Annotated in this window: 47 protein-coding genes and 7 pseudogenes (2 of these 54 running past the window's edge); 24 read left to right on the top strand and 30 right to left on the bottom strand. The window is 70.7% G+C overall.

All coding sequences use genetic code 11. The features are described from left to right. Positions 1-720, top strand: partial view of a helix-turn-helix domain-containing protein gene (locus A8W25_RS18920; protein WP_067163008.1) — the 3' portion only. The gene continues 327 nt to the left of window position 1, outside the view; 720 of the gene's 1,047 nt are visible here — the last part of the coding sequence; the start codon falls outside the window, past its left edge; the stop codon is at positions 718-720. Positions 721-763: 43 nt separating this feature from the next. Here the strand turns inward: A8W25_RS18920 and A8W25_RS18915 are convergent, their stop codons facing one another. Then, positions 764-1,162 (bottom strand): STAS domain-containing protein, encoded by a 399-nt coding sequence (locus A8W25_RS18915; protein WP_067163006.1) that lies wholly within the window; start codon positions 1,160-1,162, stop codon positions 764-766. 138 nt (positions 1,163-1,300) lie between these two features. Here A8W25_RS18915 and A8W25_RS18910 point away from each other — a divergent pair, with 138 nt between their 5' ends. Then, positions 1,301-1,630: a helix-turn-helix transcriptional regulator gene (locus tag A8W25_RS18910; RefSeq protein ID WP_067163005.1), complete on the top strand. Its 330-nt coding sequence runs from the start codon at positions 1,301-1,303 to the stop codon at positions 1,628-1,630. 52 nt (positions 1,631-1,682) lie between these two features. Here A8W25_RS18910 and A8W25_RS18905 read toward each other — a convergent pair whose 3' ends face one another. After that, on the bottom strand, positions 1,683-2,717 hold the full coding sequence (locus A8W25_RS18905; RefSeq protein WP_067164219.1) for a threonine/serine dehydratase: 1,035 nt from the start codon (positions 2,715-2,717) through the stop codon (positions 1,683-1,685). Between the two features lie 106 nt (positions 2,718-2,823). Between A8W25_RS18905 and A8W25_RS18900 the strand changes: the two genes are divergently transcribed. Beyond that, positions 2,824-3,483, top strand: a complete 660-nt coding sequence (locus A8W25_RS18900; RefSeq protein ID WP_067164217.1) for a TetR/AcrR family transcriptional regulator — start codon at positions 2,824-2,826, stop codon at positions 3,481-3,483. Between the two features lie 72 nt (positions 3,484-3,555). On the opposite strand, the gene A8W25_RS18895 is transcribed toward A8W25_RS18900, so the two are convergent. Beyond that, positions 3,556-5,163 (bottom strand): alpha/beta hydrolase, encoded by a 1,608-nt coding sequence (locus A8W25_RS18895; protein WP_067163003.1) that lies wholly within the window; start codon positions 5,161-5,163, stop codon positions 3,556-3,558. Between the two features lie 115 nt (positions 5,164-5,278). Then, complete coding sequence (locus tag A8W25_RS18890) at positions 5,279-7,528, bottom strand: MMPL family transporter (protein WP_079126174.1); 2,250 nt, start codon at positions 7,526-7,528, stop codon at positions 5,279-5,281. A gap of 293 nt (positions 7,529-7,821) precedes the next feature. On the opposite strand from A8W25_RS18890, the gene A8W25_RS18885 reads away from it, so the two are divergent. Next, positions 7,822-9,012: a sensor histidine kinase gene (locus A8W25_RS18885; RefSeq protein WP_067163001.1), complete on the top strand. Its 1,191-nt coding sequence runs from the start codon at positions 7,822-7,824 to the stop codon at positions 9,010-9,012. Next, positions 9,009-9,707: a response regulator gene (locus tag A8W25_RS18880; protein WP_067162999.1), complete on the top strand. Its 699-nt coding sequence runs from the start codon at positions 9,009-9,011 to the stop codon at positions 9,705-9,707. Before A8W25_RS18885 ends, A8W25_RS18880 begins: the two co-directional genes overlap by 4 nt. 103 nt (positions 9,708-9,810) lie before the next feature. Here the strand turns inward: A8W25_RS18880 and A8W25_RS18875 are convergent, their stop codons facing one another. Continuing rightward, positions 9,811-11,937, bottom strand: coding sequence for an FG-GAP repeat domain-containing protein (locus A8W25_RS18875; RefSeq protein ID WP_067162997.1), 2,127 nt, complete (start codon positions 11,935-11,937; stop codon positions 9,811-9,813). Between the two features lie 183 nt (positions 11,938-12,120). Here A8W25_RS18875 and A8W25_RS18870 point away from each other — a divergent pair. After that, positions 12,121-12,561 (top strand): annotated as a pseudogene (locus A8W25_RS18870) (glycine-rich domain-containing protein); the annotation flags it as partial. A 299-nt stretch (positions 12,562-12,860) separates the two neighbouring features. Continuing rightward, positions 12,861-13,571 carry a protein kinase domain-containing protein gene (locus A8W25_RS18865; protein ID WP_324616236.1) on the top strand — a complete coding sequence of 237 codons (711 nt, stop codon included), beginning with the start codon at positions 12,861-12,863 and terminating at the stop codon, positions 13,569-13,571. A 69-nt stretch (positions 13,572-13,640) separates the two neighbouring features. Here A8W25_RS18865 and A8W25_RS18860 read toward each other — a convergent pair whose 3' ends face one another. Continuing rightward, positions 13,641-13,850, bottom strand: a complete 210-nt coding sequence (locus A8W25_RS18860) for a GntR family transcriptional regulator (protein WP_234386503.1) — start codon at positions 13,848-13,850, stop codon at positions 13,641-13,643. A 675-nt stretch (positions 13,851-14,525) separates the two neighbouring features. Next, positions 14,526-15,743, bottom strand: coding sequence for an amidohydrolase family protein (locus A8W25_RS18855; protein ID WP_324616275.1), 1,218 nt, complete (start codon positions 15,741-15,743; stop codon positions 14,526-14,528). A 356-nt stretch (positions 15,744-16,099) separates the two neighbouring features. On the opposite strand from A8W25_RS18855, the gene A8W25_RS18850 reads away from it, so the two are divergent. Next, positions 16,100-19,096: an AfsR/SARP family transcriptional regulator gene (locus A8W25_RS18850; protein WP_067162991.1), complete on the top strand. Its 2,997-nt coding sequence runs from the start codon at positions 16,100-16,102 to the stop codon at positions 19,094-19,096. Between the two features lie 30 nt (positions 19,097-19,126). Here A8W25_RS18850 and A8W25_RS35610 read toward each other — a convergent pair whose 3' ends face one another. Both A8W25_RS35610 and A8W25_RS18840 read right to left on the bottom strand, forming a co-directional pair. Continuing rightward, entirely contained in the window at positions 19,127-20,956 is a 1,830-nt protein-coding gene (locus tag A8W25_RS35610) for a serine/threonine-protein kinase (RefSeq protein ID WP_324616235.1), read from the bottom strand. A gap of 190 nt (positions 20,957-21,146) precedes the next feature. Continuing rightward, positions 21,147-21,923, bottom strand: coding sequence for a VOC family protein (locus tag A8W25_RS18840; protein WP_067162990.1), 777 nt, complete (start codon positions 21,921-21,923; stop codon positions 21,147-21,149). Between the two features lie 380 nt (positions 21,924-22,303). Here A8W25_RS18840 and A8W25_RS18835 point away from each other — a divergent pair, with 380 nt between their 5' ends. Then, positions 22,304-22,951: a TetR family transcriptional regulator gene (locus A8W25_RS18835; RefSeq protein ID WP_067162989.1), complete on the top strand. Its 648-nt coding sequence runs from the start codon at positions 22,304-22,306 to the stop codon at positions 22,949-22,951. 106 nt (positions 22,952-23,057) lie between these two features. Here A8W25_RS18835 and A8W25_RS35030 read toward each other — a convergent pair. Next, a pseudogene (locus A8W25_RS35030) lies at positions 23,058-23,279 on the bottom strand (nitroreductase/quinone reductase family protein); the annotation flags it as partial. Continuing rightward, positions 23,273-23,521, bottom strand: a pseudogene (locus tag A8W25_RS35025) (acyl-CoA dehydrogenase family protein); the annotation flags it as partial. The pseudogenes A8W25_RS35025 and A8W25_RS35030, both read right to left, overlap by 7 nt. Before the next feature lie 376 nt (positions 23,522-23,897). On the opposite strand from A8W25_RS35025, the gene A8W25_RS18825 reads away from it, so the two are divergent. The 6 genes and pseudogenes from A8W25_RS18825 to A8W25_RS18815 form a co-directional block, all read left to right on the top strand. After that, positions 23,898-25,076, top strand: a complete 1,179-nt coding sequence (locus A8W25_RS18825; RefSeq protein WP_067162985.1) for a thiolase C-terminal domain-containing protein — start codon at positions 23,898-23,900, stop codon at positions 25,074-25,076. Positions 25,077-25,160: 84 nt separating this feature from the next. After that, positions 25,161-25,820, top strand: coding sequence for a pyridoxine/pyridoxamine 5'-phosphate oxidase (locus A8W25_RS18820; protein WP_067162983.1), 660 nt, complete (start codon positions 25,161-25,163; stop codon positions 25,818-25,820). A gap of 124 nt (positions 25,821-25,944) precedes the next feature. Next, the gene (locus tag A8W25_RS35605) at positions 25,945-26,115 is read left to right on the top strand and encodes a helix-turn-helix transcriptional regulator (RefSeq protein WP_324616234.1); all 171 of its coding nucleotides are present in this window, start codon (positions 25,945-25,947) and stop codon (positions 26,113-26,115) included. After that, positions 26,066-26,218, top strand: a pseudogene (locus tag A8W25_RS35600) (hypothetical protein); the annotation flags it as partial. The gene A8W25_RS35605 and the pseudogene A8W25_RS35600, both read left to right, overlap by 50 nt. A gap of 49 nt (positions 26,219-26,267) precedes the next feature. After that, a complete protein-coding gene (locus A8W25_RS34445) occupies positions 26,268-26,429 on the top strand; it encodes a hypothetical protein (protein WP_199831809.1) in 162 nt (53 codons plus the stop codon). Positions 26,430-26,581: 152 nt separating this feature from the next. Further along, positions 26,582-28,594, top strand: a pseudogene (locus tag A8W25_RS18815) (acetate--CoA ligase family protein); the annotation flags it as partial. A gap of 161 nt (positions 28,595-28,755) precedes the next feature. On the opposite strand, the pseudogene A8W25_RS32580 reads toward A8W25_RS18815, so the two are convergent. Continuing rightward, positions 28,756-28,932, bottom strand: a pseudogene (locus A8W25_RS32580) (acyl-CoA dehydrogenase family protein); the annotation flags it as partial. Next, positions 28,932-30,065 carry an acyl-CoA dehydrogenase family protein gene (locus A8W25_RS18810; protein WP_067162982.1) on the bottom strand — a complete coding sequence of 378 codons (1,134 nt, stop codon included), beginning with the start codon at positions 30,063-30,065 and terminating at the stop codon, positions 28,932-28,934. The gene A8W25_RS18810 and the pseudogene A8W25_RS32580, both read right to left, overlap by 1 nt. Positions 30,066-30,277: 212 nt before the next feature. Between A8W25_RS18810 and A8W25_RS18805 the strand changes: the two genes are divergently transcribed. Beyond that, a complete protein-coding gene (locus A8W25_RS18805; RefSeq protein WP_067162979.1) occupies positions 30,278-31,786 on the top strand; it encodes a class I adenylate-forming enzyme family protein in 1,509 nt (502 codons plus the stop codon). Positions 31,787-31,910: 124 nt separating this feature from the next. On the opposite strand, the gene A8W25_RS18800 is transcribed toward A8W25_RS18805, so the two are convergent. Next, positions 31,911-32,285, bottom strand: coding sequence for an STAS domain-containing protein (locus A8W25_RS18800; RefSeq protein ID WP_067162977.1), 375 nt, complete (start codon positions 32,283-32,285; stop codon positions 31,911-31,913). Between the two features lie 237 nt (positions 32,286-32,522). Between A8W25_RS18800 and A8W25_RS18795 the strand changes: the two genes are divergently transcribed. After that, complete coding sequence (locus A8W25_RS18795) at positions 32,523-33,101, top strand: sigma-70 family RNA polymerase sigma factor (protein ID WP_067162976.1); 579 nt, start codon at positions 32,523-32,525, stop codon at positions 33,099-33,101. Further along, positions 33,098-34,372 carry a zf-HC2 domain-containing protein gene (locus A8W25_RS18790; RefSeq protein ID WP_067162974.1) on the top strand — a complete coding sequence of 425 codons (1,275 nt, stop codon included), beginning with the start codon at positions 33,098-33,100 and terminating at the stop codon, positions 34,370-34,372. The genes A8W25_RS18795 and A8W25_RS18790 overlap by 4 nt, the downstream gene beginning before the upstream one ends. A gap of 417 nt (positions 34,373-34,789) precedes the next feature. On the opposite strand, the gene A8W25_RS18785 is transcribed toward A8W25_RS18790, so the two are convergent. The 3 genes from A8W25_RS18785 to A8W25_RS18775 all read right to left on the bottom strand — a co-directional run bounded on the left by A8W25_RS18785 (position 34,790) and on the right by A8W25_RS18775 (position 37,478). After that, positions 34,790-35,932 (bottom strand): sensor histidine kinase, encoded by a 1,143-nt coding sequence (locus tag A8W25_RS18785; RefSeq protein WP_107470724.1) that lies wholly within the window; start codon positions 35,930-35,932, stop codon positions 34,790-34,792. Then, entirely contained in the window at positions 35,929-36,582 is a 654-nt protein-coding gene (locus A8W25_RS18780) for a response regulator (RefSeq protein ID WP_067162972.1), read from the bottom strand. The genes A8W25_RS18785 and A8W25_RS18780 overlap by 4 nt, the downstream gene beginning before the upstream one ends. Before the next feature lie 113 nt (positions 36,583-36,695). Continuing rightward, positions 36,696-37,478 (bottom strand): S1 family peptidase, encoded by a 783-nt coding sequence (locus A8W25_RS18775; RefSeq protein ID WP_067162971.1) that lies wholly within the window; start codon positions 37,476-37,478, stop codon positions 36,696-36,698. A 241-nt stretch (positions 37,479-37,719) separates the two neighbouring features. Here A8W25_RS18775 and A8W25_RS32575 point away from each other — a divergent pair. After that, positions 37,720-38,439, top strand: a pseudogene (locus A8W25_RS32575) (hypothetical protein); the annotation flags it as partial. A gap of 212 nt (positions 38,440-38,651) precedes the next feature. Beyond that, positions 38,652-40,070, top strand: coding sequence for a hypothetical protein (locus A8W25_RS34440; protein ID WP_067162968.1), 1,419 nt, complete (start codon positions 38,652-38,654; stop codon positions 40,068-40,070). A 115-nt stretch (positions 40,071-40,185) separates the two neighbouring features. Here A8W25_RS34440 and A8W25_RS18760 read toward each other — a convergent pair whose 3' ends face one another. The 8 genes from A8W25_RS18760 to A8W25_RS18725 form a co-directional block, all read right to left on the bottom strand. Continuing rightward, positions 40,186-41,412 (bottom strand): damage-control phosphatase ARMT1 family protein, encoded by a 1,227-nt coding sequence (locus A8W25_RS18760; protein WP_067164212.1) that lies wholly within the window; start codon positions 41,410-41,412, stop codon positions 40,186-40,188. Between the two features lie 164 nt (positions 41,413-41,576). Further along, positions 41,577-42,410, bottom strand: a complete 834-nt coding sequence (locus A8W25_RS18755) for a hypothetical protein (RefSeq protein WP_234386502.1) — start codon at positions 42,408-42,410, stop codon at positions 41,577-41,579. 164 nt (positions 42,411-42,574) lie between these two features. Then, complete coding sequence (locus A8W25_RS18750; RefSeq protein ID WP_067162966.1) at positions 42,575-43,600, bottom strand: glycosyltransferase; 1,026 nt, start codon at positions 43,598-43,600, stop codon at positions 42,575-42,577. A gap of 1 nt (position 43,601) precedes the next feature. Continuing rightward, positions 43,602-44,894, bottom strand: coding sequence for a serine--tRNA ligase (gene serS, locus A8W25_RS18745; RefSeq protein ID WP_067162964.1), 1,293 nt, complete (start codon positions 44,892-44,894; stop codon positions 43,602-43,604). Next, a complete protein-coding gene (locus A8W25_RS18740; protein ID WP_067162963.1) occupies positions 44,887-45,603 on the bottom strand; it encodes a histidine phosphatase family protein in 717 nt (238 codons plus the stop codon). The genes serS and A8W25_RS18740 overlap by 8 nt, the downstream gene beginning before the upstream one ends. Continuing rightward, positions 45,600-46,526 (bottom strand): aminoglycoside phosphotransferase family protein, encoded by a 927-nt coding sequence (locus tag A8W25_RS18735; protein ID WP_067162961.1) that lies wholly within the window; start codon positions 46,524-46,526, stop codon positions 45,600-45,602. Before A8W25_RS18735 ends, A8W25_RS18740 begins: the two co-directional genes overlap by 4 nt. Continuing rightward, positions 46,526-47,776: a methionine adenosyltransferase gene (locus A8W25_RS18730; RefSeq protein ID WP_067162959.1), complete on the bottom strand. Its 1,251-nt coding sequence runs from the start codon at positions 47,774-47,776 to the stop codon at positions 46,526-46,528. Before A8W25_RS18730 ends, A8W25_RS18735 begins: the two co-directional genes overlap by 1 nt. A gap of 78 nt (positions 47,777-47,854) precedes the next feature. After that, a complete protein-coding gene (locus A8W25_RS18725; protein WP_067162958.1) occupies positions 47,855-48,748 on the bottom strand; it encodes an aminoglycoside phosphotransferase family protein in 894 nt (297 codons plus the stop codon). A 189-nt stretch (positions 48,749-48,937) separates the two neighbouring features. Here A8W25_RS18725 and A8W25_RS18720 point away from each other — a divergent pair, with 189 nt between their 5' ends. From A8W25_RS18720 to A8W25_RS18710, 3 genes are all read left to right on the top strand, one after another. Beyond that, the gene (locus A8W25_RS18720; RefSeq protein ID WP_067162956.1) at positions 48,938-50,158 is read left to right on the top strand and encodes a helix-turn-helix domain-containing protein; all 1,221 of its coding nucleotides are present in this window, start codon (positions 48,938-48,940) and stop codon (positions 50,156-50,158) included. Positions 50,159-50,168: 10 nt separating this feature from the next. Then, entirely contained in the window at positions 50,169-50,651 is a 483-nt protein-coding gene (locus A8W25_RS18715; protein WP_067162954.1) for an NUDIX domain-containing protein, read from the top strand. A 503-nt stretch (positions 50,652-51,154) separates the two neighbouring features. Beyond that, the gene (locus A8W25_RS18710; RefSeq protein WP_067162952.1) at positions 51,155-52,429 is read left to right on the top strand and encodes a DNA cytosine methyltransferase; all 1,275 of its coding nucleotides are present in this window, start codon (positions 51,155-51,157) and stop codon (positions 52,427-52,429) included. Positions 52,430-52,462: 33 nt separating this feature from the next. Here A8W25_RS18710 and A8W25_RS18705 read toward each other — a convergent pair whose 3' ends face one another. Both A8W25_RS18705 and A8W25_RS18700 read right to left on the bottom strand, forming a co-directional pair. Then, entirely contained in the window at positions 52,463-52,966 is a 504-nt protein-coding gene (locus tag A8W25_RS18705) for a very short patch repair endonuclease (protein WP_079126171.1), read from the bottom strand. Next, positions 52,963-53,916, bottom strand: a complete 954-nt coding sequence (locus A8W25_RS18700) for a NaeI family type II restriction endonuclease (protein WP_067162950.1) — start codon at positions 53,914-53,916, stop codon at positions 52,963-52,965. The genes A8W25_RS18705 and A8W25_RS18700 overlap by 4 nt, the downstream gene beginning before the upstream one ends. 69 nt (positions 53,917-53,985) lie before the next feature. On the opposite strand from A8W25_RS18700, the gene A8W25_RS18695 reads away from it, so the two are divergent. Next, complete coding sequence (locus A8W25_RS18695; protein WP_067162949.1) at positions 53,986-54,174, top strand: hypothetical protein; 189 nt, start codon at positions 53,986-53,988, stop codon at positions 54,172-54,174. An 18-nt stretch (positions 54,175-54,192) separates the two neighbouring features. Here the strand turns inward: A8W25_RS18695 and A8W25_RS18690 are convergent, their stop codons facing one another. The 3 genes in view from A8W25_RS18690 to A8W25_RS18680 are tightly spaced (at most 56 nt apart) and all read right to left on the bottom strand, a layout consistent with a single transcriptional unit that may run on beyond the window. Further along, on the bottom strand, positions 54,193-56,019 hold the full coding sequence (locus A8W25_RS18690; protein ID WP_067162947.1) for a DEAD/DEAH box helicase: 1,827 nt from the start codon (positions 56,017-56,019) through the stop codon (positions 54,193-54,195). Continuing rightward, complete coding sequence (locus A8W25_RS18685) at positions 56,020-57,435, bottom strand: transcriptional regulator (protein WP_067162946.1); 1,416 nt, start codon at positions 57,433-57,435, stop codon at positions 56,020-56,022. A gap of 56 nt (positions 57,436-57,491) precedes the next feature. Next, positions 57,492-57,519, bottom strand: the final stretch of a protein-coding gene (locus A8W25_RS18680) for a hypothetical protein (RefSeq protein WP_079126170.1). It continues 650 nt past the right edge of the window; only the last 28 of its 678 coding nucleotides appear in the window; its start codon lies off the right edge, out of view; the stop codon is at positions 57,492-57,494.

Genomic DNA, 57,519 nt, shown 5'->3' with positions numbered 1-57,519 from the left:
ACCTCGCGCCCGATGGAGAACGCCAGCTTCTGTGACGAGGGGCAGCAGACCGAGGCGGTCATGCTGCAGATACCCCGCTCGGTGCTGCCGCTGCGGTCGGACCGGTTGGACCGCCTGGTCGCCCAGCGCCTCGGCGGGGGCGGGGGAACGGCGGCGATCCTCGCGGACTTCTTCCGGGCGCTGGTCCGGCGCGGGCCCACCTGCGGCCCGGAGGAGTTGTGCCGGATGGGGTCGGTCGCCCTCGACCTGGCCACCGCGTGCCTCGCGCAGCAGCTCGACGTCCCCGCGGAGGCGCCCGCCGAGGCGCGCGCCCAGGTGATGCTGCAACGGATCCTCCGCTTCATCGACGACAACCTCGGCGACCCGGACCTGACTCCGCAGACGGTGGCCGACCGCCACCACATCTCCCTGCGCGGTCTCTACGCGCTCTTTCGCGACCGGCCCGCGAGCGTGGCGGAAACCATCCGCCGGGGCCGCCTCGCACGCTGTCACGTCGACCTCGCCCGTCCGGAGCTGAGCGGCCGGTCCGTCCAGACGATCGCGGCCCACTGGGGGTTCGCCAGCGCCACCGCCTTCAGCCGCGCGTTCCGCGAGGTGTACGGAATCACCCCCACCGAACACCGCATGGCCACCCGGCGCACCGGCGTGGCACGGAATGTCGAGAAGCCGCCGGAGGGCCCATCGGCCACCGGCCGGCCATGGCCCCAACGGGTTTCGTAGCCCGCGACCGGCCCGCCGGGGCGCCGACCCACGGACCCGGGCCTCACTCCGGTGGGGTGAGCAGCGGCAGTGTGTGAGTGACGGTCAGAAGCCGGTGTACGGCACCGCTCACGGCGCGGACGCGGAGCGTCTTGCCGTCCCGCAGTGCGCGTTGACGGATGCGCAGCAGCACGTTGAGGCCGGAGCAGTCGCAGAAGTCGACCTTGCTCAGATCGAGGTCGACCCCGCCGCGCGAGCGGACGAGAGCCGCCCCCAGCGTGCTGTGCAGCAGTCGGTCGGCGTCGATGTCGACCTCGCCGGTGACCACGACGAGCTGGCGGTCACCCGTCGGCCGGACCTCGATCTCCAGGCGCGGCAGTGGCCGGCCGCTCGGCGCGTGGGCCGGTGCCGTATAGGTGGCGCCCCCGCGGCCGATCTGTGCGGGTATCGCGTGCTCTGGCATGGCATTGGCTCCCCAGGCGTCCGCCGGTGCCCTGCTCGGGTCTCTTCAGGTTCCGCTTCCCTTTCTGATACGTCAAGGGATACATGAAAAGTATTTCGTCTATTTGAATGCGTGAATGGCGCGTCATACGCTGAGAGGATGGGCGCTGTACCTGAACCGCACGCGGGCTGGACGTTCCTGACCAACCACGCCCGGGTGCTGGCCGCGATCGCCGACGACCCCTCCGTCCGTATCCGCGACATCGCCGCGCACTGCCGGCTCACCGAGCGCGCCGTCCAGCGGATCATCGCCGATCTGGAGGAGGCCGGATATCTCTCCCACACCCGGCAGGGCCGCTCCAACACGTATCGCATCGAACCCGGTACCCCCCTGCGGCACCCGGCCGAGGCCGGACTGACCGTGGCGACCCTCCTCGCGGTCCTGGCCCAGCACGACCAGCAGCGCGGACAGCAGCCCCAGCACCAGTGAGCGCTCCCGGGCGGGGCATCGACGCGGGCTTCGAGCACGGCGGCCCGGTTGATCAGCCGCGGTCCCGCTTGTGGGCGAGGTCGCCGGGGTCGGTGTTGGCGCCGCAGAGCACGACGGCGACCTTCTCGCCCTCGGCGGGCCGGTAGCCGGCGCTCGTCGCGGCGGCCGGGGCCGGGTGCGGTGCCGTCGTGAGGGCCGCGAGCGCGGTCGCGGCGGCGTGCTCCACGGCGATGCGACGGTGGTCCCACAGCGCCCGGCGGGTGCGGACGATCTCGCTGTCGGGCACGAGGACCGAGTGCACGTCGGCCTGTTGGGCGGCGTACAGGGCCATCGCCGAGGCGCGCCGCGCACCGAGGGCGTCCGAGGCGACCGAGTCGACGGTCACGTCGACCGGGCGACCGGCCGCGATCGCCGCGTTCAGCGCCCGGCAGTTCTCCGGCTCGACCGCGACGACGCGTACGCCGTGGTGGTGGGCGGCGGTGGCGACCCCCGCGAACAGGCCCCCGCCGCCGACCGCCACCACCACCGTGTCCAGGTCGGGAACCTGCTGAAGGATCTCTTCCAGCACGGTGCCGGCCCCGGCGGCGATCAGCGGGTGGTCGTACGCGTGCGAGGCGAGCGCGCCGGTCGTGGCGGCGAAGTCCTCGCAGGCGGCCAGGGCGTCCGCGTACTCGGTGCCGACCAGCCGGACGTCGGCGCCGAAGCCGCGCAGCCCGGCGACCTTGACGGCGGGCGCGGTGGCCGGCAGGAAGACGGTGGCGGTGACGCCCTGCTCCTTGGCGGCCCAGGCGCAGGCGAGCCCGGCGTTGCCGCCGGAGGCGATCGTCACCCCCGCGTCCGGGAGGGTCTTGGCCTCGCGGTGGGCCTGGAGGAAGTTCTGCGCACCACGCGCCTTGAACGAGCCGGTGTGCTGCATGAACTCCAGCGCGAGCCACACCTCGCAGGGCTCTGCGGCGCGGCCGTCGAGCGGGCCGCGCCGGGCGGTGCGGACCTCGCCGGGGTCGGCGTGGGCGAGGGCGACGGGCCGGACGCGCCCGGCGATGCGGTCGGCGGCCGCCTTGACGTCGCCGTATGTGAGCGGGGACATGAGCTGGGACATCTCGGGGACTCCCCTGCGGAGCGGGCGGTCGGGACCGGGCGTCGCACGACCGGTGAGGATGACGGGCGATACGGTGTACCGTACGCTGGCTCTCATGCCCAGGCAATCCGCTTCCCTCGACCTCGCGACCCCCGACCGCATCGCCGTGACCGCCCTGCTCATCGTGGACCGGGAAGGCGCCGCCGCCCTGAGCTTCCGGACCCTGGCCGCCCGGCTCGGTATCGCCCACGCCACGCTCCAGCGCCGCTGTACGGACCTGGCCGGGCTCCTGGACCTGTGCGTGGACCACCTCGCCGCGTCGCTGCCCGAGAGCGCGCCCGGCACCGACTGGGCCGTGGCCACCGAAGCCCGCTTCCGGAGCCTGTACGAGCTGCTGTCCGCCCATCCGGGCCTGATCGCCCTGCGCGGCGCGCGCCCCTGGCTCGGCCCCCAGCTCCTCAAGCGCCTCGTCGAGCCCCAACTGGCCGATTCCCTCGCGGCCGGGATGACCGCCCAGGAGGCGATCACCTGCTACCGGCGGATGTATCTGCTCACTCTGGGCAGCGCGAGCTTCGTCGACCATCGCGACCCCGGCGCCGCCCAGTCCGCCACCCGCACCGCACTGGCCGCGCTCGACCCCGCCGACTTCCCGGTGCTGACCGGGAACCTCGCCGCCATCCTGCCCGCCGTGGTCGACCACGAGGTCTACTACGGGGCGCTGCGCCAGCTCGTCGAGGCGGCCGATCCCGCCCGCAAGGGCCCGTCGGGGGAGTGACCGGGTCTTCAGACGCGGATCGGCCGTGTGTGCTCCCGGTTCGTTTCCCGGGAGCACACACGGCCGGGTTGGTCAGAAGTGGCCGTGGACGGCTTCGCGGTCCGTCGGCGAGAGCCCGGCCGCGGATGCCTTCGCGGTCGGTGTGGGCTCGACGTAGGTCGGTGCCGGGTCGGCGCCGGGGGCGCAGGTCTTGGCGATGAACCCCTTGCCGCCGGGCAGGGTTCCGTCCCGCAGATAGGCGACGAAGGTGTCGTCCAGACAGGCGTTGCCGTGGAAGAGGATCTCGTGGAAGCTGCCGCCGTTCTGGACGACCAGCTTGGAGCCGGGCAGCGCCTTGTGCATCGCGACCGCGCCCGGGTACGGGGTCGCCGCGTCCTCGGTCGCCTGGAACAGCAGGACCGGCGGAAGGCCCTTGCCGGTGATCTTCATCCGGCCCGGGCCGCCCTGGTAGGGCCAGAACATACAGGCGGCGTTGTACCACATGTTGTTGTACGTGTAGAACGGCGCGACCGCGTTGACCTTCGCCTGGTCCTTCTTCCAGAACTCCCAGTCCCGGGGCCAGGCGCTCTCCGTGCACTGCGTGGCGTTGTAGTTGGGGAAGGCTCCGTCGTCGGCGCCCGGCGCGGCGTACCGGTTGTAGGCGATGGTGAGCGGGCGGGTGTCGTGCCGGGTGAGGTAGCCCGAGAGGACCGTGGCCATCCGGGGCCAGCGCAGGAAGTTGTAGCCGCCGCCGTAGAAGGTGTCCTCGAACTCGGCCGGGCCGATCTTGCCGGGAGCGGGCGCGGCGGGCACCGGGGTGGTGCGCAGCGCGTCCTCCATGGCGTAGTAGTTCTTGATCACGGCGTTCGCGTCGGTGCCGAGGTGGTAGACCGAGTCGGCCTTGGCGGTCCACTCGGCGAAGGCGCGGAAGCGCCGCTCGTGCTCCTTGTCCTGGAGGATGTTGTGGTCGTACCAGGAGATGGTGGGGCCGACGATGCTGTCCAGGACCATGCGCCGCACCCGGGAGGGGAACAGCTGGCCGTAGGTGGAGCCCAGCGAGGTGCCCCAGGAGCCGCCGTAGAAGTTGATCTTCTTGGCGCCCAGTGCGGCACGGATGCGGTCCATGTCCCGCGCGCTGTCCGCCGTCGTCATGTGCGGCAGGATCCAGCTCCAGTCCGCCGCGCAGTCGGCGGCGTACGTCGCGGCCCTGCCCAGCCACGCCTTCTCGGTGCCGTGGCCGACCTGGTAGTCGGGGCGCTCGCCGTCGAAGTAGTGCGCGTCGCAGACCACATGGGGCTCGCTGCCGTTGGTGCCACGGGGGTCGAAGCCGATCCAGTCGTACGTCGAGGCGACATCGGGGGGCAGCTGGCCCGCGATGTAGGCGGGCATCCACAGACCGCTGGCGCCGGGGCCGCCGGGGTTGAGCAGGATCGGACCCTGCTGCTTGGCCTTGGGGGCGGTGGCGGGCAGCCGGTTGAGCTTGATCTTGATCTTCCGCCCGTCCGGGCGGGCGTGGTCCAGCGGGACGTCGAGCATGGCGCACTGCAGTGCCGGGGTCGTGGTGTCGCCGCAGGAAGTCCAGGCGAGCGGGCGCACGTTGGCGGTGTCGCTGTCGCTGTCGGGGGCCGCGGCGACCGGGACCGCGCTGCCCAGTAGGACGGTCGAGACCGCAACGGCCAGCAGTGCCAGTGGTCTTCGCATGTGCCCTCCTCAGTCGGCGCGCCGAGGTGGCGCGACGGGGTCAGGCCCCCCGCGGTGGCGGAGGGCCTGAGAGAAATCATGTGACATGTGCAATGGCACATGTCACACAGTGGAATTACTCGTTATGCAACCGTGATTCGACGGCCTGAAGCGGGCGGGGGGCGACCTCGTGGGGCAGGAAGTCGGCCGACGGCTCGGCGTGGTGGCGGCCCTTGGTGCGGCCCGGGCGGACCGGCCACCAGATGCTCCGGCCCAGGAGCGCGGCGAGCGCGGGCACCAGCGCGATGGACAGGACGAACGCGGAGAGGAGGATGCCGAGCCCCGTCGCGAAGCCGATCTGCTGGGTGGCGGGCGCCGCGTTCACCGCGAGGCTGCCGAAGGAGGCGGCGAGGACCACACCGGCGGTGGCGATGGCGGGAGCGGTGTGGCGTACGGCGCGGGCGACGGCGGCTCGGGCGGGTCCCGGACGTTCCATCTCCTCGCGGATGCGGTCGCTGATGAGGATGTTGTAGTCGGTGCCGAGGGCGACCACGAAGAGGAACAGCACCAGCGGCAGCACGAAGTTGACGCCCGGCTTGTCGAGCAGATGCTGGAAGAAGAGCGCGGAGGCGCCCAGCGTCGCGGCGAAGCCGAGCCCCACGGCGATCATCAGAACGGCCGGGGCGAGCAGGCTCCTCAGCAGGACGATCAGGATGAGGGCGATCAGGCCCGCGGCGACCGGGAAGACGGTCCTGAGGTCGTGGTCGACGGCGGTGGAGATGTCCGCGAAGATCGCGGCTGTGCCGCCGACATGGGCTTCCATGCCGGCCGGAGTGTGGACGGCGACGGCGTCGCGGACCGGCCCGGAGACGAGGTCGCGAGCCTGCCGGCTCTGGGTGTCGGCGGTGAGGTAGACGTCGATACGGGCCGCCGTGCGGTCCGGGTTGAGGACGGTCTGCCCGACCTGGCCGACGCCCGGGACCTTGGCGAGGGCCTTGGGCAGGGCGTCGACGCTGCCGGTGGTGAGCGTGCGGCCCCGGTCGGCCGTGACGTAGACGGTGGTCGGATCCGACACCCCGGCGGGCAGGGCGCGGTTGATCTCGGCGGCGGTGGCCGCCGCGGCGGTGTCCTTGCCCCCGCCCGTCTGGTCGAAGTCCATCCGGACGCCCACGGCCCCGGCCGCCAGCGCGCCGAGCAGGGCGACAGAGGCCACGACGAGGGTGAGCGGGCGGCGGGCGACCAGGTCACCGACGCGCCCGGCGGTGCCCGGCCGGGGCTCGCGCCGCAGAGCGCGAGAGGGCCAGAACATCTTGCGCCCGGTGACCGCGAGCAGCGCGGGCATGAAGGTGAGGCTGGCCAGCAGCATGACGAGCACCGACAGGGCGATGGCCGGGCCGAGTACGCGGAACTGCCCGAAGGTCGCGATGCCCAGTGTGGCGAAGGCGGCGACGATCGTGAGGGCCGCCGAGGTGATCGCCGTGCCGACCCTGCCGGTGACCTCCGTGGCCACGGCACGGGCGGGCAGATCCGGGTGGGCCCGCAGCTGTTCACGGAAACGGAAGAGGAGGAAGAGGAAGTAGTCCACACCGATGCCGATCAGTACGACACCGATCAGGTTCGGAGTGGAGGTGTCGAGGTCGATACCGGTGAGCAGCGCGGCCCCCACGACCACGCCCAGCGCCGCGCCGCTGATGACGGCGACCGCCAGCAGGGGGACGAAGGCGGCCAGCACACTGCGGAACACCAGAATGTTGATCAGCACGATCAGGCCGAGCATGAGGGCGCCGACGACGGTGGTGGTGGTCTCCTCCGCCTCCGTGGTGTCGACGAGGTCGGCGAGTCCGCCCGTGAAGCCGGTACGCATCCGGTCACCCGCGAACTCGCGCTTCACGTCGTCGCGGAAGGCCCGGTAGAGGTCGTGCATACCGGGGTCGGTGGCATTGCCGGTCAGCTGCACGGAGAGCAGTTCGAAGGCGCGGTCGGGAGCGACCATGGCGGGGCTGACCTTGGGCGTCTGCGAGTAGTCCTTGGCCAGGAAGGCCGGCCCGTCCCGGCTGGGCTCGGGCATCTTGACGTGCCGTCGGCCCAGCTCCGCGGCGGTGTCGCCGACGCGGCGCTCGTCGGCCGCGGTCAGGGGCTTGCCGTCCGTCCGGGCGACGAGCACGGTCACCGCGTTGGCGTCGGGCTTCGCACCGAACTTCTCCTCGGCGACCTGGAGCGCGGCGGCCGAGTCGTAGGTGGAGGGCAGGAAGTCCCCGCTCTGGCTCTGGGTGACGCGGAAGAGCAGCGACTGGCCGAGCAGCGCGAGGAAGAGCCCCACCACCGTCCAGAGGCCGATGACCTTCCAGGGATTGCGGGTGGAGAACCCGGTCAGGGCGCGGATCACTGTTGTCCTCCGAGGGGGCGGGATGGGGTGCGGCCGATGGATGGATTGCGGCCCCTTTCGGTGCCGTTGACCAGCACATCAGCGCGTCGGGGTGCAGTCGTCCGAGCACGGGAGGAGAAGCGCCCTGGGAGCCCGGGGTGGGCGCGGGCGGCGACTGGGACCGTGCTCCCAGAGCGGGATCGGACCGAGGGCCCGGGGCAGGGCCGGTCCCCGGTGCGAGACTGGGATCATGGAAAAGGGGTCGTGACGCACTGTCGGCGGCCGTAGCCGCTACTCACAGAGTCAGGACCGTCATGGTGACCACGAGCCCCGAGCCTCGGGCCCCACAAACACCGCAGAGCGGCGACGCGGTGCCCTGGACGCGCAACGACGGCCTGGTCGCGATCGGCGCCGGGGTCATGGACCTGATCAGTTTCTCCTTCGCCAGCCAGGCGGAGCAGGGCGAGGTGCCGGTGGCCGGATGCGTGCTGGTGGTGGCGGCCGCGCTGCCGCTGCTGGTGCGGCGGCGCGCACCGGTGCTCGGGCTCGCGGCCGTGCTCCTGCTGGGCATAGGTCTGACGCTCACCGTGCCGACGCCCCAGCACTTCGGCGCCGCCGCCGTGGTCGCGCTCTACACCGTCGTACGGCTCAGGAGCGCGCCCGTGGCGGCGGCGTCGGCGGCGTGCGCGGTCGCGGCTCTGATCGACTGGACGAAGTGGCCGCGGCTCTCACTGATGGAAGTGGCGGGCAACATACTCGCCGCGGTGATCGTGGTCATCGCGGCGGCCGTGATGAACCGCTGGCAGCGCGACATCGCGGCCAACCGCCGACTGCTCGCGGACCGGGCCGTGGCGGCCGAACGGCGCCGGATCGCACGCGAGTTGCACGACATCGTGGCGCACCACATCACCACCATGCAGCTGATGGCCGGGGGCGCCCGGGCCAACCTCGCCCGTGATCCGGAGGTGGCCAGGGAGGCACTGGTCGAACTGGAGGGCTCCGGGCGCATGGCGCTGCGCGAGATGCGCCAACTCCTGGACGTACTGCGGGCCGGCGACGAGGCCGAGGACGAGCCGACCGCCCCGCAGCCCGGCATCGCCGACCTGGAGCGGATCGTCGCCGAGTCGTGCCGGGCCGGGCTTCCCACCGCCCTCGACATACGCGGCAGCGAGCGTCCGCTGCCGCCGAGCGTGGGCCTGACCGTCTTCCGGATCGTGCAGGAGTCGCTGACCAACGCGCGCAAGTACGCGGGCGAGGCACGGGCCCGGGTGCGGCTGGCCTACGAACCGGACGGCGTGGTGGTGGAGGTGTCGGACGACGGGGCGGGCGCCGACGCGGGACTCGCACGAGCGGCCGGCGCAACGGGTTCCGGCTACGGACTGGTGGGGATGCGGGAGCGGGCCGCGCTGCACGGCGGGACGTTCGAGGCCGGTTTCCTGGAAGAGGCGGGATTCCGGGTGACGGCCCGGCTGCCGCTGACGGCTGACGAGGGGGCGCTGCGATGAACGGGACGACGGACGACGTGAGGGAACCGCAGCCGATCAGGGTGCTGATCGCGGACGACCAGCCGCTCGTACGGCGTGGACTCGCGCTGATCCTCACGCCCGACCCGGCCTTCGAGGTGGTGGGCGAGGCGGCGGACGGCGAGGAAGCGGTGGCGCTCGCGCACCGGCTGCGCCCCGACGTCGTGGTGATGGACATCCGCATGCCGGTGCTCGACGGCGTCGCCGCGACCGGCCGCCTCGCGCGGGAGCTGCCCGGCTGCCGGGTGCTGGCGCTGAGCACCTTCGACATGGACGAGTACGTGGTGGCCGCGCTGCGCGCCGGTGCCTTCGGGTTCCTGCCGAAGGACATCTCGCCGGAGGAACTGGTGGCGGCGGTACGGGTGGTGCACACGGGCGAGGCGGCCGTCGCGCCGCGACTGATGACCCGACTGATCTCCACGTACGTACGGGCCCCCGAGCGCCCCGGACCGCCGCTCGCGCGGGTGGACGGTCTGACACCGCGCGAGGCGGAGGTGTGGCGGCTGATGGCCACGGGCCTCGACAACGCGGAGATCGCCGAGGCGATGAGCGTCAGCGGCTCCACCGTCAAGAACCACATCACCGGCCTCTTCGGCAAACTCGGCGTCCGCGACCGGGCCCAGGCCGTGATCGCGGCGTACGAGACGGGAGTGGTCGAGGTGGGGCGGCCGGGCTAGCGCTCGGCGGTGCGGGTGGGCCTGAAGCCTGCGCGGGTCGCGCCGGGTCGTGGGACAAGCCGTGTGCCCGGCGCGGAGGCCGGGCACACGGTGGAGCCAGGAGTCACCAACCGGTGCCGATCCGGGTGCGGTCGCCCAGGGCCGAGCCGCCCGTGCCGGGGTAGAGGTAGAAGCCGCCGGTGGAGCCGGAGGGGGCCTCCACGGCCGCGAGGTCGCCCTTGCCGTCGCCGTTGAAGTCCGCGCCGACGAGCCCGCGCATGGTGTTCCAGCCGGTGCCCGCCCGGGTACGGTCGCCGAGGGTGGCGGTGCCGTCGAGCCGGCCCGTACCCGGGTAGCTCCACAGTCCTCCGGTGCGGTCCACGGCCATCAGGTCGGCGGCCCCGTCAGTGTTGAGGTCGCCGGGGCTGGTGAGCTCGGTCATGCCGTCCCAGCCCGAACCGATCCGGGCGCGGCTGCCGAGGGTGTTCATCCCGGCGCCGCCGCTGCCCGGATACGCCCACAGGGTGCCGTCGACGTCGACGGCGGCGAGGTCGGGCCGGCCGTCCCCGGTGAGGTCCAGGGCGGTGAGTTCGCGCATGGTGTTCCAGCCGGTGCCGATACGGACGCGGTCGCCGAGCGTGGTCATGCCGCTCGCCCTGCCGGTGCCCCGGTAGACGTGGAGGTCGCCGGTGGCGGCCTCCACGGTGACCAGATCGGCCTTGCCGTCGCCGGTGAAGTCGGCCGCGGCGAGCTTGCTCATGGCGCCCCAGCCCGAGCCGATCTGGACGCGGTCGCCGAGCGTGCCGCGGCCGGTGCCCGGGTAGAGCCAGAGCTTGCCGGTGGTCGTCTCGACGCCGACGACGTCCTCGGCGCCGTCACCGGTGAAGTCGGCCGCTGTCAGCTCGGTCATGCCCGTACGGGCGGGTTCGCCGGGCCAGGGCGTGTGCTCGACGACGCGGCCGCCGGGGACCTCGTTGAGCATCCAGAGCTGGTCGGAGCCGGGCCAGTAGGAGAGGTTCTCCAGGTTGACCGGGGCCCGGGTGATCAGCCGCACCGGCTCGCCGGGCCTGGCGTGGTAGAGGCAGTTCTCGAAGTTGTGGACGTGATCCTTTTCCTGGTGCTCGGCGGGGACGAACTCCGGGCAGGGGCCCGAGATCGTGAAACGGCCCTTGTTCATGGCGATGCCCTGGGCGCCGCCCATGGGAGAGGCGAAGGCCTCCGCGGCGGCCACCCGGCCCGAGGCGTCGGCCTTGAGGACGCCCGAGACGGGGTCGATGGGCCAGCGCACGACGGGCGCGGTGGCCCTGCCGAAGTCGCCTTCCACCTTGTAGGGATCGCCCTCGGCGGTCACCAGGGCGGGCTGGGAGCCGCTCAGGTCGAGGGAGGCGGAGGTGATGCAGGGACGCTGGGGCAGCCCGGCATAGGCGGCGCAGCCCTCGCCCGCCCCGGTGTAGGTGTAGACGCCCTGGCGCGGCAGGACGTAGGGGTGGCCGTTGCCGTGGGCCTTGCCCGCGCCGTCCATGCCGACGGCCGTGTCGGAGGTGACGTCCATCTTCCACAGGTCGTTGAGGTCGAAGACGTCGAGGCTGCTGCCGTTGCCGGCGACGTACAGCCTGCTGCCGGCCCAGACGACGCCGTGCGCATGGGCGTGGGTGAGGGGGACGAAGTCGCCGCCGTCGTCGTTGAGAGACACCAACTGGACGTGCCGGTAGGTGACATGGGCCGGGTCGGTGACGTCGGCGAACGTGATCCGCTCGGTCCCGTCGGGGCCGTACCAACTGGCGATCAGGACCTTGCGGCCGTTGACCAGCGCCTGGGACTGGGGGGATTCACCGGACCCGGTCAGCCCCTGCGGGATCCAGGAGCCGGTGGCGTCGTCCTCGGGGGACCAGCAGAAGCCCTCGGCTCCGGTGATGGGGGAGGTGTGGCACAGCGGGCGGCCCGCGGTGGTGTCGGAGGTGGTGGCGAGCATGTCGGCCGTCCTGACCCGCTGGAGCGCGGGGTGGGCGGACTCGAAGGCGGCGACGCGCCCGTGCTCACGGCCGCCGTCGTTCTGAAGGCCCAGGCCGTTGGTGCTGATCGGGGTGACGGTGTTGTACGTGGCGATCGCCCCGTCCGGGACGGTGGGGGCGTCGGCGGCGGCCGGTGAGGCGCCGGTCAGCGACAGGAGCGCCGCCAGGGCCGCGACGGCCGCCCCGGCGGCGCCGCCCGCCCGGGTGCGGATGCGGTGGGTGTGGAGTGGTCGGGCCATGACGGTGGATCTCCTTGCCGGATGTGTGGGGGGCAGATGGGGGAGGGGCCCCGGCCGCCCAAAGGCTCCGGAAGCCGGGGCCCTGCCGTAACCCCAGACTCCGCCCTAGTGATCGCTTTTGGTCGAGTGCACCAGGGCGGACGGCAAGTGCAGTGCACCACTCCAACGAGGAGGTACCGCACCATGACAGCAGTAGAGACCGATCTGAAGACGGGCCGCGGGCTCGTCAGCGACGAACTGTTCCGAAGCATCGTGCAGTTCACCGTGACCCACTTCGGTCAAGACCAGGAACGGGCCGAGCGGCAGACGGACCAGGCACTCGCATTCGTCGCGACCGCAGCAACGGCGAGCGTCCCCATGGTGCCGAGTGACGACGTGGACCACGCGTTACACGCGTTCATGCTGCACACCGAGGATTACGCCGCGTTCTGCGGGCAGCACGCGGGGCGGTTCCTGCACCATAACCCGCGCCCCGGGGGCGGTGGCCGAACTCTGGAAGCCGTCACCAGGTCCACGCACGCCATGAAAGCCGCCGGGTTCATGGTCCTGGATGAGCTGTGGGCCGTGAACGGCAAGAGCGCCGCACAGTGCGACTCGGACTGTGGTCGACCGTACGGGAGTGCAGGCGGTAACGGTGACGACAACGGCGACAGCGGCGACGACAGCGACAGCGGAGGGGGTAACCCGTCGACAGGCGACAGTGACGACGGGCGCGACTACCACCACGGCCACTAGTCTCGCCTGAGCTGAGGGGCCGACCTCTCCCAGGGGTCGGCCCCTGCCATTGAGAGGACAAGTCGATGACCGGAAGCGGTCCATTCGAAATCCCTGACCACATCCCCGTGACACCTACATCTCAGCGTCTCGTACTGAACCGGCGCGGCTCAACGGTGTGGGACGTAGAGACGCCCATGGGTCGCGTCGTGATCAAGCTGGGCTATGCGAGCAAGACGCACGCGTGGACGGCATTGGCGCCCGCCCGCGAAGGCGTCATCCTACAAGCCCTGGGCGCAGCCGCGGTGACGTATGGCCAGTGGGACCACGGCACTTGGAACGTTCAGCCATGGCACGCGGGCACGGACCTGCAACACCTTTGGGAACCCCACAGGACCCGAGACGGCGCGTCCCGTCCGCCCCTGCCTGACGCTCTGGCCTGTGCGCGCGCCCTCGCCGAGCTGCACGAGCGGGGCTATGTCCACGGTGACGTGCAGCCCGCCCATTTCCTCGTAAGGGACGAGCCGGCGAGGGCAGCCCTCATTGATCTTGCCCTAGCCCGCGGGGCCGAGATCCCCGAGCAGTTCGACTTCGCGTACCGAGGGTGTCTCGTCCACTACGAGAGCCCCGAGATTTCCCGCCGTGTACTGGAAGACGGCTCGGCGGTCCCGACGCGAGAAGCGGACGTGTACGCGCTGGGGGCAACTTTGTTCATGGCGGCGACAGGATGGCGGCACGTCGAGTACCCGGACGACGCGTCGCGGCCAGTGCAACGGCAAGCGATCGTCAATGGCAGGCACCGCCCTGTGAACGTCGCTGGCTCACTCGGAGCGCTCATCACCGACATGTTGAGCTACCACGCCCAGGACCGCCCCACGATTCAGGACGTCTGCAAGGCCCTGGAGCAAGCAGCAGCGTAGGAAGTCGGAACCATGCCCCCGCGACCAGCCCCGTTCGCCCCGGCATTCCTTATCTGGGGACGGGCGGGGCTACTCGTTCCTCTGGTGCTCGTCCTCGGCGGGCAGGGACTCAGCGACGAAAGAACCCATGCTCGGCGTGGTCGTGATCCAGCCCGCTTCCCGGAGCGCCCTGGTCGACTTCCGCAGCGTGTCCCGGTTCACGCCGAACTCGTCCGCTAGGCGCACCTCGGAAAGCTGGAAGCCCGGCGGGTACTGGCCGCGCAAGTGCGACTGTGCCAAGCACCGCAAACGGCAACGAAAGTCGCTTCGCCCATGTGCGTCCTCGTAGTACACCGCCCTGAATGTCCATAGCCCATCTGAGCGCGCCAGATGAGACGGCGCTACCCCCGTGCAGGGTAGTGACGGGGTGCTGCCCGTCGTGGAAGCGTCGTTCCGCTCGTTAGCCCCTAGATCAGACAGGGACTAGTCCTGTTCGCCCACAGTGCCGGGCGGGGCTTCCTTGTGTCCTGACCAGGCACTACCCTTCAGAACACTTACTTACGAGCATCGGGGCTTCCCTGAACCCTCCGGGGGTGGGTGGGGGCCACGCCCCCGGACCCCGCTCACAGGGCTACGCCCCCAAACCACCGATTCACCTGCGGACCGTACCGGGTTGCTCGCGCAGTTCCCCGCGCCCCTTGGGCAGTCGGCCGCAGCCGGAGAACCCAGCTCAGCCACAGGCTTTCAGGGCGCGGGGAACTGCGCGAGCAACCCAGCGCGGTCCGCAGATCCACAGGCTTTTCGGGGCGCGGGGAACTGCGCGATCAGCCCGCACAGGGTCGCAGGTGAAGTCGCTTCCCAGGGAGCCCACTCGGGCCCGAGCCGAGCATCCCCCTCAGGGGCGCGGGGAACTGCGCGACCAGCCCCCACCGGGCCGCAGGTGAAGTCCGGGCCAGAGAGGGGCGCGGCGGTCCGCTAGCCCGCCCACAGCCCCTCCCCCGTCAGCCCCAGCAAGGCAATCGCGTTGCCCCGGACGATCCGTTCCACCACATCCGGTCGCAGGTGGGCCATCTGGGACTCGCCCACCTCCTTCGACTTCGGCCAGGTGGAGTCGGAGTGGGGGTAGTCCGTCTCGTACAGGACGTTGCCCACTCCTATCGCCCCCAGGTTGCGCAGCCCGAACGCGTCGTCGAAGAAGCAGCCGTAGACGTGCTCGGCGAAGAGTTCGGACGGGGGGCGGTGGACCTTGTCCGCGACTCCGCCCCAGCCTCGGTTCTCCTCCCACACCACGTCCGCGCGCTCCAGGATGTAGGGGATCCAGCCGATCTGACCCTCCGCGTACATCACCCGCAGCCCGGGGAAGCGTTCGAACTTGCCGCTCATCAGCCAGTCGACCATCGAGAAGCAGCAGTTGGCGAAGGTGATCGTGGAGCCGACGGCGGGGGGCGCGTCCGCCGATGTCGACGGCATCCGGGACGAGGAGCCGATGTGCATCGCGATCACCGTGCCCGTCTCGTCGCACGCCGCCAGGAACGGGTCCCAGTAGTCGGTGTGGATGGAGGGCAGGCCCAGATGGGGCGGGATCTCGGAGAAGGCCACCGCCCGTACGCCCCGCGCCGCGTTGCGCCGGACCTCCGCCGCCGCGAGCTCCGCGTCCCACAGGGGGATCAGGGTCAGCGGGATCAGCCGGCCGCGCGCCTGCGGGCCGCACCACTCCTCCACCATCCAGTCGTTGTACGCCCGCACCGAGAGCAGCCCCAGCTCCCGGTCGGGCGCCTCCGTGAACGTCTGGCCGCAGAAGCGCGGGAACGTGGGGAAGCAGAGCGCCGACTGGACGTGGTTGACGTCCATGTCGGCGAGCCGCTCCGGGACGCTGTACGAGCCCGGCCGCATCTGCTCGTAGGTGATCACTTCGAGGCGTATCTCGTCCCTTGAGTACCCCACCGCCGTGTCCAGGCGGGTCAGCGGGCGGTGCAGGTCCTCGTACACCCACCAGTCGCCGATCGGGCCCTCGTCCCCCTGTGCGCCCATGACCGGCGCGAACTTGCCGCCGAGGAAGGTCATCTCCTTGAGCGGCGCGCGGACGATGCGCGGGCCCGAGTCCCGGTACTTCGACGGGAGCCGGGCCTGCCAGACGTGCGGCGGCTCCACCGTGTGGTCGTCCACCGAGATGATCCTCGGGAAGCTTTCCACGGTCTCCACAGTCTCCATGGTCTCCATGGCTCTTCACCGTAGACCTGATCTGACGATCCGTCAGCTAGTCGTACGGGCGCGCTTCGGCCAAAGCCCCGCGCGATTCGGCCGCTCCGCCACCCCGTTACCGGTCACCCCTCGGCCACTCACCCATCACTCGTCGGCCATTCGCCCCTCACGCCCCGCCCCGTGACGCCTGTCCATCCCCCGGGCGGGCCCGTGGACATGCGCCGGTGAGGTGTAACGAAAGTGTGCGGAGGCCTTGTGCGGAGCGTCACCCGTAGCTGACGCGCATGCCATGGACAGGGCAGACTGGCACGGGCATTACCAGCGCTACGGGGGCACAGGGGGTCGCTATGGACCGAAACGGCGAGCCGCGCATTCCGGAGCAGCGGGCTCCGGTCCTGCCGGCGGACGCCGAAGAGGCCGCGGACACCGTCGGCCTGCGCTTCGGCGTGCTCGGACCCGTGCGCGTATGGCGCGGCGCCGAGGCGCTGGTGTCCGGCGCGCCGCAGCAGCGCGCGCTGCTCGCCGTGCTGCTGCTGCGCGACGGCCGTACCGCCACCGCCGCCGAGCTGATCGACGCCATCTGGGGCGACGAACCGCCCCTCCAGGCGCTGGCCGCGGTACGGACGTACGCCTCGCGGCTGCGCAAGACGCTGGGCCCGGGCGTGCTGGTCAGCGAGTCCGGCGGCTACGCCCTGCGGCTCTCCTCCGGCGTCCTGGACCTCGCCGCCGCCCAGGAGCTGTCCGTCGAGGCCGAGAAGGCACGGGCCGGCGGGGACCAGGTCCGGGCGCGCGAGCTGCTCAAGTCCGCGCTCGCGCTGTGGACCGGCGAGCCGCTCGCCGGGATCCCCGGCCCGCACGCCGACACCGAGCGCACCCGGCTCGTCGAGTGGCGCCTCCAGCTCACCGAGGCGCGGCTCGACATGGAGCTGGACGCCGGGTGCCACGCCGAGGCCGTCTCCGAACTGACCGCGCTCACCGCCGCGTACCCGCTGCGCGAGCGGCTGCCCGCCGCGTACCCGCTGCGCGAGCGGCTGCGGGAGCTGTTGATGCTCGCGCTCTACCGCAGCGGACGCCAGGCCGAGGCCCTCGCGGTGTACGCGGACACCCGGCGGCTGCTCGCCGACGAGCTCGGCGTGGACCCGTGCCCCGAGCTCTCCCGGCTCCAGCAGCGGATCCTGCAGGCGGACGAGGACCTGGCCAGGCCCGCCGAGGCGCCCGCCGCCCCGGCGCCCGTCCGGGCGGCCCAACTTCCCGCCTCGGTGCCCGATTTCACCGGCCGTGTCTCCTTCGTCCAGGAGCTGTCGGCGCGGCTCGCCGCCGCCGAGTCCACCGTCATGGCCGTCTCCGCGCTGGCCGGGATCGGCGGCGTCGGCAAGACGACGCTCGCCGTGCACGTCGCCCACACGGCCCGCCCGCACTTCCCCGACGGCCAGCTCTACGTCGACCTCCAGGGCACCGGGCCGCGCGCCTGCGAGCCGGAGGCGGTGCTCGGCGCGTTCCTGCGGGCGCTCGGCACCCCCGACGCGTCCATCCCCGACTCGCTGGAGGAGCGCGCGGCCCTGTTCCGCTCCACGCTCGACGGCCGCCGGGTCCTGGTCCTGCTCGACAACGCGCGCGACGCGGCGCAGGTGCGCCCCCTGCTGCCCGGCACGGCGGGCTGCGCCGCCCTGGTCACCAGCCGCATCCGGATGCTGGACCTGGCCGGGGCCTATCTGGTCGACCTGGACGTGATGTCCCCGGAGGAGGCCCTCCAGCTCTTCACCAAGATCGTGGGCGAGGAGCGGGTGGGCGCGGAGCGCCAGTCGGCGCTCGACGTGGTGGCCGCCTGCGGCTTCCTGCCGCTGGCGATCCGGATCGCCGCCTCCCGGCTCGCCTCGCGGCGCACCTGGACCGTCTCGGTCCTCGCCGCCAAGCTCGCCGACGAGCGGCGCCGCCTGGACGAGCTCCAGGCGGGCGACCTCGCGGTCAAGGCCACCTTCGAACTCGGCTACGGCCAGCTGGAGCCCGCCCAGGCCCGCGCCTTCCGCCTCCTCGGCCTGCCCGACGGCTCGGACATCTCGCTGGCCGCGGCCGCCGCCGTACTCGACCTGCCGCTCCAGGAGACCGAGGACCTGCTCGAATCCCTCGTCGACACCAGCCTGGTGGAGTCGGCGGCTCCAGGCCGCTACCGCTATCACGACCTCGTACGGCTCTACGCGCGTTCGTGCGCCGAGCGCGACGAGGACCCGCCGTCCGAGCGGGCCGAGGCCATGTCGCGGCTGCTCGACTTCTATCTGGCCACCGCCGCCCGGGTGTACGCGATCGAGCGGCCCGGCGACCGGCTGGTGGAGCACCTGGCGCCGACCCAGTACCCCGGTCTCGCCTTCGCCGACGGGCACGCGGCCGTGGACTGGCTGTACGCCGAGGCGAACTGCCTGCTGGCGTGTGTGCACCAGTGCGCGGGCGACCCCGCGGTGCTGCGGCGCGCGGTGGACCTGCTGTGGGCGGTGAAGGACCTCGCCGAGTCGGGGGCCAACTCACGGCAGTACGAGACCACGGCGGCGGCGGTGCGCGACGCCGCGCACGAGCGGGGCGACGCGAGCGCCGAGGCGCGGGCCCGGCTCGCGCTCTCCACCGTGCTGCTCGTCTCCGGCCGCTTCGAGCAGGCCGACGAGGAGGCCAGGGTCTCCTCGCTGCTCGCCAAGGAGGCCGGCGACCCGATGCCGGCCGGGGCGGCCCCCACCGACCGCGGGATCATCGCCTTCTACCAGAACCGGCACGCCGACGGAGAGCGCTTCCTCCAGGAGGCGATCGACAACTACCGCGCCGACGGCAACCGGCCGGGCGAGGCCAGCGCGCTGTGCAACCTGGCCCGTATCCACGTGAACATGGGCCGCACCGCGAGCGCGGTCGAGCTCGCCCAGCGAGGCCTCGACATCTTCAGCGAGATGGGGCTCGCCCTGCGGGTCGCCAACGGCCGCTTCGCGCTGGGCATCGCGCTGACCCGGGCGGGCCGCCTGGACGAGGCGCTCTCCCAGCTCGGCCAGGCCCTCCAGGTCTTCCAGGACAACCGCCAGCGCCTGTGGGAGGGCACCACGCACTTCCGTATCGCCGAGGCGCACTTCGCGGCGCGCCGCCCGGCCCGGGCGGCCCAGCACGCGGAGCAGGCGCTGGCGCTGCGCTGCATCGGCGGCGAGTGGATGCGCGGCAACGTCCTGACGACCCTGGGCCGGGCCCTGGACCAGCTCGGCCAGGCCGACCGGGCGCGGGCCTGCTGGCGCGAGGCGCTGGCCATCTACGAGTCGACGGGCGCGGCGGAGGCCAAGGACGTACGGCAGTTGCTGAGCCCGATGGCGGCGGCGTAGCGGGTACGGACCCCGCTGCCACCAGGGCTTTCACCAGGCCCTGGGCTTTCGCGTGCCTGCCGCCCGGGCGGCCGTCCAAGCGCTGTCCAAGGTGTTGCCGACGCCGTTTAGCCTTCGTTTATCGCCCCTCGGCACTCTCTTACTCAACGATCCGCCGCGTCGGGGGGCAGGCGGGTCGACGGTGGGCCTCCCCGCTAGTGTGGACGGCCCTTGCAGTGCCCGTCCGGCGACCCTCGGGGGAGCCGCCGGGCGGGCACCGTTCACAGCACGACATGCAGCAAACTCAGGGGAGCTGAACACGATGAGTGACGGTAACAAGCCCGAGATCGGCGACACCACCACGCAGGAGAACCACGCGGGGAGCCCGGGCTCCGGCACGGGTACGGGCACGATCCGCCCGATGGAGAACCACGCGGGCCTGCTCGGTGGCGACGCCACCATCAAGCCCCTTGAGAACCACGCGGGCCTGCTGGACGGCGACTTGGTGAAGCCGCTGGAGAACCACGCCGGGGTCATAGGCACGGGCGGCCCGGTCAAGCCCATGGAGAACCACGCGGGCCTGATCGGTTCGGGTGTGCTCAAGCCCCAGGAGAACCACGCGGGTTCCGAAGAGGCCTGAGTACCACTGCTGGGCGGGGGCCGGCCGCGGCGACGCGGAGGGGGCGTCGCGGCCGGCGACATACGGACGGGCGGTGCCGTCGCCGCCGGTGCCCCGTTCGCCGGGGGCCGGTCCGGTCTGGCCAGGGGGCCGCCGGCCGGGAATCTGACCCACCCCGTGGCGGGGCTGGCCTCGGCCGTGGCACGCGTCCCGTCCAGGACCCGGGGTCCCGGGCCGATCGGCACCTTCGCCCCGGCCAGCCGCACGGGCCCGTCCGGCACGGCCTCGGGCAGGGACGGCTGATGCGGCGGCTGGTACGGCGGGCGGGGCGGCGGCGAGGGGTCCACGGGCTGCACGACCGGCTTGGCCCGGCCGCCGCCCCGGCGCTGCTCGATCATCGCCACCGAGCGGTCGGGCAGCCACGCGGACGCGGTGCCGCTGTCGTCGGAACCGCCGAAGAGATGCGGGGCGAGCTGCGCCTGGAGGTCCTCGGGCGAGGGCCGCAGCGCGGCCTCCATCTGCATACAGGACTCGATCAGCGGGCGCAGCTCGTCGGGCAGACCCGTGACGTCCGGCCCCTCGCGCAGCAGCATGAAGACGGTCTCGACCGGGTTGGCGCCGTGGAAGGGGGCATGGCCGGTCGCCGCGAAGACCAGGGTCGAGCCGAGCGAGAACACATCGCTCGCACCGGTCACGCTGCGCGAGTCCTTCGCCTGCTCGGGCGACATGTACGCGGGCGTGCCCACCGCCACGTTCGTCATGGTCAGCCGGGTGTTGGAGACACCGGACGCGATACCGAAGTCGATCACCCGGGGGCCGTCCTCGACCACCAGGACGTTGGACGGCTTGAGGTCTCGGTGGACCAGGCCCGCCCCGTGGATGGACTGCAGCGCCTCGGCGATACCGGCCGCGAGCCAGCGCACCGCCTGGGCCGGGAGCGGCCCGCACTCATTCACTATTTCCTCTAGCGAGGGCGCCGGTACATACGCGGTGGCCAGCCACGGCACGGCCGCGCGCGGGTCGGCGTCGACCACCGCCGCCGTGTAGAAGCCGCTGACCGCGCGGGCCGCCTCCACCTCGCGGGTGAAGCGGACCCGGAACAGCTGGTCCTCGGCGAGCTCCGTGCGCACCGTCTTGATCGCCACGCGGCGGCCGGACGCCGAGCGCGCCAGATAGACCAGCCCCATGCCGCCGGCACCGAGCCGTCCCAGCACCTCAAAGGGGCCGATCCGCCTCGGGTCGTGCTGCGTCAGCTGCTCCACTTGCCTGCCACCTCCCCGTACGGGCCCTAAGTATCAACGCGTCACAACAAGGCCCCGTGCAGCGTCTCACGCGGCACCCCGATTCTTCCTGCCGGAGGCGCCCGGTGGCCAACCCGAGTACAGACCGGGATGTCCCCTGTCGATCCGGACATCCCCGCCCCCTCATTCGGTTCTTTCGGTCGCTCCCCGCTCACTCCATCTGGAGGACGGCGAAGCTCGCTCCCTGGTCGTCGGCGAGGACCGCCATGCGCCCGTACGGGATGTCGAACGGCTCGGCGGTGACGCGGCCGCCCAGCTCGACACAGGCCGCGGCCGTGGCGTCGCAGTCCCCGACCGCGAAGTAGACCAGGAAGTGGTCGGGCATCTCGGCGGGGAAGGTGTCCCCTATGAGGCTGCGGCCGCCGAAGGCCGTGTCGGGGCCGGGCTCGGAGCCCGCGGGTGACCACGTGCGGAAGTCGCCGTCGGTCTCTTCCAGGTCCCGGCCCTCGAAGCCGAAGACCGCCTCGTAGAAGCGGTCGGCCTGGGCCGCGTCCCGGGTGTAGACCTCGGTCCAGCAGAAGGCGCCCGGCTCGCCGCTCTTCTCGAAGCCGGTGTGCCCGGCGCCCTGCCAGAGGCCGAAGACCGCGCCGCCGGGGTCGGCGGCGACCGCCATCGTCCCGTACGGAGGCAGCTGTACCGGGTCCCTCACCAGCTGGCCGCCCGCCGCCCTGATCCGTACGGCGAGGGCCCTGGCGTCGGGGGTCGCGAAGTAGACGCCCCAGGCGGTGGGCATCCGGCCGTCCCGCTTGGGGACGAGGGCGGCGACGCGCTTTCCCCCGCTGAAGGCGTTCGTGTAGTGCCCGGACCGCTCCTCGGCGTCGTCGTCGAAGGTCCAGCCCATCAGCGCGCCGTAGAACCGCTTGCCCGCCGCGAGGTCGGGCAGCGTCGCGTCGGCCCAGCACGGCGCGCCTTCCGGAAATCCGCCCATGCGCCTGGTTCCTTCCTGGGTGGCCCCGCCCGGGGTGCGGTACGAGACGCGGGTGCCGCTACGCGGTGAAGGTAACGGCCCCGCCCGCACCCCGCAGTGGCATAAATCGAACAAATGAACCTCTTTGCCCCCACTGTAGGCGCCCGCGCCCTTTTCCCGCAGGGGTTGTCCACAGAGCGTGTCCACAGGCTGTTGATAACACCATTCGAGTGGCGGACGGGCGCGCGATGCCGGGGGCGCCCGCGGGATGGCCGGGCCGCCGCGGAGTACGGGCGCCCGGCGCGCGGGCGGGCGGGCCCGTTCCCCGCCGCCGTCAACCCCCGGCCCCCATTTGCAGTCGGCCGAATCGCGCTCCGATCACCCCTCGGTAAGCTGACGGCATGACAGGACAAGTACGCACCGTCGACGGCCGCGTGGCCGGCCGACGCGGCCAGGCGACGCGGCAGAAGCTGCTCGACTGCCTCAGCGAGATGCTCAGCTCCTCGCCGTACCGGGACGTGAAAGTCATCGATGTGGCGCGGAAGGCGGGCACTTCACCCGCGACCTTCTACCAGTACTTCCCCGACGTCGAGGGCGCCGTCCTGGAGATCGCGGAGGAAATGGCCAAGGAGGGCGCGGCGTTGACCTCCCTCGTGGAGGGCCGCTCCTGGGTCGGCAAGGCCGGCTGGCAGACAGCCGAGGAACTGGTCGAGGGGTTCCTCGACTTCTGGCGCAAGAACGACGCGATCCTGCGGGTGGTGGATCTGGGCGCGGCCGAGGGCGACAAGCGGTTCTACAAGATCCGCATGAAGATCCTCAACTCCGTGAACAACTCCCTTACGGACGCGGTGAAGGAACTCCAGTCGAAGGGCAAGGTCGACAAGGACGTCAGCCCGGCGGCGATGGCGGGCTCGATCGTCGCGATGCTCGCGGCCGTCGCCTCGCACCAGAAGGGCTTCCAGACCTGGGGCGTCAAACAGGCGGAGCTGAAGCCGAACCTGGCGCTGCTGGTGCACCTGGGCATCACCGGCAAGAAGCCGACGAAGTAGCCCCGGCGGCCGCGGCACACGGATCGGCCCGGATCGGCCCGGGTCCGCGCCGGGGCGAGCGCCCTCGCGCCGACGCGGTGGCCGCCGGACGCGCCCTCAAGTCCTGTCACGCCGACGGCGGTTCACCAAGGTGAACCCCGTCGGCGTTCCCGTTCCCGTTCCCGTCCGCGCGCCCCTGCCTCTCCTCCAGCCGGAAGAGCCGTATCTCACGCTCGACGCGGGCCTGGTACGCGGCGTACGGGGGCCAGAACACCAGCGCCGCCCGCCAGGCCGCCGTACGCTCCTCCCCCGTGAGCAGCCGGGCCCGTACCGGCAGGTCCGGAGGGCGCGGCCGGTCTCCTCGGCGGCGAGCGCGAGCTCGCCGGCCCCGCAGCCGACCCCGCCGTACGCCTCGGGGACCGCGAGCCCCGGCAGCCCCATCTCGACGGCGACCTGTCCCCACAGGGCACGGTCGTACCCCGCCGGGGTCCTGGCGGCGGCCTTGACCTCGTCCGGGCCGCAGCGCTTGGTGAGCAGGGTGCGGAGGGTGCGGCGGATCTCTTGCTGCTCTGGGGTGAAGTCGACGTCCATGAGCCTGTCCTCCCGGTGGGCGGGGCGGGGCGACCCAGCGAATCTGACGGTACATCAGTTTCTGCCGAGCCACCCCTCCCCCGAACCCTCCAGAGGCGCCCGGCCGCAACGTCCTTCCGGGGCCACGCCCCCGAGCGCCCCCTTCGGTCACGCCCACGGGAAGGTGACGACCGCCGCCGACAGCGACAGCGCCTTGCGCGGCTCCGCCTCGGTGCGGGGCCGCACCTGATGCGGCGGCACGCTCCATTCGCTGCCGCCACCGGGCGGACGGAGGTATACGGATCCTTCGCATTCGGCCACGATCCGGCCGATGGTCAGGCACGGACTTTCGAGACCGTCGGGGTGAGCAACAGAGAACTGATGTACCGTCAGATCTATGGCAGCCCTCACGTGCTCCCACCCCCGCCCCGTAGCCGTCGTCGGCACCGCCCTCTCCGACACCGGCCGCGTCGACGAAGCCACCCCGTACGCCCTGCACGCCCAGGCCGCCCGCAGGGCGCTCGCGGACTCCGGGCTCGACCGGAGCGTCGTCGACGGGTTCGGGTCCGCCGGGCTCGGGACGCTCGCGCCCGTCGAGGTCGCCGAGTACCTGGGGCTCAAGCCGACCTGGGTCGACTCCACCGGCGTCGGCGGCGCCACCTGGGAGGTGATGGCCGGGCACGCCGTGGACGCCATCGCCGCCGGGCACGCCAACGCCGTACTCCTCGTCTACGGCTCGACCGCCCGCGCCGACATCAAGGCCGGGCGAAGGACTTCGAATCTCTCGTTCGGCGGGCGCGGCCCCCTGCAATTCGAAGTTCCTTACGGGCACACCCTCGTTTCGAAGTACGCGATGGCCGCGCGCCGCCATATGCACCGGTACGGCACCACGGTCGAGCAGCTCGCCGAGATCGCCGTACAGGCGCGCGCCAACGCCGCGACCAACCCGGACGCGATGTTCCGCGACCCCATCACCGTCGACGACGTCCTGTCGGGGCCGATGATCGCCGACCCCTTCACCAAGCTGCACTGCTGCATCCGCTCCGACGGCGGCTGCGCGGTGCTGCTCGCGGCGGCGGAGTACGTACCCGACACCGCCAAGGCCCCTGTCTGGGTGCTGGGTTCGGGCATGGCCGTCTCGCACACGACGATGTCCGAGTGGGACGACTTCACCGTCTCCCCGGCCGCCGTCTCCGGCCGGATCGCCTTCGAGCGCGCCGGAGTGCGCCCCGCCGACATCGACCTCGCCGAGATCTACGACGCCTTCACGTACATGACCCTCGTCACCCTCGAAGACCTCGGGTTCTGCGAGAAGGGGGAAGGGGGCGCGTTCGTCAAGAAGGGGCGGCTGCTGACCGGTGGCGAGCTGCCCGTCAACACCGACGGCGGCGGGCTCTCCGCGTGCCATCCCGGGATGCGGGGGCTGTTCCTCCTCGTCGAGGCGGTACGGCAGCTGCGCGGCGAAGCGGGCCCGGGCCAGGTCCACAAGGCCGACGGCCGCCTCCCCGAACTCGCCGTGGCTTCCGGCACGGGAGGCTGGTTCTGCTCGTCCGGGACGGTGGTCCTGGGGAGGTGAACGGGGGGCGCATCGAGTACGCCCTGAAGCGCGAGGAGTGGCTCGCGAGCAGGGGGCGCGCGAGCGGCGGGTGACAATCTGCGCATGGAATTCCAGGAGTACCTGCACACCCTGCGCGTCTGGGACGTCGAGCTGCCGCACTTCGTACCGGAGGACGCGCCCGACGAGCCCGTGCCGCTCTTCCAGGAGTGGCTGACGCACGCCGGGCGCGCCGGGCAGGCCGAGCCGCACACGATGACGCTCGCGACGGTGGACGGGGACGGGCGTCCCGACGTACGGACGTTGATGCTGCACGGGGCGGATGAGGGCGGTTGGTCGTTCGGGTCGCACTCCGGCAGCGCGAAGGGACGCCAGCTCGCCGGCTGCCCGTCGGCCGCGCTCGGGTTCTACTGGCCGGCCGTGGGGCGCCAGGTCCGGGTGCGCGGCGCGGTGGCCCCGGCCGGGCCGGAGGCCGCCCAGGCCGATCTGCACGCCCGGTCGACGGGCGCGCTGGCCGCGGCGCTGGTGGGGCGGCAGAGCGAGGTGCTGGGTTCCCTGGACGAGCTCGCGACGGCGTCGGAGGACGCCTGGGCCCGGGCCGCGGCCGCCCCCGCCACGCCCGTACCGAGCTGGACGCTGTACGTCCTCGACCCCGTCGAGGTCGAGTTCTTCCAGGGGGATGCCCGGCGGCGGCATGTGCGGTTGCGGTATCGGCGTGAGGCGGAAGGGGCCTCGGGGTGGGCGCGGGAGCTTCTTTGGCCGTAGGCCGCAGACAGGGCGTTGCACGTCCCCTTGGCGGAATTGCATGGAACACGTGATGGTCATGCAGCGCGCCACCCCGCACGACGAATACAAGATCTGACCGTCCCACCCTACGGATAGCCCATTCATGTCCGCGTCCCCGTCGTCCAGCGCACAAGCCGCCCGCGAAGGCGTCGCCGCGCGACTCCGCGAGCTGCGGATGGACGCGGGCTTGACCGGTCGTGACCTGGCTGTGCTCGCGGGCTGGCATGCGTCGAAGTCCTCGCGGATCGAGAAGGCCAAGACGCCCCCCTCGTAACTTTCGCGTCTACTGCTCGGACGTCATTCCGGGACTGCTCCAGACCGAGCCGTACGCCGTGTCGTTGCTGTCCATGATCAGCCGGTGCCAGGAGACCCCGGACGATTCGGCGCAGGCGGCGGCCGCGCGCGTGGCGCGATCGCACGTGATCCATGAGGGTGACCACCGGTTCGCCCTACTGCGCCCCCGCAGCCGGGTGCGGGGTCTGCACCGCGCCGGCGGCAGAGCTGTCCGAGGCGCGCGAGGCCAAGGATCACGGCAAGGCGTACGACGCGGCGGTGGAGATCAGGAACCACCCGCACCCGGAGAAGTGAAGGCCCAGAGGGCGGCCTGCTTGGGCTGCGAAGGACCCCCGAGGGGCGCGGGGAACCGCGCGAGCAACCACCCACGGCCCGCAGGGGAAAGACCTAATCCTCCGGCCGGAACACCGGTACCGCCACCCCTCCCCCCTCCCGGAACTCCACCGGGCCGCCCCAACACGGGGATCACCCGCCAGCTGATCGCCTGGGCCGGGCGGGTGGGCGCGCGCGTCCACCCGGTGCACCCCACCCGCGACTCCGTCTTCGGCCTGCCCTGTGCCGCGTCCCTCGCGGACCTGCCCGAGCAGGTGGACCTGGCCGTGCTCCTGGTCGGCGACCCGCTTCCGCTGGTCGACGAACTGGCCGAGGCCAAGGTGAAGTTCGCGGTCGCCTTCGCCTCCGGCTTCGCCGAGACCGGCCAGGACGGCGCGGCCGCCCAGGAGCGCCTCGCCGCCGCCGTCAAGCGCTCGGGGGTGCGGCTGCTCGGCCCCAACACCAACCTCAACGCCTTCGAGCGCTTCCGGGACGATCTGGAGGGGCCCGCGATCGCCCTGATCACCCAGTCCGGTCACCAGGGCCGCCCCCTGTTCGCCCTCCAGGAACTGGGAGTGCGTCTCTCCCACTGGGCGCCCACCGGCAACGAGGCCGATCTGGAGAGCGCCGACTTCATCTCGTACTTCGCCGAGCGCCCCGAGGTCGGGGCCATCGCCTGCTATCTGGAGGGGCTCAAGGACGGGCGCTCCTTCCTGCTGGCCGCCGACCGGGCGGCGCGGGCGCGGGTGCCCGTGGTGGCGGTCAAGGTAGGCCGCACCGAGACCGGGGCGCGCACCGCCGCCTCCCACACCGGCAAGCTGACCGGCGCGGACCAGGTGGTCGACGCGGCGATGCGGCAGTACGGAGTGATCCGCGTCGACGGGCTCGACGAGCTCCAGGACACCTCGGCCCTGCTGGCGCGGGCGCGCCCGCCGGTGGCCGACGGGGTCGTCGTCTACTCGATCTCGGGCGGCACCGGCGCCCACTTCGCGGACCTGGCGACGGCGGCCGGACTGACCCTCCCCACACTCTCCGACGCCAAGCAGGCCGAGCTGCACGAGTGGATACCGCCGTATCTGAACGTGGCCAACCCGGTCGACAACGGCGGGCACCCGGTGGGCGACTGGCGCGGGCGGAAGATCATCGACGCGATCCTCGCCGACCCCTCCGTGGGCGTTCTGATCTGCCCCATCACCGGGCCGTTCCCGCCGATGAGCGACAGACTGGCGCGGGATCTGGTGGAGGCGGCGGAGCACACCGACAAGCAGGTGTGCGTGGTGTGGGGCTCGCCCGTCGGCACCGAGGCCGCCTACCGCGAGACGCTGCTCGGCTCGTCCCGGGTCGCCACCTTCCGTACGTTCGCCAACTGCATAGGCGCCGTGCGCGCCTATCTCTCCCACCACCGGTTCACCTCCTCCTACCGCTCGCCCTTCGACGAGGCGCCGCGTGTGCCCTCGCCCTCGTTCCGCAAGGCCGCGGCGCTGATGCGGCCGGGCCGGCAGCTGAGCGAGCACGCGGCCAAGCAGCTGCTGCGGGCGTACGGCATCCGGGTGCCGCGCGAGCAGCTGGTGACCAGCGCGGCGGCGGCCGTACGGGCGGCGGGCCAGGTCGGCTACCCGGTGGTGATGAAGGCCTCGGGCACCCGGCTCGCCCACAAGACCGAACTCGGCCTGGTCAAGGTCGGGTTGACCTCCGCCAGCCAAGTGCGCGACGCCTACCGCGAGCTCACCGACATCGCCCGGTACGAGGGCGTCGAGCTGGACGGCGTGCTCGTCTGCCAGATGGTCGCCCGGGGTGTGGAGATGGTCGTCGGCGTCACCCACGACGCGCTCTTCGGGCCGACCGTGACCGTGGGTCTGGGCGGCGTCCTGGTGGAGGTCCTGGGCGACGCGGCCGTGCGCGTACCGCCGTTCGGCGAGGAGCAGGCCCGCGACATGCTCGGCGAGCTGCGCGGCCGGGCGCTCCTGGAGGGCGTACGGGGCGGGCCGCCGGTCGACGTGGACGCGCTGGTGGAGGTGGTGCTGCGGGTGCAGCGGATGGCCCTGGAACTCGGCGGCGAGCTCGCGGAGCTGGACATCAACCCGCTGATGGTGCTGCCGCGCGGGCAAGGGGCGGTGGCGCTGGACGCGCTGGTGGTGTGCTCATGAGCGCCGATCCCGCCGGGGAACCCCGGCCCGCCGCCGAGACCGTGCGCCACACCACCGACGGCGGGGTCGCGTGGATCACGCTGGACCGGCCCGCGGCCATGAACGCCGTGACCTGGGAGCAGCGGGAGCGGATCATCGCGCTGCTCGACGGGGCGAGCGCCCTCCTCCGGCAGCCGCAGGGCGAAGAACCCGGCCTCGCCGAGCGCCCGCCACAGGCCCCGGTCGAGCCCTCCCCCGTCGACGGCGGCCCGCAGCGCGGCGGCGTCGAAGCGCCGGGCGAGCAGCTCCCGTACGCCCGCCCTCAACGCCCGCTGTTCGTCGGTGAGTCGGAAGTCCATCAGCGGCCCTTCGGCAGGCCGAGGATCCGCTCGGCGACGATGTTCTGCTGGATCTGCGAGGTGCCGGCGGCGATGGTGTACGAGAGCGAGGAGAGCCGGTCCAGGGTCCACTCGCGGCCGAGGTCGAGGGCGTCGGGGCCGAGCACGGCGGCGGCCGCGTCGTACAGCTCCTGGCGGGCGTGCGAGTAGCGCAGCTTGAAGACCGAGCCGCCGACCCCGGGGACCCCTCCCGTGTGCTCCGACTCGCTGACATTCCACTGGATCAGCCGCCACAGCGCGCCGAACTCGGCGCGCAGAGAGCCCAGTTGGCGACGGATCACGGGATCGTCCCAGGTGCCGTTCTTGTGGGCCTCGCGGGCGATCTCCGCCAGGACGCGGCGGCAGGCGACCACCTCGCCGACGAAGGCCGTGCCGCGCTCGTACGAGAGCGTCACCATGGTCACGCGCCAGCCGTCGTTCTCGGCGCCCACCCGGTTGCCGACCGGGATCCGCACCTCGTCCAGGAAGAGCTGGGCGAACTCGTCCGACCCGGCGAGGGTGCGCAGCGGCCGTACCGTGATGCCGGGCGCGTCCATGGGCATCGCCAGCCAGGTGATGCCCCGGTGTTTCGGGGCGTCCGGGTCGGTGCGCACCAGCAGCTCGCACCAGTCGGCGACCTCCGCGTGCGAGGTCCAGATCTTGGAGCCGCTCACCACGTACGCGTCCCCGTCGTGCACCGCCCGGGTCCGCAGCGCCGCCAGGTCCGAGCCCGCGTCGGGCTCGCTGAACCCCTGGCACCACACCTCGTCCCCGCGCAGCACCGGCTCCAGCCACCGCGCGCGCTGCTCCCGGGTGCCCTCGGCCGCGATGGTGGGGCCCGCGTGCAGCAGCCCCACGAAGTTCGCGCCGACATAGGGGGCTCCGGCGCGCTCGGTCTCCTCCAGGAGGATCAGCCGCCGGGTGGCGGACGCGCCCCAGTGCACCTGCGCGTACCCGGCGTCGTACAGCCTGCGCTGCCAGCCGGTGTCGTACGCGCGCCGCCCCGGCCAGTCCAGCGGGTCCGGCTTCGGCGGCAGCCCCGGCAGCACGGCCGCGAGCCACTCCCTCAGCCGCGCCCGGAAGCCCTCCTCCTCGTCGCTGTACGTGAGGTCCACTACGAGCGGTCCTTGTCGAGGGCGGGGTTCACATGGTCGTCGACGCCGACGACGCTCGGCAGTTCGGTCACGCGTGGCCTCCGCCCGGCTGACTTATCTGATGACCCGTCAGAAATAAGCCTAGCCCTGAGCCTCTGGACCGACAAGCCGCTACGACCTACGCTCTGCCACGATCTGACATGCCGTCAGCTACGTGCTTCCTGGGGGTCGAAGTGAACGACACCGCACACGCACTGGGCGCCTCGCACACCCTCTGGGAACTGGTCGCCCGGCGCGCCGCCCTCACCCCCGGCCGGCCCGTCCTGCTCCAGGACGACCGCGTCCTGACCTTCGGCGAGCTGCGCGACCGCGCCGAGCGGGTGGCGGCGGGCCTGTACGGCATGGGCGTACGGCCCGGCACGGTGGTCGCCTGGCAGCTGCCCACCAGGATCGAGACCGCGCTCCTCTCCTTCGCCCTCGCCCGGATCGGGGCCGTCCAGTCGCCCGTCATCCCCTTCTACCGCGACCGCGAAGTGGGCTTCGCGCTACGGGAGTCGGGGGCGGAGTTCTTCGCGGTGCCGGGACTGTGGCGCGGGTACGACCACGGGGCGATGGCGGCCCGCCTCGGGGCGCGGGGCGTCTTCGAGGCGTACGGGACGCTCCCGGACGGCGACCCGGCCGTCCTGCCGCCCCCGCCCGCCGACGGCACCGCGGTCCGCTGGATCTACTGGACCTCGGGCACCACCTCCGACCCCAAGGGCGTCCTGCACACCGACCGCTCACTGATCGCGGGCGGCTCCTGTCTGGCGCACGCGCTGCACCTGACGGCGGACGACGTCGGCTCGATGGCGTTCCCGTACGCCCATATCGCCGGGCCCGACTACACGGTGATGCTGCTCCTGTACGGCTTCCCCGCGGTGATGTTCGAGCAGTTCGCGCTGCCGGAGGCGCTGGAGGCGTACCGCAAGCACGGCGTCACGGTGGCGGGCGGGTCGACCGCCTTCTACTCGATGTTCCTGGCCGAGCAGCGCAAGCGGCCGGACGCGAAGGTGATCCCCTCGCTGCGGCTGCTCGCGGGCGGCGGGGCGCCCAAGCCGCCGGAGGTCTACCGCTCCGTCGTACGGGAGATGGGGGTGAAGCTCACCCACGGCTACGGCATGACCGAGGTGCCGATGATCACGATGGGCTCGCCGGACGACACGGAGGAGAACCTGGCGACGACGGAGGGCCGGCCGCCCGAGGGCATGGAGATACGGATCGTGGACGGCGAGGTGCGGCTGCGCGGGGAGGCCGTCTGCCAGGGGTATCTGGACCCCGTACAGAGCGCCGAGGCCTTCGACGCGGACGGGTTCCTGCGCACGGGCGATCTGGGGTTCGTGACAGCGAGCGGGCATCTGGTGCTGACCGGGCGGCTCAAGGACGTGATCATCCGCAAGGGCGAGAACATCTCGGCGAAGGAGATCGAGGATCTGCTGGCCGCGCATCCGGCCGTCGGGGATGTGGCGGTCATCGGGCTGCCGGATGTGTCACGGGGGGAGTTGGTGTGCGCGGTGGTCGAACAGCCGCCGGGGGCCGATGAGTTGACCCTGCCCTCGGTCACCTCGTACCTGCGGGCGCAGGGGCTGTCCGTGCACAAGCTGCCGGAGCGGCTGGAGGTGGTGGCCGCGTTGCCGCGCAATGACGCGTTGCGGAAGGTGCTGAAGTATCAGTTGCGGGAGAGGTTCGGGGGTGGCGGGGGCTGAGTTTCGTCTGCGGGCCGTGGTGGGCCGGTCGCGCGGTTCCCCGCGGCCCCTTTGGCCCGGGGTCCGTCTGCGGGCCGGTGGTGGGTTGCTCGCACCGTTCCCCGCACCCCTCGGTCTCGGACGGCTAGGCCGACAGGGGTTGCTCGTCCTCGCGGGCCGCTGTCGCCACGTCCCCGTAGACGTCGAACAGGCGGCGTACTCCGAGGGCCGCCAGGACGCGGTTCACATGTGAGCCCTCCACCGCGCCCCGGGCCGGGAGGATCAGGCGGAGCCTGCCCCGGCAGGAGCGGATGAGGCGGCGACTGGCGATCAGTACGCCCACGCCGCTGGAGTCGCAGAACAGCACCCCGGACAGATCGAGCACCAGATCGTGCCGACCCGCCGCCACCGCGTCGTGGACCACCCGCCTGACCTGCGGCGCGGTCACCAGGTCCAGTTCCCCGCGGACGCGCACCACGGCCCATCCGCCCTGCTCGGCCTCGTTCACGATCAGCGTCACGCGTCCGGTACCTCTCTGTGCCGTCGGCCCCCGCCCGTCCCCGGCGCCTTCCCGGCCCGCACCGCGCGAAACCACTTCGCCCTACCACGACCTGCCGTTTTGGGGGCGCACTTGCCGTAAACGCGCGCTCCTTCTCGGCCGGGCGCACTACATTCGAGGAGACACGAGTACACAGGGGCGCGGACAAAAGGCACAAAGAACGCACGACGGTACACGCGTAGACGGTTGGGGAGCCGCATGGCGAAGGACGCACCACCTCGCTGGGACCGCAGGATGCAGCAGCGCCTGGCGCGCGGCGAGGCGGCCGCACTCGGTGAGCTGTACGACCGGTTCGCCTCGCTCGTGCACAGCCTGGCCCACCGCGTGCTCGGCGAGGACTCCGCCGCCGACCAGATCACCCGCGAGGTGTTCGGTTACGTGTGGGAGAACCCGGACGCGTACGACCCCAAGCAGGGCTCCATGCGCTCCTGGGTCGCCAAGCTCACCCAGCGCCAGGCCGTGCTGCGGCTGCGCCAGTCCGAGGCCGCGCAGTACGCGGAGCACGGCGGCTCCACCGAGGAGCTGGAGGCGAAGGTGCTGCGGGCCACGGCCGCCGCCCGCGCCGACTACATCGTGACGTCGATGCCCGCGCCGCTGCGGCAGGCGCTGGAGCTGGCGTACCACCAGCGCCGCGACTACCGGCAGGCCGCCGCCGACCTCTCCATCAGCGAGGACGAGGCACGGCGCCGGCTGCGGCTCGGGCTCCAGCTGCTGTCCACGGCGAACACCCGCCCGCCGGAGGGGTCCTCGCCGCCCGGTTACGGACGTGCGCTGTGAACGGGCCGGCCGAGCAGGGTCCGGCGGTTCCGGACGACGAGAACGGCACGCCGCGCATACCGCCGCCGAGGCGGGCGGCGGACGACATCGACCGCCTGCCGTCACTGTCGTCGCTGCCGCCGGGCCCCGCGCCGACACCTCCCTCTCCGTCTTCACCTTCGTCGGAGCCGGTGATCCGTACGCACGCCATACTGAAATCCCTGCTCGGTGCGTGGGCGCTGACCGCCTGCTCGGCGGAGGAGACCGAGGCCGTGGAAGCCCATCTGACCGAGTGCGCGCCCTGCGCGGAAGAGGCGCTGCGGCTGCGGGACGCGGTGGGGCTGCTGCACACCGACCGCAGCCTGGACCTGGACCCGCTGCTGCGGTCCCGGGTCCTGGAGAACTGTCTGGGCCGGCGCCCGGCGCGCATCCCGGTGCCGGTCTGGGCGTCCGCTTACGACGCGGAGGCCGCCCGGCTCGACGCGCTGCTCAATGACTTCGGCGACGCGGAGTGGCACGCTCCGGTGCGGCTGAAGTGGTTCGAGCGGGAGCGGCAGGTGCACCGCAAGACGACGGTGGCGGGTGTCATCGGCCATCTGATGGCGGTGGACGGGCTCGTCGCCGCCGCGCTGGGGCTCGACGACCCGGCGGGCGCGGGGCTGCCGGCGGGACCGACGGCCCGTACGGAGGCGTTCTGGACCTCTACGCGCTTTCCGCTGACGCGGGCGGTGCGGGAGCCGTGGCGTGAGCAGACGCACACGCTGATCCGTACGGTGTCGTTCGCGGGGCGGGGTGCGGCCGAACTCGCCGTCCCCTACGGCGACTTCGCCCTCCCCCTCCAGGACGCGCTGCTCGACCGGGCCTTCGAGTGCTGGGTCCACGCGGGGGACATCGCGGAGGCGGTGGACTATCCGTACGATCCGCCGTCCGGCGCGCATCTGCACCGGATGATCGACCTGGCGGCGCGGATCCTGCCGGACGCGCTGGCCGCGCGTCGTCGTGCGGGTCTGGCTCCGCCGCCGCGCGGCCTCGTCACGGCGGGGTCGCCCGGCCGGTCCCTCCGGCTGGAGATCGAGGGGGCGGGTGGAGGTGACTGGTACATCGCGCTGGACTCCCCGGCGGCGGTCGGCTCCCCCGACCACGAGGTGGCCCACATCGCGCTGGACGGGGTGGAGTTCTGCCGCCTGGCTGCGGGGCATGTACCTCCGGAGGACGCGGCGGCGGGGCGTCTGGGCGACCGCGAGGCGATCAGGGACGTACTGCTGGCTACGGCGTCCCTGAGCAGGCTGTAGCCCCCACCCCACCCCTTCCCTAAACCCTCCGGGGGCGGGTGGGGTGCAGGCTCGCTTCCCGGGGCCTGCGGGCCCCTGCACCCCGCTCCGTGGTTCGTTACCGCGGGCCGGTGGGGGCTGGTCGCGCAGTTCCCCGCGCCCCTGAGGGGGTTGGCGGCGGCCTGCGAAGCCAGCTCAGCCACAGGCCTTTAGGGGCGCGGGGAACTGCGCGGCCAGCCACCCGCGGTCCGCAGATCCAGAGGGGTTAGGGGCGCGGGGAACTGCGCGAGCAACCACCCACCGGTCCGCGGACGAAGACCGGGCGGGAACTGCGCGAGCAACCACCCACCGGCCCGCGGACGAAGACCGGGCGGTGAACTGCGTGAGCAAGCCACCGCCGGGTCGCAGACAAAGACCGGGCCAAGGGGGGCGTGGGGCTCAGCCCCGGAGTGGTAGGAGTGCCACCACCTGCCAGCCCCCCTCCGGCGCCGGCCCCGCCGCCAGGCTGCCGTCGAGCGCCGCCATCCGCTCGGCCAGGCCCACGAGGCCGAAGCCGCCACCCCGCGCGCTCCGCGGGAGCCTCGCCGCGCGGGAGCCGTCGTCCGCGACCCGGACCTCAAGCCCGTCCCCGACCACACGGAGCCCCACCCGTACCGCACTCGCGTCAGCCGCGTGCTTGCGCACATTCGTCAGCGCCTCCCGCACCACGCGGTACGCGGCCGCCGCGACCTCCCCGGGGAGGCTGTCCTCCAGGCCCGCCTCGACGTACAGCACGGCCGGCGGCCCCGCCAGGGAGAAGCGGTCGGTCAGTTCGCGGAGCTGGGCGAGGCCCGCGACCGGCTCGGTCTCGGGCTCGCCCTCCCGCAGCACCCGCACCAGCCGCCGCATCGCGCTCAGCGCCTCCCCGCCCGCCTCCTCGATCCGGCCGAAGGTCTCCGCGGCCCGCCGCCCCTCGACCGAGGTGAAACGGGCCGCGCGGGCCTGGACGACGATGCCGGTGACGTGGTGGGCGATCAGGTCGTGCAGCTCGCGGGCGAGTTCGATGCGCTCGGCCGTGCGTACGGCCTGGAGGTCGCGCACCCGCTGCCAGGACTGGGCGCGCAGCAGCAGCGAGTACGCGCTGACGACGACCGTGAGCACCGCGAAGAGCAGGGTGAACCGGCCGGGCGAGGCGTCCCGGACCGGCACCGCCATACAGCCGAGCCCGAGCACCGGCCCCAGGACGGCGGCGGTACGGGACGGCGCCCGCAGCAGGACGGCCGCGAGCAGCACCAGGAGCGCCACCGCCTCGCCCATCCCCCAGACGACCTCCGGGCGCTCCAGGAACATCAGCCCGGTCGCGGACCAGGTGACGGCCGCGGCGGCCCAGGCCCGTACGACCGGGTCGAGCCCGGGCCACGGCAGGGCGCACAGACAGACCACCAGGCCCGAGGCCCAGACGACGGCGTGCGGGGTGGTGGGCTGGCGGGCGAGGACCAGACCCTCGAAGACGACGAGCCCGACCAGGAACGCGGCGAGCCCCGCGCGGGCGGTCTCGGCCCACCGGGGGTGGCCGCGCAGCCAGCGGCGGAGCGGGCTCACGCCGCGCCCGTGGCCAGTCCGCTCTCCCAGGCCCAGGCGGCGATCTCCACCCGGTTCCGGGCGCCGAGCTTGCCCTGCACATTGGCCAGATGCGTCTTCACGGTGGAGAGGGAGACGTACAGCTCGGCGGCGATCTCGGCGTTGGTGGAGCCGCGCGCCAGACAGCGCACGACCTCGCGTTCGCGCTCGGTGAGGGGTTCGGCGGGCTGCCGCAGGGACGCGGCGGGGCGGGCGGTGGCGAGCTCGCGCAGCAGCCGGACCGTGATCGCCGGGGAGACGAGGGAGTCCCCGGCCGCCGCCGCGCGCACCGCCTCGACCAGCATCTCGGGGCTGGCGTCCTTGAGGAGGAAGCCGGAGGCGCCGCCGTGGAGGGCGGCGTGGACGTACTCGTCCAGGTCGAACGTGGTGACGATGACGACGCGCGGGCGGTCGCGGCCGCCCAGGCGCCGGGTGACCTCCAGCCCGTCGAGGCCGGGCATCCGGATGTCGAGGAGCAGGACGTCCGGGTCGTGCCGGTCCACCGCCGCCAGGGCGGACGGGCCGTCGAAGACATCGTCGAGGACCTCGATGTCGGGCCTGCTCTCCAGGATCATGCGGAACCCGGTCCTGACCATCTCCTGGTCGTCCGCGATGACCACTGTGATCGGCATGCCCACATATGACCAGATTTGGCCGGACGCCCGCAAATGCGGGGCGCCCGGCCGGGACGGGCTCGGGGTGCGGAGGAGCGGACCTCGCGCTCCAGGGCTACAGCGCTACACGGCTACAGGGTCGCCGCGGCCTTCGCGATGTCGGCGGCGAAGGTCGAGACCTCGCTGTACACGCCGGGGTAGCCGGGCTCGGCGCAGCCCTGGCCCCAGCTCACGATGCCGACCTGGATCCAGGCGTTGTCGTTGTCCTTGCGGAACATGGGGCCGCCGGAGTCGCCCTGACAGGTGTCGACGCCGCCCTGCTGGAGGTAGCCCGCGCAGATCTCGTCGCCCGGGACGAGGTCGCTGCCGTACGCCTGCTGGCACTGGGCGTCGGAGACGAAGGGGACCGTCGCCTTGTAGAGGTAGCGCTGCTGGCCGCCGCCCTCACTGCGGGCGCCCCAGCCGGCGATGGTGAAGGTGCCGTTGTTGAACTGGGTGGTGGTGGCGATCTTGAGGGTGGGCTGGTTGACCGGCTTGGCGAGCTTGATCAGCGCCCAGTCCTTGCCCTTGCCGTTGTAGCCGGGCGCCTGGAGCACCTTGGTCGACTTCACCTTGACGGCGCTGCCGCTCTGGAGGTCGACGACGCCCGCGGTGGCGGTGATGGAGGTGTTGGCGCCGGAGCCGTTCACGCAGTGGGCGGCGGTGAGGACGATCTGCTGGGTGTAGAAGGCGCCGCCGCAGCCCATGGAGAGGCGGACCATGAACGGGAACTCGCCCTGGGCGGCGCGGGTTCCGCCGACCACGGGCGTCGGGGACGCGGAGGCGCCGGTGGCGGGCTGGAGGGTGAACGCGGCGAGGGTGACCGCCGCGACGGCTACGCATCTCTTGAGCGCACGCACGAGTGTGTTCTTCAAGGGACTGCCCTTCGTGGGGGGTTGGACGTCCGCGCGCCGACGCACTGGGGGATGACATGGGCGCGTCAATGCGCGTGCTGTGGAGTATGAGAGCCCTCCGGGCACCCGACAAGCACTGCTTTCCGGCCATGCGTACGAAGGCGGGGTGCCGCGGACCCCTCGTACAGTGGAGGCTGGTTCACCGTCCTACGGGGGTGACAGCGTGGCCCACGAGCGCGCGGCCGGGTCCGGATCCGGCCGTATGTCCAGTCCGGTCGTCCATGGGTTTCCGCACATCGACACCGTACGGGCGGCGATCACCGCGCTGTACCGGCGGCTTTCGTACGACGGGATCCAGGGGTACGCGACGAGCGTCCTGCCCGCCGACGTCGCCTTCGCCGACCACGACGACCTCCATCTGGGCGCCCAGCGGGTGGCCCGCGCGCTGGTCCAGCACCTGCATCTGCCGGACGCCCGGATGATCGTCGGGTTCCGCGAGATGCAGCACGCGGCGTCGGTCGAACTGGCCGCGGGGCCGGAGTACTTCATCGAGCTCAACGACCGCTTCCGGCGCCACCGCCGGGACATCGGGGCGGCGCTGGCGCACGAGATCACGCATGTGCTGCTGCACCGGCTCGGCCTTGAGTTCCCGGGGACGCGGGACAACGAGATCCTCACGGACACGGTGACGACGTATCTGGGGGCGGGGTGGCTACTGCTCGACGCGTTCCGGGAGGACGGGGTCTCCAGCCAGAAGCTCGGCTATCTGACGCCGGAGGAGTTCGGTTACGTCCTGGCCAAGCGGGCGGCCGTGTTCGGCGAGGACCCGTCGCCGTGGTTCACCAGCCCGCAGGCGTACCCGGCGTACCGGGCCGGCCTCGCCCGCGCCCACCGCGACGAACAGCAGCCGCCGCTGGTGGCGGCCGGGTGGTCGGGCCGTCGCCGCTACGCGAGGGACCGGCGGGAGGCGCGGGAGCGGGGTGGGCTCGACGCGTTCCGGGAGGACGGGGTCTCCAGCCAGAAGCTCGGCTATCTGACGCCGGAGGAGTTCGGTTACGTCCTGGCCAAGCGGGCGGCCGTGTTCGGCGAGGACCCGTCGCCGTGGTTCACCAGCCCGCAGGCGTACCCGGCGTACCGGGCCGGCCTCGCCCGCGCCCACCGCGACGAACAGCAGCCGCCGCTGGTGGCGGCCGGGTGGTCGGGCCGTCGCCGCTACGCGAGGGACCGGCGGGAGGCGCGGGAGCGGGGTGGGGTGACCACATCCACATCATCGCAACCCTCATCCGCGACGACGGCCGCCGCCCCCGCCGGCACAACGAAGCCCGCCGCGCCCAAGCCGAGGCCCGCCGCATCGAAGCCGACTACGGGCTGCGCCGCGTCACGCCCGGCGACGGCACCGCCGCCCCGCGCCCCACCAGCGCCGAACGCCACAAAGCCGAACGCCAGGGCCGGGAGCGCCCACCGCGGGAGCAGCTGCGCGAGACCGTCCGCCAGGCCGTGGCCGGCGCCGCCGACGAGGCGGAGTTCTTCGGAAGGCTCCAGGCCGCAGGTCTCCTGGTCCAGCAGCGCATCGCACCCTCGGGCGACCTGCTCGGCTACAGCGTCGCCCTGCCCGGCGACCACAACGAGACCGGTGAACCCGTCTTCTACTCGGGCTCCAAGCTCTCCCCCGACCTGTCCCTGCCCCGCGTGCGCAAGCGATTCGTCATGGAGCTCGGCGCAGGGCACTCGCACCCCGCATCCCAAGGCACCGCCCGGCCGGCGAGGCCGCTATCGGCTGCGGCCGCCGCCCGACGCTCCGCCACCCACACCGCCTGGATCACCCTGCTCACCCTCGACCAGGATGGTGACGGCGCGGCAGCTGCCCGTATCGCGGCCACCGGCGAGATCCTCGACAGCCTCGCCCAGACCAGCCCCGTCTCCACCCGCCAGCAGTTGCGCGAGGCGGCCTGGGCGTTCGAGCGGGCCAGCCGCTCCCACACCCGGGAGGAATACCGGCACGCCCAGGCCCTGCGCCGCGCCGCCCGCGACCTGCGCTATAGCGGACCGGCGCCGGGTCGGGGGGAGGATGGCGCGAGCACGGCGATGCTGATCGACATCCTGTTCTTCCTCACCACCGCCGCCGCCCACTGGCACGCCCGACGGCACCACGCCCAACAGGCCGAAGCCGCCCGCCAGGCCACCGCCCACCTGCGCGCCGCCTACACCATCGCGGCCAAGGAGCCGATGGCCCGACTGCGGGAGCAAGGCCAACGCCTGGCCCAGCCCGTCCAAGACTGGTCCGCCGCCCTCCTCCGGGCTACCGCGCCCGACATCGCCGAGCAGGCGATCGGCGAACCGGGCTGGCCCGCACTCGCCGCCACCCTCACCCACGCCTACCAAGCCGGAAGGGACCCACAAACCCTGCTCACCGAAGCCATCACCCAGCGGGAACTGGACACCGCCGGGTCCCTCAGCGAGGTCCTGGTCTGGCGCCTGCGCCACCTCGCCGACCTCCCCGCCGACGCCACTTCGGGTCAGCGTCCCCAGGTCCCGACCGCGCCCACCCGGCAGACCCGTCCAGTAACGGGCACACCGTCCGCCAACGCCACGCCGTCAAGACGCGGTCGGTAGGACCTAGCCCCGCTGGAATGGCCAGCCGATGGAACACCGAGCGGCCGAGCAGACAACAGCCCGGCCGCTCGCGGCGCAAAGTGCCGATGCGCGAGGAATCGCGCGGAGACCACGTCTACCGTCGAACCTGGACCAGGGCGTGAGTGCCGCTCGTACGCCAAGCCCCGCCGCCCTGTTCCAGCGCATCCAGCGTCTTCTGCTCCAGCCCCACGATGACGTCAGACTTCAGTGTGCGCACCGCCGCGACAGCCCCAGGGAAGTACGCCGTCAGCTCGGCGAACGGAGTCGTCCCGTCCCACATCCGGTCACCCACCAGCCGACGGTAGTTGAGGTCACCTTTCAGGATGGTCAGCGAGACGGCCGCGAACTCCTGCCGCAGGTCCTCCGGCATCTCCTCGTACGGCAGCGGGGCGCAGAAGAACGGGTGAGCGCGGACCTCCAGACGCCCGGTCGCCATGGCATCCCACAGGCGCCCGCCGATCCTGCCAGCCTCACCAGGCGCCTCGGCCAGACGGCGCAGGCAGTCGACAACGTCCGCCGTCATCGCGTCGGAAACGAAGTACGGGCAAGGCTTGACGTGGAGCACGATCCTCTCGGCGTACCGGTGCAGGAGGAGGTGGTCGATGAGGATCAGATCTGGGATCAGCTCACGCCCCGCGTTGTCCGCCACCACCGCGACCGCAGTGCCGGCTCCTGCGGGCAGCAGCTGCCACAGCACAGCGCTCTCGTCGACCACCAGTCCGTCGGTAACGTCGCCCGGCGCTGACTCCCCCTCCGTGACACGGAATCCGAGGTCCGCGCGGTTGCCCCACAGCGAGGCGAGGAGCAGTGCCGTGGCCCGCTCGTCGGCCGGCGCATCGGCGAGTGCGTCCAGGGCCCGCAGTTCCTCGTCCACCGCCGCGCCGCGCAGTTCGGCCCGCTTGAACGGGGCGAAGGGGTCGACTCCCTGCCACGGGCCCGTACCGAAGTACTCGATCGCGGCCAGGAGCCTGCGGTAGAAGTAGCTCTCCGCCCACAGGAACGGAGCATCGAACCACGGCCGCCCGACGTACTCCCGCCCCCAGTCCGCCCACTGCGCGTAATCGTGCTCCGAGGGGGCAAGCGGTTCGACGACACCGTTGATGACCTCGTCCAGCAGGGCATCGAGGGCATCGTGCTGTCGACGGCCGTACGGAAAGGCGTCCCGCACCTGCTGGATCAAGGCGGGATGCCGTTTGGCCAGGACACCCCAGGCGAACGAGCCGGGCTGGTTGCTCAAGATGACCGGGGCGTCACGTCCGACGGCCGAGCCGGAACGGCTGGCGACGCCGTCGTCCGGGGTGCGGGAAGTCTTCTCTGTCATGGTGTCCAAGCCCTTCGCTCGTCGCTCATGCGTCCTTGATCTCCAGGGCAACGACCCCAGCCGCGCTGCCTACCAGCATCTCGCCCGTGCCGGCTTCGGAGGGCGCAGTGGCCCGCCTATCAAGGCCCTCCCAGCGTGCGGGACGCAGCGTCCAGAACGTCTGCTCACAGGAGCAACTCCTTCTCGATAGCCGTCACAACAGCCGGCCACGAAACGGAGAGGGGGCCGAAGAGCGACCAGTAGTCGTACGAAACGCGGACGAAAGCGCTGACACCGAGGGGCACGGAGTCGGGTGAGATCGTGCCGACCACCCGCCGGGTGATTCCACCAGGACCTCTGGCCGCGGGAGTAATCCCGTGTCCTATGAGGAGCGTGGCCGTACGGATGGCGTCCAAAGTTCCCGTCGGCGCTGCCTGAGCGAATCTGCCGTAGACGAGTCGGTGCCAGTTCGCGCGAGTGCGGGCCCACGCCAGGCGTTCCAGACCTGTGCCCAGGTCTACGGCCATCCGCCCCGGGTTCTCGGCGTTCCATAGGAGGACGATGTCGCCGAGAGGGAGGTCCAAGTGGCTGAAGTGAATAGTTACGCCTTCGACTTGGCGTCGGCTCCACGTCGTGAGCTTGCCGTGGGCGCTGAGGTGCCGGGCGTGGAAGCCGAGTCGGGACAGCACGGTTAGCCATCCGTCCAAGATCGCACCGTACTCGTCGATGTCCTGTATGGGGTGGATCCGGGAGACGTTGACAAAGGAGGTCAGGAAGCCTTCGGCCAGGTCGCCCGCGGCATCGCGCTTACCGGTGAAACGGACGACGGGCTGGGGCAGGAATCCGCTTCGGTAGGTCTGCGGGCGCCCGTCTTTGAGGAGCGGGTCGAGGGCTTGAACTGCCGAGATGGTCAGCTCCGTTTCACGGCCCCATCGAAGCGGCAGGCAGGGGGCTTGTGGGGCACCCTGTGCCGCGAAGCCGACCTTCAATCCTTCCAGCAGGTCTACCCAGGTGGGCATGCGACGTGGCGGCCTGTAGGGAGAACCGCGATGCGGATGTCGAATGTCGATGCGGCCGTCGACAAGAGTGAACTCCCACTGTCTCCCCAGAGCTTGGCGTAGAACAGTGGCTAACTGGGGTCCCCTGTCCAACGACGGCTTGTCGGCACAGCCTGTCTGGCCGGTCACGAGCATGGCCAGGCGGACATGGCCTTGAAGTGACGAGCGGGATCGAATCGGTCCATGCCGATCGTCTGGACGTGCGCGTGATCGAGAACCTCTGCTTGCTCGATCGCGCGAGCGAGCTGACGAGCAGCTGCCTCGTCGTCTTCATCAGGGTCAGCCACCGTGATCACGCCGGTCTGCTCGCACAGCGCGGCCTCGGCGCAGGTGCCTTCACGCCAGGTGAGCGCGGCCATGGGCGTTCCCGTCCGGAGGGTCTCGCCGAACACCGCGGCGCCGGCCTCCACGTAGGTGCGGGCGTAGGTGTAGACGAAGACGGAGGCATCCCGGATGGCGGCGGTCTTGGCGGGACCGCCCAGTTCGCCCACCCACTCGACGTGATCCGCCCCGAAGAGCCTGTCGTGGCGTCGTATGTAACTCTCGTCGAAGACCGGGCCGACGACGCGGATCCGGCGGCCGAGCATTTGCGCGGCTCGTACAGCGAGATGTGGTGCCTTCTCTTCGTCTATGCGGCCGAGCCACACCAGGTCCTTACCTGCGACCGCAGGCGGCTCCTCCTCGTCCAGGCCAAGGTGGACGGCGAGTTCGGGGATGGGCTGGTGGTCTGTGTATCGCTCGATCATCTCGGGCGAGTAGCAGTAGAGCCGTGACCGTTTGCCGTCGAAGGCCGTGTCCGCGTGCTGGAAGACGGGCGAGTGCTGGAACGTGGCCACGTCGCAGTCCAGCTCGTTCCAGGTGCGGGTCCAGGCCGGCAGCGAGGGGTATTCGTGCCCTACGACCAAGAGGTCGTAGCCGGTGTCGCGGAGCTCGCGTTGGGCGAGCGATCCGGGGGTGATGTCCTCCAGGCGGACCGGCCGACGGACCCAGTCGTTCTCCAGGTCCGTGAGCCAGCCCGGCCCAAGAAGGTGTACGTCGGCGCCTGCGGCTCGGGCGCCTACGGCGACCGCCCACAGCCATCGTTCGATCCCGCCGTATCCGGCGGGTGGAAAGGCGTAGCTACCAGGGAAGTCGCAGACGCCGACGAGCACGTTATGCCTCCGGTGTTCCGTCCGCCGAGATCCGGCGGAAGCCGAGGTACGGGAAGAGGGACTCGGGCAGGACGATGGATCCGTCCTGCTGCTGGCACTGCTCAAGGAGAGCGGCCAGGGTGCGGCCAACCGGGAGGCCGGAGCCATTGAGAGTGGCGACGAGCTTGGGCTTGCCGTCCTTGCCTCGGGTCCGGATGTTGGCCCGGCGGGCCTGGAAGGTGCCGAAGTTGGAGACCGAGGAGATCTCGCGGTACGTGTTCTGGCTCGGGATCCAGACCTCGATGTCGTACGTGAGCTGGGCGGAGAAGCCCGTGTCTCCGGCGGCCAGCTTGACCACGCGGTAGGCGAGGCCGAGTTCCTTCAGGCACGCCTCGGCGTGGCCGACCATCGTCTCCAGCGTGGTGTCCGCGTCGGCCGGGTCGACCATCTGGACGATCTCGACCTTGGCGAACTGGTGCTGGCGGATCAGGCCCCGGGTGTCACGACCGTACGAGCCCGCTTCGGAGCGGAAGCACGGCGTGTGCGCGGTGAGCGTCACCGGCAGCTCGGCCGGGGGGATGATCTCGTCGGCGTAGAGGTTGGTCAGCGGCACCTCGGCCGTCGGGATCAGGAACAGCTCACGGTCGGCGACACCCGTCTTGAACAGGTCCTCCTCGAACTTCGGCAGCTGTCCCGTGCCGGTCATGGTCTTACGGGTGACCAGGTACGGGACGGCGTGCTCCACGTACCCGTGCCGCCGGGTGTGGAGGTCGAGGAAGAGGGTGGCCAGGGCACGCTCCAGCGCTGCTCCGGCGCCGCGCGAGACCGCGAAACGCGGACCGGAGAGTTTCGTCGCCCGCGCGAAGTCCAGGATGCCGGTGGCCTCGCCGAGGTCGACGTGGTCCTTCGGCTCGAACGCGAAGGCCGGCGGGGTGCCGACGCGGCGGATCTCGACCGCGAACTCCTCGGAGTCGCCGTCCGGGGCGGCATCGTCCGGCAGGTTCGGGATGCTGAGGAGGAGGTCACGGAGCTGCTCCTCGACCTGTTCCTGGTCGGCGTCGATCTCTCGGATCTGGTCCTTCAGCTCGCGGGCGCGCTCCTTCAGCTTGGAGATGTCACCACCCTGCTTGGCCGTCTGCTGGACCTCGCTCGCCACCCGCTTGGACTCTGCCCGCAGCTCGTCGGCCGAGCGGATGTTCTGGTTGCGCCGGGACTGGAGAGACTCCAGCTCGGACAAGTCCAGGGAGTAACCGCGACGAGCGAGCCGACGAACCGCTTCGGCACCCATTTCAATCAGGGCGCGGGCATCATGCATGAGGAAGATCCTTCTGATCCGGCGAATGGGATGGGGATACCGGATCGACGGTAGCAACCGCCGCCCCTTCGCTGATCCGCAATGTCGGCGCGTCACCGCCGCCGGTGGCCTCACGCAGAACGCCCGAATCAAGATCGTCCAAGAGTGCCGTCACCAGAATGGGCAGCTCGTCGTCCGGAATGACGATCGGCTCCAGGTACGGGGCCTCAGGGAAGAACAGCGGCATAGCTTCGGCGCCGATGCGGCTCTGGTACCAGAGGAGGACGGACACCAGCAGTCCGTGGCCGACCAGGACGCGGGGGCCGGGGTGCTCCAGGGCGCCGAGCACGCCCGTGAGCATTCTGCGGATGCCCTCGCGCTGGGATTCCGTGGCGCCGGGCGGACGCTCACTGGAGCCGTTGCTGTCGAGCCAGACCGCGTATTCGAGGAAGGGCCTGCCCTCGAAATCCCCGTAGTCGAGTTCGTTCAGCCGGGCGTCGATCACGAGCGCGGGCGCCGGGACGCCCATCAGGAGCGAGGCGGTCTGGCAAGCTCGCGGAAACTCACTGGTCAGCCACGTGGCCACGGAATGGAGGGGCAGAGTGCTCCAGGAGCCGCTCAGAGAGTTCCGGCCTTCCTCGTTCAGATGGATGGGCTTGGCCGGGTCGCCGTTGACGAGGTACCGCTTGCTGTAGTCGGTCTGGCCGTGGCGGAGGATGTACGTCGTCATGATCCGCTCCGAGGGGTCGACGCCAAGAGATGGGTCAGCACTTCTGCCATCAGCGGCGCCCGCGGGTCGCCGGACTCCACGTAGAAGAGGAGGCCGTCGACGGCCAGCAGGCGGCACCAGGGCGCGAGCACCGGGACGGGGATCCGCGAGACGCGTGAGGCAGTGGCCAGTCGCCCGTCGGTACCGCGCCCCAGGTCGTAGTAGACGGTCCAGAACGCCCAGTCGAACGCCGGGTCGCCCACCATGGGCAGCGGATCAATCAGCCGGGGGTGTCCCAGCCAGTCGAACAGGACGTTCTCCCGGTACAGGTCGGCGTGCAGCACCGTCGCCCTGCGGGAGCCCTCCTCAAGGTTGGCGACATCTGGGAGACCAGCCTCGACCAACGAGTGCCAGCCGCCGAGGCTGACCCTGTGCATCCGCTGTTCGAGTCGGGGCTGGACTTCCCGCGTGAGGTAGTCAGTAAGGCGCGGAAGGCTGTCCGGTCGGCGCCTGCGCTGCCCGAAGGTGTGCAGCCCTTGGAGAGCGGCGGCCACCATCTGGATCTCCCGCCTCGGCCGGTCTGCACCACCGGGTTGTCCTCCGACGAGTTCGAGCGCGGCCACCGCCAGATCGTCAGCAGCCTCCACGACACCGGCTGTCGGTCCGCCGGCCCAGAGCCGCAGTGCGTCCACCTCACGGTGGTAGCGGGAGGGGTCGAACCATGCTTTGAGGAGCAGCGGACGCCCGTCCAGGCAGGTTGCCGTCGCGATCACCGAGGCGTGCCCGGCGTCGTGATAGGCGCCGAGCGACAGTTTCCAGCGTTCCGCCGCGCGTGCCAGCCGAGCGGGGACGGCGTCGAGCCACCATTGGGCGGCAGGCCCGTAGTGCGTGAGTAATCGCCGCCGGCACCCCGCGGGGATCTCTCCGAGCGTCCGCTTCGCCATCAGCTCAGCACGATCCCGTCGGAGACCAGCTCGTCCGTCAGGGCCGGGAACTCGCCGAGCGCCTCGGCGACCAGCGCCTGGACTTTACCCACCTCAACGTCGGGAGAGGAGAGGCGGACGAGGATGCGCCAGGGCTGATCCAGCCGCTGCCCGGTCGTGCTCACCAGGTGAACCTCAGCGTGCCCCTCGGTCGCCTCGTGGAGCCGGTTGGCGAGTCGCTGCGCGGCAACGTTGTACAGCTTGCCGACGTGGTAGACAGGGTTCTTTCCGTTGGCGCCCTCCAGGTTCATCGGCCGCAGCGGCGTGATCAGTCCGTTGACCCGGTTGCCCCGCCCGACGACGCCCTCGTCACCAGACTCGATCGAACTGCCGGTGTAGGTCAGGTACAGCTCATCCTTCTCCGGAACGTCGCGGGCGTTCAGCCGGAAGCGGGCCTCCGCTCCAGCCAGCCGGAGGGCGGCGAGACGATGGCACTCTGCCAGGACGGTCTCCGCGTTGCGGACGTACTCTGCCCGGCTGGCGACATGGCGCGACTTCTGCGGGACGCACAGCACGATGTCCGCCCGGTCCCCATCCCAATAGCCCATGAGCTTGACGTCGGAACCGCACCACGCGTGGGCGAGCGTGAACTCGCTCTCCCCGGAGAAGTGGTCCACCAGCTCGCGTACGAACGACTCGAAGCGGTTCTCCGGCGCCCAGCCGGTACCGAGGGACGTGTCGTTGGACAGCCGCACCCGCCGCTCGCGAAGATCCTCGACAGAGCGCGGGTTGAACCAACGTGTGCGGTCGGGCACCCCGTCACCGGTAAGAACGGCCCCCGGGCTCGAATTGCTGGTGATGTTGAAGACGATGTCGAGGTGGTCCGAGACCTCGGGGAGCCGCTCGGCGAAGAACGCCCTGACCTCGGCCTCCACGATGTCCTCGACCGGGATCCGTTCGCCTCCGCACACGGGTGCGGCCCGTCCGTTGACCAGGACCCGCACCGGGGACTTCATCCGGCCCGCGCCGTACCGGACCTCGCTGGCCCCGCCGAGGAGGGCGAGCTTGTCGAAGTTGTGGTGCAGCACGGCGCCGAAGCGTGCGACGGTGTGGCGACTGTAGGCGCGGGACAGCCGCTCGGCGAGATGGTCGGCCAGGGTGTCCGGATGTCCGAGCCCCTTCCGCTCGACGATGGTCGTCGCATCCGGCCGGGCCACGGCGGTGTCGATGACGAGGTGACTGTTGTTGATGATCGTGCTCGTACGAGGCATCACGAACTCCCGTTCAGGGTGGGAAGAAGGAGATGAGCGCAGGCGTCAGCACGCCTGGACGAGCGGTGAAGCGCGGATTCAGCGAGGAACGCCGGCGGCGCGGAGAAGCGCGATGGTCTGGTCGAGGTATCTGTACGCCGAGGTGGCCCGTTCTTCGGCGACGAGTCGGTGAACGTCGTGGGTAGTGACGAGGTCGATGTCCTGCGTGCGACGGCGATCAAGCCAGAGCAGCAGCCGCCAGGCGAGAACCGGTCCGTTGAACGGCAGCCGGGCCAGGAGATCGACCGGGATGCGTCCGGGCGGTACGCCCTCGTACAGCAGATCGCGTACGAGGTGGAAGGCCACGTCGGTGTAGTCGAGAACGGCCGGTCCGCACGCACTCGCCTCCCAGTCGACGACGTGCAGGTGCTCGCAGTCGACGAGCAAGTGCGCAGGTTTGAGGTCGCCGTGCAGGTGAACGACCGGATGCAAATCGATCGTCTGGAGGGCCTGGCCCAGCATCGCCCACCAGGGCAGCCACCGGCAGCGAGGCGAGAACTGATCCAGCAGGAAACGGCTCGGGGAAGCGGCACTGGTTCGCCGCCCTCGCCAGCCGGAGCCGGGAGTGGCGCCGGCAAACGACCGGTGCAGCCTGGCGCTCACCGCCACGACGTGACCGATGTACTCCGCTGTCGCCTTGCGCGTGTCTACCGAGCACGGCGTCCCATCCACTGCCTGGAACACCGTCCAGGCCCCGGCCTCTCCGCTCCCCGTAGCCAGGACGGCCGGGACCGAAATGCCCAGAAGGGTGGCGCGCTCGACCGTCGCGGCCTCACGTTGGCGCCGCCCCTCGGGGTCGATACCGACGTAGACCTTCAACAAGGCGCTGCCGTCCGTGGCGAACCGCGTTCTGGAGAACGGCTTGAGGACTGCCGGGCCGAATGGACCGAGCTCCTGCTCAGCCCACGGCTCCGGCTTCATCGTGCTGCGCACCGTCCACGCCTCCGTCCCACCTGAGAACCAGGGCCGAGCACCAAAGCCAGCCGAAGCGGAGGAAGTTGACCACATTGCCCGGCGGCTTTCTCGGTCTGCTGCGACAGTAGGCGGGGAGTCCCGCAGCACCCCGGAAAATCCTTCCGGGGTCCCTTTCGGCCACGAGGTGATGCTCAGGACATGCGAGGGATGACAGAGCATCTGACCATCGGCGAGCGCGTCGCCTGGTACCGGCACCGACGTGGCCTTTCCCAGGAAGTCCTGGCCGGGCTTGTAGGCCGCACCACGGACTGGCTGAGCAAAGCGGAGAACAACCGGATCGAGCTCGACCGCCTGTCGGTGATCACTTCACTCGCCGAGGCCCTCGACGTCTCGCTCGGAGACCTGCTGGCCGAACCAACCCTCATGGAATGGTCGAACGACAGCGGCCGTCGCACGGTCCCCGCCCTGCGCGAAGCCCTCATGGACTACAAGTTGCTCACACCCCTCCTGGGGTCCCCACCCGATGACGAACCACCCGCCCTGGAAGACCTCCAGGCCAACGTGAAGGAGATCCTCGACGCCTACCAGGCATCCCGCTACGGCTTCGCCACGCGACGTCTTCCCCTCGTCCTGGCCGACTCCCTTGCCGCATCCCGCGCGTACTCAGGACGCGAAGGCGAGGAGGCACATGCCCAGCTCGCCTTGGCCTACCACGGTGCGGCACTTGTGCTGGGAAAGGTCGGAGAGTCGGAACTGGCATGGATCGCCGCCGACCGTGGCCTGGCAGCCGCACAGCAGTGCGGCCAGAGCACAGTGATGGGCTCGCTCTTCCGCGCAGTTACGCACTGTCTGATGGCCACCGGCCGCTTCACCGCCGCAATCCAGCTGGTGAACGATGCGGCGGCGGTAATGCAGCCCGGCCTGGGCACCGCGAACGACGAATACCTCTCGGTCTACGGCACGCTCTTCCTCGCCGGCGCCATGGCGGCCGCCCGAGCGGAAGATCGGATGACGACGCAGACCTTCCTCCGGGAAGCCGACGAAACCGCGCGGCGGCTGGGAGCCGATGCCAACCACCTGTGGACGGCCTTCGGCCCGACCAACGTGGCCATCCACTGCGTCGCCACCGCCGGCGAGCTCGGGGACATCCAGATCGCGGCAGACCTAGGGCAACGCATCGACACCAGCGGCTTGCCCGTGGAACGGCGCGTGAGGCACAGCCTCGAAGTCGCCAGAGCGCTCAGTGCCTGGAACCGGACCGATGAAGCCCTGTCCACGCTGCTGGAGGCCGAACAGGAGGCCCCCGAACAGGTACGTCACCACTACCTGAGCCGGGAACTGGCCATCGGCTGGATCCGCGGCACCCGGGGCCGACCGTCCCAGTCCGTGGCCGACCTGGCTCGCAGACTCGGTGTCGTCGGCGGTTAGAGTCCGTCCCGTGAGCGAGAACGAGCACGAAGCGAAGATGGCCCGCCCGCGCATGGCAGCCGGCGCTCTGTTCTTCGACGAGGCCGACCGGGTCCTGCTCGTCGAGCCCTCGTACAAGGACTACCGCGACATCCCCGGCGGATACGTCGAGCACGGGGAGTCACCCCTGCAAGCCTGCGTGCGCGAAGTCCACGAGGAGCTGGGCATCAAGCCCGTCATCGGCCGCCTGCTCGTCGTGGACTGGGCACCGAATCCGGGAGAGGGCGACAAGGTCCTCTACCTCTTCGACGGCGGCCACCTCACCGCAGGCCAACGCCAGCAGATCGCGCTACCAGCCGACGAGCTGCGCAGCTACGGCTTCCACCCCACCGCGCGGCTGTCAGAGCTCACCATCCCCCGTCTCGTACGCCGGATCACCGTCGGCATGCAAGCCCGCGCGAACGGCCTGACCGCCTACCTGGAACACGGAGCGTTGCCGGAAACAGACAGCTGACCAGGGCGTAAGCATTACGGAAGACTCAGGCCGACCTCTCCTGATGCGAGTCTGCTACTAGCGGCTCGAACGCGACAAAAATGACCGCACAGCCACAGCCACAGCTAGTCTCCTCACCCAAGACATCCCGATACGGACGTAGCCAGCTCTGCGAACGCGCGGCCTGCCGAAGGCGCCGACAGCCCGCTTGTTGATCGCGTCGAGGGCGGGAAACGCCGCTGCCTCCCTAATGACTCATCCGAGGGCCCTCCAGATGTGAGGTCGCCCTCTATTTCTTTCGTGCGGGGTAGCAGCAAGGCAGAGGTCCGCAGGGTTCCGGCCATCTAGACTGGTCTTTCTCACTGGTCACGTTCGCAGTCAGCTGTACATGCCCGCCTCGGTGGACTTGCTGGCCTGCTCCTGGGATGTTCGTAGGCAGAGACGGACTCGCTAGCGTGTTCGAGTCCACCCTGCCGCAAGTGCACCCAAGAGCGCGGCGGGCAGTGCGCACGTATGGAGGATGAATGACGGATCTGCAGGCTGTCGAGATCTGCGCGGGTGCGGGCGGGCAGGCCCTCGGATTGGAGCGTGCTGGATTCGAGCACGCCCTGGCAGTGGAGCTCGACACGCATGCCGTCGCCACGCTGCGCAAGAATCGGCCGGGCTGGGACGTGCGGCAAGGCGACGTAGCCGATCCGAAGGTGTGGGAGCCTGAGAGGTTCGGCGGAGTGGACCTGATCGCAGGCGGAGTACCCTGCCCACCCTTCACCATTGCCGGCAAGCAGCTGGGGGCGACCGACGAGCGCGACCTCTTCGCCTGGGCTGTGCACCTGGCTGAGAGGGTCAAGCCCAAGGCGCTTCTACTGGAAAACGTCCGGGGGCTCAGCGCCAATCGCTTCGCGGCCTATCGGCAGAATGTCCTCGACACGCTGCAGAGCGCTGGCTACATCGCCCAGTGGAAGCTTCTCCACGCAGCCGACTTCGGCGTGCCGCAGCTGCGCCCCCGCTTCGTACTCGTAGCGCTACTTCCTGAATACGCTGAGTACTTCACCTGGCCCGAGCCTCTGGCTGGCAAGCGGCCGACGGTGGGCGAGACCCTGTGCGACCTGATGGGCGCCAGGGGCTGGGAAGGCGCCAGGAGCTGGGCAGATAAGGCCGCCGATATCGCTCCGACGATCGTCGGAGGATCCAAGAAGCACGGCGGCGCCGACCTGGGACCGACACGCGCCAAGGCCGCATGGGCCAAGCTGGGAGTTGATGCCCTCGGGATCCGCGACCAGGCCCCAGAGCCTGGTTGGGAGCCGGATCCAGGCAAGCCGGGACCGAAGTTGACCGTCGAGATGGTCGCCCGGATCCAGGGGTGGAAGCCCGAGGACGAGTGGGTGTTCGAAGGGCGGAAGACCAGTACGTACCGACAGGTGGGGAACGCCTTCCCACCGCCTGTCGCAGAGGCGGTGGGCCGGTCCATCGCGCGGGCGCTGCGGCAGGAGGGGCCCCGCACCGAGCTGGTGGAGACCACAGAGGTGGTCCACGACCCCGTCTACAAGCTGCTGCGGGGGATGGAGCGCCCCGTAGGCATCGACCAGATCATCAAGCGGTTGGAGAAGGTCGGGCAGCGCATGTCTGAGCCGGAAGTCGAACGGCACATCGCTCACCTGGAGCACGACTTCGTAATCCAGAGGATCAAGCGCTCGAACGGTTCTCTCGGCTACAGGCTCGGCGAGTTCAAGGCGTTCGTCGGCCAAGAGAGTCACGAGCGGCACGAGCTCTTCTCCTTGAACCAGGCGAAGATCAGCTGACGGCTGCCGCGACAGCCGCACGCGACACTACGCTCAGAGGGCCTTCCCGGAGCCCTTCGAGGCTGCAGCCTCGAGTCGGCGAGCGGTCACTGCCTCGATGACGGTACTGGCACACGCTTCTGGCGCGAGGTGTTCCCAGAAGCGGAGCACCAGCCAGCCAGCTTCCGCCAGGCGGTTGTCTGTGTCCCGGTCGCGCTGAATGTTCCGCCCAATTTTGTCCTCCCAGTACGGCCGGTTCGTCTTGGGCATCACGAAGTGCTCCGGGCAGCCGTGCCAAAAGCAGCCGTCGATGAAGACGGCCACCTTCACGGGGCGGAAGACCATATCGGCCGTGCGGCGCATCTTCGGAAGCGGCTTGGCAGCCACTCGATAGCGCAGTCCAGCGGCGTGGACGAGCGACCGGAGGAGCAGCTCGGGCGCAGTGTCGCGGCTCCGGTTACCTAGCATGCTCCGCCGGTTCGCGGCCGAGGAGGCCCAGGACCCCTCGGGGGGCGTCCAGCGCACGGCCTGCGGTTCTGGTTGTCCTTGCTCGCTCATATCTCCGGCAGCTTGGGGACGGCTTCCTCTGGGTCATCCGGCCTGGCAAGGACCCATTCCTGCCCGCCCAGTTCTATCCTCGGCGCTTCCCCGTGGTGGGGACGGGCAGCAGCAAGTCGCACGCTCACCGACTCACCCGGACCCGGTACAGGTAGGCCGAGCGCTTCAGCAATCCGCCCGTGACTCGAATAATGGCCCAGGATGACGATGCCACGCGATTGGAGCCTTGAGCGCGAGCCGCCGTTGTAGCGGACGCGCTTCATGTAGTCCTCCTGCATCGCCACTGTAGCGACGACAGTGCGGCTGATCCGTCGGCCTTGAGCCCGCAAGAACAGATCGTCCACTCGGCGCTGGCCGCTCCTGTGGGAGAAGATTGCATCGGTGTCGGCCTCGGAAAGCCGCAGCAGCATGTTCTCCTGGAGGGAGGCCCGGCGGAACAACCACCGTACGGCAGCCCGCCCTTCGGCGTTCAGAGTCTTCTTGGCGTCCCGGTTCCCACCGCGATTCAGCCTGTCTGGCAGGGCGCGCACGAGACCAGCGGACCAACTGGACTCTTCATCGCTGGCCCAGACGACAAGCAGCAGGTGGCCGAGGGCCTCCGGCGGAATCATCCACCCGCCAAGCGTCTGCGAGTATTTGCAGTCGACGTCAGTGTCGGCGATCGAGTAGTCCATGCTGATGCCGTCTGCAAAGCCGAACTCCCGCTGGACATTGATCTCGATCAACGTGCCAAGGTGGGCCTTCTCAGTCTTGTACAGCTGATCCCACCGGAAGCGACCGGTGTGCTGGCCGTCCAGGAGCATATCGATGCTCCGCCGGATCGCCCCTGCGAGTCTCTTGCCGTGTGGGTCTGCAGTGAGGATCTGCCGTGCAACAGCTTCCAGTTTCGGATCGCCGGGTTCGTCGACAGCCCACAGGGCCGTCTGCGTACTGATCGCTTCGCCGTCCACGGCGGGACTCTATCCGGCAGGCAGGCTGCAGGGCAGCCCGCCTGCCATGGAGACTGGCACACTTCGAGTGTGATACGCGAACCAGCAGAACTGCAGATCGATGACAACGGCGGCGTGTCCCTGCCACTGGGGCTTCTCGCGGAGGCCGGCCTAGATGCAGGCGGCCGGATCCTGGCGTTCAGCGACGGTGACGGGCGCATTGTGCTGCAGCGAGAAGCAGACGCCTTCGAGGCACTGCTGCGCGACGGAACCCTGTGAGCCGAGATCCCGCCGCCGCTAGGTCGCTCCCGCCCCGAGGTGCTCGAGAAGTGCCCGCACATCGGCGGCGTCCATCCCTGCGGCCATTGGGAGCTCCTCCTCCGGGTCACCCAGCTGCTGCACCTCCGGATCGTCAAGGATCCGCCCCATGAAGTCCAGTTTTTCCGCCAGCCGAAGGGCTACCACCTCGTCGATGCTCCCCTCAGCCGCGAGGACCGTAACTCGCGTCTCCGTGTCCGGGGCAAGGCCGAGACGGTGGATCCGGTCGAGGCTCTGCAAGAACCGGCCTGCCTGGAAATCACGGTCCACGTAGACCGCGTCATGGCAGACCTGATGAAGGCTGATGCCCTCGCCTAGGGTCGCCGGATTGGAAATCAGGACGTTGCAGTCCGAATCATCCCGGAAGCGGCGCAGGACAGCCTCCCGATCAAGGGTTCCCCCGTGCACTACCGCCGGCTGGAAAGGCACCAGCAGTGTCTGGAGCGAAGTGATGCTGCGTACGAAGCTTGTCCATACCAGGGTTTTGCGTCCAGCCGCGGCATTGGCAGAGACGATGGAGAGGGCCTCCTGGTATTTGGGGGGCAACTCGTAGTCGGGAAGCCTGCGGAGGAGCGCTGAGAGCGATTCCCCTTCAGCCACCTCCAATGGCGGGACGCGGAAGTGCAGCGGCTCGTGGCGTGTAGAACCCGCCACGATCAGGGACGGACTCGTCGCCGCCATCAGTAGGCGCAGCGCCGTCTTGCCGAGTGCTTCGAAGTCTGTCCTGTCTACCGCCGCCCTGGCTGAGAACTTGCCTACCAGCGCGTCGTAGATCTCGCGGTGCAGTGGCGGCATCGGAACTCGGCGCACCCGCGTCTCCATCGGGGGAAGCCCCAGCTCCTCCTTGGTTGTCCGCGTGTACATGGGCCGCAGTACTCGGCTGGCATGGGCTAGGTCACCGCCGTCGACAGCTTGGGTGACCACGCGCCGACCATGTCCGGGCCATACGAAGGAAAGCAGGTTCTCCAGGTCCTTTGCTCCATTGGGGGCTGGAGTGCCGCTGAGGATCATCCGAACTCGGCTGAGAGGGCCCAAAGCCATGCAGGCGGCACCGTATACCCCTGCTCCTCCCAGCTTCATGCGGTGTGCCTCATCGAGGACGAGCATTGCCGGAGCCGCCTTCAACCACTGGGACAGCCCGGCGAGAGCCCGGTCCAGACGCTCGTAGTTGACAAGGAGGATGTCCGCCGAGGCCGGAACCGACTTGCCCAGCACCTGTACATCGAACTTGGTGGTGGTGGAGAAGCACTCCTTGGTCTCCTCCTGCCACGCCTCGTAAGCCGACTTGGGGCTCACCACGAGCATGCGAGCTACCGATCCGCGCTGGCGGAGTGCAGAGAAGACAGCGAGGGAGACACGGGTCTTGCCGGCACCGGGCACACTGAAGTTGGCGCCGTGGCCGACCGAGAGCAGTCGAGCTATGTCCCGGAGCTGGAACGGAGTGAGGGGCCCGATCCAATCGTCGCCCAGCAGAGCCGGTACCGACTCCAGCTCGACGGTGTCCTCTTCGGGAGAGCCGCTGAGGAGCCGCTCCGCCGTGTCCGCCGCGTCGAGCATCTCGGAGACCAGGAGACGAAAGTCGTCTTCCCAGACGACGCTGTCCGGCTGGGGCCAGGATCCGAGAACACTGAGGCTGGCGAGGAGGCTGTCAATAGGGACCACTGCCGAGAGCCTGTCGGTCATCCGGCCGCTGGGGAAACTGGCGACCAACTGCCCGAGCGCGCCGCGGCACTCGGGCGCGGTCCGCAATGCAGCGTGCGTGCGCGTGACGTCGAAGCCAATCGTCAAGCTGGGCTCGCCGGCCACCTAGTGTGCCTTTCCGAAGGTTTCAAGGAGCCACGTCACTCCGTCGCCGGGATCCTGCACTGTACGTTTTGCCTCGATAGCAAGCTTCTCAAGCTTCTGCCGCAGGTCAGTGACGGCGTCGTCGAACGCCTCCTCATCGAGGCTCCGCCGCGCCCGAGACATGACCAGGTCAGTGACGCACTGCTCGATGTCCCGGCCGGCGTCGGCCAAGCGGCCAGGAGCTGCCTGCTTACGCTTCTTGATACGTGCGTCGCGGCCTGCGTCACTGATGGCCTCATCCATCGCCTCGCGCAGCCGCTCGAACTCCCTTTTAGCTTCAGCCGCAGCCTCCGGGAGGACCGCGCTGCCCGGTCGGCTGACAGCTCGCACGTGCAGGACGGCATCTGTCAATGCCTTGGCTGCGCTGAGAGAGGCGGACGGGCCCTTCACAACCCGACCCAAACCAGGAATGGCCACACTCGCCGAAGCCTCAGCTGGAGCCTCCCCGTCCGGCAGTGTCTTGGCGAGATAGCGGTCACGGAAGTCGTGGTCAATGAAACGGACGTCGGTCTTGGCGAAGCCCAAGAGCATGGCTGCCAGGCGGTTCTCCAGCAGCAGTTCCGCCTTCTCGGGGTTGACCGCATACTGCTTGGCGTAGGCGCGCTGCAGTTCGCGGAACTTCTCAGCCTGTTCCTCGAAAGCGACCAAGGACAGCTGCTCGCCTGCCGTCTTGCTTCGCTCGATGAGAGACCTGATGTGGGCAAGCACCCACTGGTCCCGTCGGCAGCGCTCCGGTGTCGTGCGAAAGATCGTGGCGATGAGAACCAGGGGGGTCCCCTGGTCCACCAGCTCCTGAACAGCGAGCAGGTGATTGATATAGGAGTAGTCCCGCCGGTGCTCCTTGCGCAGCTGGAGCGACAGTTCGATCGCGGCAATGTCCTGCCAGCTGCAAGAAGGCGGCAATACGGCTACACGCATAGCGTGGTTGGGGCCGTAGAGCTGCATCAGTGCGGCACGCCGGGTGTTGCCGTTGACAAGGATGCCTTCGTGGGTGATCAGCCCGGGATCGTTCTGCCCGTACTCCTTCAGGCTGGCAGCCAGATCATCGAACTCAGGATCGGTACGAGCCGGGTCCGCCGGGAGCACTTGCAGCAGGCGGTCCAGATACGCCTGGCTGTCAGCGCTCCAGGGGTCATCCGCGAGTGCTTCGGCCTGCTTCGGGTCGTGGCTGGACTGCGCACGGATGCGATGGGTCGCCGGGTTGTAGTAGAGGTTGCCCACGGGCACCTGGATGACCTCAAGGTGCTCCGGCCCACCTCGCCACTCGACAGTAAAGGTCTCGCGGGGGCCGCCGCCGGCCGCGATTTCCTTCAGCCGGGACTGGACGAGAGCCCGGTTCTCCTCGGCACCCGGCGGCGGACCGTAGCCGTTGGCCATGTAGTCGCTCCTGCTTCCGTTCGTGTTCTTGCGAGGGTTCCGTAGTACGGGCGTGCTCAGTGGAGTCCCAGCTCCTTTTGAAGC

This window comes from Streptomyces sp. ERV7 (assembly GCF_001653515.1).
Classification (GTDB): domain Bacteria; phylum Actinomycetota; class Actinomycetes; order Streptomycetales; family Streptomycetaceae; genus Streptomyces.
Note: the sequence above shows the minus strand (reverse complement) of the source record. Positions and strands in the feature narration are given on the sequence as shown.

Coding starts and splice junctions, on each gene's coding strand:
- serS (WP_067162964.1), bottom strand. CDS start 44,894: ATGCATGATGCCCGCGCCCTGATTGAAATGGGTGCCGAAGCGGTTCGT.
- A8W25_RS18875 (WP_067162997.1), bottom strand. CDS start 11,937: ATGGCCCGACCACTCCACACCCACCGCATCCGCACCCGGGCGGGCGGC.
- A8W25_RS18730 (WP_067162959.1), bottom strand. CDS start 47,776: ATGCCTCGTACGAGCACGATCATCAACAACAGTCACCTCGTCATCGAC.
- A8W25_RS18705 (WP_079126171.1), bottom strand. CDS start 52,966: ATGAGCGAGCAAGGACAACCAGAACCGCAGGCCGTGCGCTGGACGCCC.
- A8W25_RS34445 (WP_199831809.1), top strand. CDS start 26,268: ATGAGGGTGACCACCGGTTCGCCCTACTGCGCCCCCGCAGCCGGGTGC.
- A8W25_RS18735 (WP_067162961.1), bottom strand. CDS start 46,526: ATGGCGAAGCGGACGCTCGGAGAGATCCCCGCGGGGTGCCGGCGGCGA.
- A8W25_RS18780 (WP_067162972.1), bottom strand. CDS start 36,582: ATGCCGATCACAGTGGTCATCGCGGACGACCAGGAGATGGTCAGGACC.
- A8W25_RS18835 (WP_067162989.1), top strand. CDS start 22,304: ATGACAGGACAAGTACGCACCGTCGACGGCCGCGTGGCCGGCCGACGC.
- A8W25_RS18895 (WP_067163003.1), bottom strand. CDS start 5,163: ATGCGAAGACCACTGGCACTGCTGGCCGTTGCGGTCTCGACCGTCCTA.
- A8W25_RS18755 (WP_234386502.1), bottom strand. CDS start 42,410: ATGCCCACCTGGGTAGACCTGCTGGAAGGATTGAAGGTCGGCTTCGCG.
- A8W25_RS18850 (WP_067162991.1), top strand. CDS start 16,100: ATGGACCGAAACGGCGAGCCGCGCATTCCGGAGCAGCGGGCTCCGGTC.
- A8W25_RS18885 (WP_067163001.1), top strand. CDS start 7,822: ATGGTGACCACGAGCCCCGAGCCTCGGGCCCCACAAACACCGCAGAGC.
- A8W25_RS18760 (WP_067164212.1), bottom strand. CDS start 41,412: ATGACAGAGAAGACTTCCCGCACCCCGGACGACGGCGTCGCCAGCCGT.
- A8W25_RS18915 (WP_067163006.1), bottom strand. CDS start 1,162: ATGCCAGAGCACGCGATACCCGCACAGATCGGCCGCGGGGGCGCCACC.
- A8W25_RS18685 (WP_067162946.1), bottom strand. CDS start 57,435: ATGGCCAACGGCTACGGTCCGCCGCCGGGTGCCGAGGAGAACCGGGCT.
- A8W25_RS18825 (WP_067162985.1), top strand. CDS start 23,898: ATGGCAGCCCTCACGTGCTCCCACCCCCGCCCCGTAGCCGTCGTCGGC.
- A8W25_RS18720 (WP_067162956.1), top strand. CDS start 48,938: ATGACAGAGCATCTGACCATCGGCGAGCGCGTCGCCTGGTACCGGCAC.
- A8W25_RS18795 (WP_067162976.1), top strand. CDS start 32,523: ATGGCGAAGGACGCACCACCTCGCTGGGACCGCAGGATGCAGCAGCGC.
- A8W25_RS18740 (WP_067162963.1), bottom strand. CDS start 45,603: ATGACGACGTACATCCTCCGCCACGGCCAGACCGACTACAGCAAGCGG.
- A8W25_RS35605 (WP_324616234.1), top strand. CDS start 25,945: ATGTCCGCGTCCCCGTCGTCCAGCGCACAAGCCGCCCGCGAAGGCGTC.
- A8W25_RS18910 (WP_067163005.1), top strand. CDS start 1,301: ATGGGCGCTGTACCTGAACCGCACGCGGGCTGGACGTTCCTGACCAAC.
- A8W25_RS18880 (WP_067162999.1), top strand. CDS start 9,009: ATGAACGGGACGACGGACGACGTGAGGGAACCGCAGCCGATCAGGGTG.
- A8W25_RS18820 (WP_067162983.1), top strand. CDS start 25,161: ATGGAATTCCAGGAGTACCTGCACACCCTGCGCGTCTGGGACGTCGAG.
- A8W25_RS18840 (WP_067162990.1), bottom strand. CDS start 21,923: ATGGGCGGATTTCCGGAAGGCGCGCCGTGCTGGGCCGACGCGACGCTG.
- A8W25_RS18710 (WP_067162952.1), top strand. CDS start 51,155: ATGACGGATCTGCAGGCTGTCGAGATCTGCGCGGGTGCGGGCGGGCAG.
- A8W25_RS18900 (WP_067164217.1), top strand. CDS start 2,824: ATGCCCAGGCAATCCGCTTCCCTCGACCTCGCGACCCCCGACCGCATC.
- A8W25_RS18905 (WP_067164219.1), bottom strand. CDS start 2,717: ATGTCCCCGCTCACATACGGCGACGTCAAGGCGGCCGCCGACCGCATC.